This is a genomic window from Longispora urticae (assembly GCF_053902585.1).
Genome location: NZ_JAQZSH010000061.1, coordinates 1 through 40,852, shown reverse-complemented (window position 1 = coordinate 40,852; position 40,852 = coordinate 1). Strand labels below are relative to the sequence as shown.

The window sequence follows — 40,852 nt, the reverse complement described above, 5'->3', positions numbered from 1 at the left end:
CACCGAGCACGCGCTGACGCGTACCTGCACCGCGCCGCCCTGCGCGACGATCCCGCGCTGGCGCTCGCCGACCTGGGGCGGGTGCTGGCGATCGACCCCGGGCACGTCGACGCGCTGACCAACCGGGCGAACCTGCGGGTCGAGCTGGGCGACCTCGACGGGGCCGAGGCCGACGCACGGGCCGGGCTGGCCCTGGCGCCCCGGGAGCCGCTGCTGCTGTGCACCCTGGGGCTGGTCGTGTCCGAGCGCGGCGACCTGGCCGGCGCGGACCGGTTGCTCAGCCGGGCGCTGGAGCACGATCCGGACCTGGTGGCGGCATGGACGAACCGGGCGGCCGTCCGGTTCGAGGCCGGCGGGCTGGACGCGGCGGCCGAGGACCTGGACCGGGCCGTCGGCCTGACGGACGACCCCGTGGTCCGGTACAACCGAGGCCTGGCTCTTCAGGGTCTGCGCAGGTGGGCCGATGCCATGGCGGACTTCGCCGCGGTGCTCGCCGATCCGCGGGTGGACGGGGAGCTCGCGGCCGAGGCGCACGAACAGTGGGAGGCCTGCCGCGCCGGTGTCCCGGCTTAGACACGACGCGGGTCCCCGGAAGCCGCCGGGCCCGTCCCCCGGCCCTGACACCGCGGGACCGCGGCGGACAGCCGGGCCGCCGCGCACCACGGTCGGGTGGCGCCACCCGCCCTGTCGCGGCACGCCCGGCCACCGGTTCAGGGCGTGAAGGCCCGGCCCGCGTGCCACAGCGCCTCGAACCGGGAGACCCGGTCGGCGACCCGTGCGGGCAACAGCACCAGCTGGGTACGCACGATGCTCGGCGGCTCGCCGTCGAACTGCGGGGTGGGCTGCACCTCGTAGCTCAGCGCCTCGTCGAACAGGCAGAAGTCGAACAGGTCGCGCCGGGGGATGGCGATCTCGGCCTCCGGGTCGAGCACCCGCACCTCGATGCCGAAGTCGTGCTGGACCCGGAACACGGCCTCCAGGTGCGCCCCGCTGTTGGTCTCCGGCCGCCCGGCGAGGACGAACAGCCGGCGCACCCGCACGCCGCGCACGACGGCCCCCCGCTGCGCTGTCAGGTACCGGTGCCCGAGTTCGCTCTCCCACAGCCCGCCCGCGACGTCCACGCCGGTGATGCTGACCGCGTCGATGCTCTGCCGGGCGTTGCGGGCGAGGCCGAGCAACCAGTCCCGGTCCTCGCCGTCGTAGCTCGCCTCCCGGCCGCCACCCAGGTCCTCGAGGAAGTCGGAGAACCGGGTAATCTCAGTCTGCGCGAAGCCCTTGACCAGGTCGGGCAGGTCGGGTTCGAGCTGGGCCGCGCGCTGGACGAGCTGGGTGACCGCGTCGGTGCGCAGGTGCGAGGCGTCGACCCGGCCGAACAGCCGGGTGGCCTCGTCGATCTGGCCGAACCGCTTCTCGATCAGCGCCTCGACGCGTTCGTCGTGCCGGGCCTGGGACCGCTGCACGGTCTGGCTGTGCTCGCGCAGCGCGGACTCCACGGCGTCGGCGTGCCGGGCGTGGGCGGCCTGCACCGCGCGCAGCCGGTTGTCGACGTCGATGAGGAACCGCACGACGAGGGTCACGCCGCCGACGAACACCGACAGGGTCACGCCCCAGATCCCGGGCTGCTTCGCGAGGAGGGTCAGCAGGTACGCGGCGCCGCCGGCCAGGACGGAGAGGACGAACTGCCGCGGTACCTTCAGGCGGGTGTCGGACAGGAGGAACTGGAAGAGTTTCACGGCGTCACCACCGACTCCCGGGCGAGGAGGGTGACCGTGGCCATCGCCAGCTGGTCGCGGACCCGGCCGACCGAGGTGTGCCACTGCCGGCTCAGGCCCGGTCGCCGCTCCAGGGCCTCCCACACGTCGAGCACCCGGTCGTCGAGCCGGGCGGCGGGCATCCACAGGTGCAGCAGCGTGTCGACGGCGGGGCGCAGCCGGCCCAGGGTGCGGGCCCAGGAGCGGCCGCCGATGTCGGCCCGTTCGATGAGGCCGAGCAGGGTACTCAACAGCCAGTCGTGCAGGGCCAGGTCCTCGCACAGTTCGACCACGGCGGGGATCTCCTCGGGCGGACCGGTGAGCAGCAGCGTGCGTAGGCCATCCTTCTCCACGGTGAGCTCGATGCGCCGGACCCCGTCGGCGCCCGGTGCGACCAGCGCCCACCGCAGCCGGGTACGCGGCGTGTTGAACGGCCGGACCCCGTCCAGCAGCGGCGAGAGCTGGATGTCGTCCATCAGACCGGTGGCGATGCCGCCGAGGTCGAGGGTCCCCGGGGCCCGGGCCGGAGACAGGAAACCGGGAACGAGGTCCCCGGCGGCCCAGGCTCCCCGGCGTTCGAGGACGCCGGGTCTCGCCAGGTAGTGCGACCACGGCAGTCGGCGGCCGGTGGCGGCGGGCTCGATGACGGCCCGGGTGGACACCTGGAGCACGTGGCCGCCGGTGATCAGCGCCCGGGACACCGTCGTGCCGACGGCGGGGGCCCGCCTGCCGGACCGGGTGGCCAGCGGGCAGTCCACCCCGGTGAGCACGTCCGGGGACACCGCGTGCGCGATCGGCCGGGCGCGGCGGCGGACCCGTTCGCCGGGCACGACGGCCAGCACCCGGGAGACGTCGTCCGGCGGCAGGCTGGCGGAGTGTTGCAGGAGTCCGGTGTGCACCTCTCCCACGGTCAGGACCACGGAACCTCCTCGGTGTGCGCGTTGCCGGACGCCGTCGTGACGGCCCGCGCAATGGGGGCGACCCTCGGTGACTACCACTGTAGACAGTTCCCGCACCCCATTCATCGACCCACGTCGGGACGTAGCAGCCGTCGGAACCGCTAGTGTCGGGGTATGCGCAGACCTCGGGCGATCGTCATCGGGGCGGGCGTCTCCGGCCTGACCACAGCGGTGTGCCTGGCCGAGGCCGGCTGGTCCGTCCGGGTGCTCGCCCGCGACACGCCGATGGCCACCTCCTCGGCGTCGGCCGGGGCGATGTGGTGCCCCTACCTGGTGTCCGACCCCCGGGTCGAGTCGTGGAGCCTGGAGTCCCTGCACGTGCTCGAGGAGCTGGCCGACGACCCCGCCACCGGCGTCGCGATGGTGTCCGGCGTGGAGGCCTCCCGGTCCCCGGTCACCCCACCCGGCTGGACGGCGAAGGTGCGCGGCTTCTCCCGGTGCGGGCCCGGGGACCTGCCGGACGGCTTCGTCAGCGGCTGGCGGTCGACGATTCCGGTGCTCGACATGCCGGCGTACCTGCAGTTCCTCTGCCGACGGCTGGACCGGGCGGCGGTCGCCGTCGAGCAGCGCGCGGTGCCCTCGTTCGACGATCCGGACCTGGACGCCCCGGTGATCGTCAACTGCTCCGGGATCGGCGCGCGCGACCTGGTACCCGACGAGAGGCTGGTGCCGATCCGGGGCCAGTTGGTGGTGGTCGGCAACCCGGGGATCCACGAGTTCTTCGCCGACCACGACGAGGACCCCGCCCAGATGACGTACATCCTGCCCCAGGGCGACCGGGTGGTTCTGGGCGGCAGCGCGGAGCGCGGTTGTTCGGACCTGTGGGCGGCCCCGGAGGTGGGCGCGGGCATCCTGGCCCGGTGCATCGCGATCGACCCGCGGCTGGCCGGCGCCACGGTGCTCGGCCACCGCGTGGGGCTGCGGCCGATCCGGGACCGGATCCGGCTGGAGGCGGCCCCGATGGGCACGCGCCGACTGATCCACAACTACGGGCACGGCGGTGCCGGCGTGAGCCTGTCGTGGGGCTGCGCGCGTGCGGTCCTGAGCCTGGCGAACGCGGACACCCTCGACTGACGGGTCAGAGGCGCCTGGGCTGCGCCACGGTCGGCCCGCCCGTGTGCGGTGTCCGGACGTAGCCCTCGGCCGGCGTGGGCAGCGCGGCCACGCAGGCCGCCGAGCAGGCGTTGACCAGCAGGGGCAGGACGTCGGCCCCTTCTCAGCGGTGCACGCTCTCCTCGGACAACTCGAACCAGCACAACCGGGCGAACGCCGGCGAGACCGTACTGACCGGCCCGGCCGGCCCGGGCTCCGGCAGCGCGTCGAACAGCCCGCGCGCGAATTCCAGGTACCCGTCGAGGTCCTGCTCGGAGGCCTTCTCGTGCCGGCGCGGGTACCGCAGCGAGCCGTCCGCCCCGTAGTGCAGGTCCGTGAGCCGCAGCGGGGGTTCGCCGGTGGTCGCGCGGTGCCGCCACCGCCCGGTGTCCGGGTCGAAACTGTACGCGGGCAGCAGCTTCCAGCCGTGCCGGGCCACCAGGGTCACCGCCCCGACGAGGTAGTCGAACACCGTCTCGGACAGGAAGTAGTTGAAGCCGATCCGGACCCAGCCGGGCTTGATCCCGTCGTGGCCGGCGAAGACCTGCTTCTGGAGGAGCCGGTCCTGGCGCCGGTCGATGCCGAGCAGCCGGTGCCCGTACGGGCCGGCGCACGCGCAGCCGCCCCGGGTCTGGATCCCGAACAGGTCGTTGAGGACGGCGACCACGAAGTTGTGGTGCAGGTACCGGCCGCCGGGGCGGTGCAGCCGGAACGACACGATCGACAGCCGCTCGGCGTCGAGGTTGCCGAGCAGTTCGAGGGTGGGCTCCGTCCGCCACGCGGCGATGGCCCGGCCGATGAAGGCGTCCTCGCGGGCCCTGATCAGGGGCACGCCCACGGCCTGTTTGAGGCCGAAGACCAGGCCGGCCCGGATCGACTCCACGATCGCCGGGGTGCCGCCCTCCTCCCGGTGCACCGGATCGGCCAGGTAGTGGTGGCCGTGCTCGGTGACGTAGTCGACGGTGCCGCCGCCCGGTACCGAGGGCACCCGGTTGGCGAGCAGCTCGCGGCGCACGGCCAGGACGCCGGGGGTGCCGGGGCCGCCGGGGAACTTGTGCGGGCTGAGGAAGACCGCGTCCTTGTACGAGCCGCCGGGCCCGTTCATCTCGATCTCCGCGTACGGGCCGGCGGCGGCGAAGTCCCAGAACGACAGCGCCCCGTACGCGTGCAACAGGTCCGCCACCGCCCGGGTGTCGGTGAGGATGCCGGTGACGTTCGAGGCGGCGGAGAAGGAGCCGATCCGCAGCGGCCGGTCGCGGTGCGCGGCCAGTTCCCGCTCCAGGTCGGTGAGGCTGACGTGCCCGTCGGCGTCCTCGGGGATGGGCACCACCTCGGCGATCGACTCCCGCCACGGCAGCTCGTTGGAGTGGTGCTCGTAGGGGCCCACGAACACCACCGGCCGCAGGTCGCGGCGCACGGACCGGGCGAGGTGGAACCGGTCCTCCAGGACCGAGGGCACCCGCAGGCCGAGGATGGTGATCAGCTTGTCGATCGCCCCGGTCGCCCCGGAGCCGGCGAAGATCACGGCGGTGTGCTCGTCGCCGCCGATCGCGCGCGCGATGACCTGCCGGGCGTCCTCGCGGAACCGGGTGGTCTGCAGGCCGGTACCCGACGACTCGGTGTGGGTGTTGCCGTAGTGCGGCAGGACCTCGCGGCGGATGAAGTCCTCGATGAAGCTCAGCGCCCGGCCGGAGGCGGTGTAGTCGGCGTAGGTGATCCGCCGCGGACCGTACGGCCCCCGGATCACCTCGTCGTCGCCGATCACCGATTCCCGGATCCTGGTCAGGAGCGGATTTTCCATGTTGCCCCCGAAATACCGAATTCACCCCGATTCTAGGCGCGCCCATCCCTTCCCGAGGGCTCTCGGCGGGCGGCGAGCAATTCCCGAACCTTCGACGGGTACCGGGGCCGGCGTCCCGAGCCCTGTCGCGCCGCCGCCGTCAGGTCCGGGCCTGGCGCGCCGCCCTCAGGAGCCGGCCGGGGCGCGGGTGAGGTCGCTACTGCTCTCGGCGTCCGCGAGCCGCAGGCTGTCGCCGGAGCAGTCGAACGTCGCGGTGCGGTCGGGCAGCCTGTCCGGCCCCGAGCCCTGGTCCACGTCGTCCAGGTACGCGGTGGAGACCAGCGAGCTGGTGCCGGGCGTCAGCGTCACGGTGCCGTCGGCCACCCGCCAGGAGAAGGTGCTCGAGCCGACGGTCCGGTACTTCACGGACCTCCCGGCGTCCTGCCCCACGTACCAGACCCCGTTCGCCGGCATGGTCACCGTTCCCGTTCCCCCCGCGTCGAACCTCATCAGGTAGCCCTCTCCGAAGAGTCTCAGGACCACGTTCGAGTCCTTCGGGCGGCCTTCGAGGCGGTGGAGTCGCCACGCGCCGGGGAGGCACGCCCCACCGACCAGGGGCCGGTCCACCGGCGCCCGGGGGCTCGGGACGGGAGCCGGTGACGGGGACGGCGCGGGCGGTGCCGTGGTGGCCCCGGCGGTCGGGGCAGCCGACGGTGGCGCCGCGGGCGGGGCGGTGTCCGGGGTGGACCGTCGCAGCCCGGCCGGCGGGGCGGCCGACGACTCGGCGCGCAGGGTGTTCCAGATCGTCACGCCGCCGCCGAGGACCGCCGTGACCACCGCCGCCACGATCACCGACCGGGCGTTGATCACCGCCGCCTGCCGGGCCTCGCCTGGTTCTGCCATCCACCACTCCAGGGTGATCGACTGTCGGGAGACGGCGGCCCTCCGACCGCTCGGCTCTCCATCACAACAGACGGTCGGGGGCGCCTCCCGTTCGTGTCACAAGACGGACACCCGGGCAGGGAACGCCCCGACACGGCCAGACCCGTAGCGCGGATGCGGTCGCGACCTGGCGGCATCGTGGCCCGGCGCGGCGGACGTGTGGCCGGTCCGCGCCCGGCGATCCGGCGACCGGCGTCGTGCCGGGCGGATGGCGGCGGGGACGGTGCGCTGCAGCCGCACCCGTCCTTGTCCCCGCCACCACTCGGTGTCGGGCTGGCTGCCCACCACCACCCGGGCCCCCGCCCGGTACATCCCTATCTTCGTCGCCCGGTATGTCATGGTTGGGCGACAAGTCGGGAAAATGTCAGATCGATCGGGCCGCGCCCACGGGGTCCGGCCGTTCGTCGTCCGCTCTGGATAACGACACGTTCCCGGAAGTTGTCACGCCCTCGGCACGACGGAAGTGCGGCCCCGCTGGCCCCGAACCCGGGTGCGGTCCGGGGCGGCGGGCGCGGGTGCCTGGCCCGGCGACGACCTAGAGGCCCACGACCTGCAGCAATCCGTGCGCGCCGCTGACCCGCCAGTCCTCCCCCGACGCGTCCAGGGCCGCGAGCGTCCCCGGCGCCAGACCCACGACGACCTCACATTTCAGGGTACGCAGCGCCGCCACCGGCCCCGGGAAGTAGCCCACCACGTCCGCGAACGGCGTCAGCGCGGGCCAGTGCGCGTCCCCGACGAGCCGGCGGTAGTTCAGGTCGCCCTTGAACACGGTCAGGCTCGCCGCCCACTCGGCGACCAGGTCCCCGGGCGCGTCGCGGTACCAGCCGGGCGCCCGGTAGTAGTCGTGGGTCCGCAGTGTCCACCGGCCCTCGGCGGCGGCCCGCAGCAACCGGCCGCGCGGCCCCTCCCCCAGCACCGTCAGGCACTCGGCGACGTCGGAGGCCAGGGCGTCGGACACGAAATACGGGTACGGCTTCACGTGCAGCGCCACCCGCTCACTCCGGCCCGTGGCCAGCAGGTGGTCGACGAGCGCCAGGTCCGCGAGCAGTTCGGCGCCCGCGTTGTCGGCGACCAGGCACAGGGAGGCGCCGAGTCCGGCGTCCAGCGCGGCGCACAACGCCGGGGAGTCGTCCGCGACGAGCGCGCCGACGTCGGCCGGGCCGCCGGGCTGGCCGATCCGGAAACCCAGGTCGGCCCGGTTGCCCCACACGGCGGCGACCAGCAGCTCCCGCAGCCCGTCGGTCGCCGGACCCTGGTCGCCCGCCGAGCCGGGGACGGCCCGCTCCGACGTCCGCGCGGCCGCCGCGTCCCGGGCCTCGGCCGATTTCAGGTACGCGAACGGGTCCACGCCCCGCCACGGCCCCGGCGCGAAGTACCCGACGGCGTCGAGGAGCCGGCGGTAGAAGTAGCTCTCGGCGAACAGGAACGGCACGTCGAACCAGGACCGGCCGAAGTACCCCGCGCCCCAGGTCTCCCACCGGTCGGCGTCGGCCGCGTCGGCGGGCAGCCGCCCGACGACCCCGGTGAGCGTCTCGGCGACCAGCGCGTCGAGCGCCCGCCGGGGCCCGGGCCCGTAGGGATGGGCGTCCCGCACGCCGGCGACCAGTCTCGGGTGCCGGTCGTGCAGGACACTCCACGGGAACGACCCGACCACGGCCGGGGTGACCACGGCGGGGTCAGCGGGCGACACGCAGCTCCACCCAGTCGAGGTGCCCGTCCCCGAGCGCCGCGACGGCCGCCACGATCCCGGTCCGCGCCGCGCGCAGCGCCGGGTCCTCGGCCATCACGAGGATGTCGTCGAAGAACCGGTCCACCGCGTCGGGCAGCCCGGCCGACGTCGAGGCCGCGACCAGCCCGGCGAGGTCGACGCCAGGGGTGAGGTCCGCGTGCACCTTGCCGAGGGTGTCGTGCAGGAGCTGCTCGGCGGGCTCGGTGAGCAGCGCGGGGTCGTACGCGGTGGCGGTGCCGGCCGGCACGATCCGGCGGGCGCGCTGCAGGGCGGCGGCGAGGCGCAGGAACGGGTCCTCGCCGGCCACGGCCGTCAGCTGGCCGAGGACGAGCTCCGCGCGGTGCGGGCGGTCGGCGTGCGGGAGGACGGCGCGGACCCGGTCCACCGGGTACCCCTCGTCGAGGAGCTGCTGTTCGAAGCGGCGGGTCAGGAACTCGCCCACGGCGTCGAGCACGGTCACGTCCACCGGCTGGAGCCGGGCGGCGGCGGCCACGGCCTCGGTGAGGGACAGCCCGCCCAGGGCCGGCTGGGACCGGTGCACGCTGATCGCGCCGAGCACGGCACGGCGCAGGGCGTACGGGTCGCTGCTGCCGGTGGGCAGGCCGACGGTGGCGGCGAGGCCGGTGAGCATGTCGAGCTTGGCGGCCAGGGACAGGATCGCGCCGGGTACGCCGGTGGGCAGCGCGTCGCCGGCCTGCCGGGGCAGCTCGGCCTCGAACAGCGCGCGGGCGACGGCCGGGGTCTCACCGGCGGCCGTCGCGTACTCGCGGGCCATGACGCCGGCCAGGCTGGTCATCTCGGTGACCATCTGCGAGCCGAGGTCGAACAGCAGCAGCTCGGCGGCGCGGTCCAGGGTGACCCTGTCCTCGCCGGCGAGGCCCACCGCGTCGGCGAGCACGCCGGCCAGGGCGCGGATCCGGCCGGCCCGGTCGGCCACCGAGCCGAGCTTGTCGGTGAAGGTGAGCTTGTGCAGCTTGGCGGCCATGTCGGCGAGCGGGGTGGCCAGGTCGGCGCGGCGGAAGAAGGCCGCGTCCTCGTACCGGGCGCGCAGGACGCCCTCGTTGCCGGCGCGGACCAGGTCGGGGTCGATCGCCCCGTTGGCCACGACGACGAAGTACGGCAGCAGGGTGCCGTCGGCGGCGCGGACCGGCAGGTACCGCTGGTGCTTGCGCATCACGGCCGTGAGGATCTCCTCGGGGAGCTCCAGGTACGCGGGGTCGAACGCGCCGAGCAGCGGGGTGGGCTGCTCGACGAGGTAGCAGATCTGGTCGAGCAGGGCTGCCTCGGCGGTGAGGTCCACGGTGCCGCCGACGGTCTTGGCGAGGGCGAGCGCGCCCTTGGTGACCAGTTCCCAGCGGGCGTCGGGGTTGAGGACGATCCCGGTGGCGGCGAGCTGCGCGGAGTACGTGTCGGCGGAGGTGATCGCCAGCGTCGGCTCGGCGGAGGTGCGGTGCACCCGGGTGTACCGGTCGGCGGCCAGCGTCGACACGACCACGGGCACGACGTCGGCGCCCCACAGGGCGAGCAGCCAGCGGACCGGCCGGCTGAAGGACAGCGACGGGTCGAGCCAGCGCATGTTGCGGCTGCCCCGCAGGCCGGTGACGACCTCGCCGAGCAGCTCGGCGAGCACGACGGGCGCGGTGCGGCCCGGCTCGTCCTTGACGACCGCGAGGTGCTCGGTGCCGGCGATGTCGACCTTGACCAGGTCCTCGACGGCCACGCCCTGCGAGCGGGCGAAGCCGGCGGCGGCCGGGGTCACGGTGCCGTCGGGCTTGTACGCGGCGGACACCTTCGGCCCCTTCACCGTGCGGGTCGCGTCCTCCTCGGCGGCGGCGACGGCCTCGACGGTGACGACGAGCCGGCGCGGGGTGGCCAGCGCGTACACGGCGCCGTGCGCGAGGCGGGTGCCTGCGAGCTTCTCGGTGACCGTCTTGGCGAGCCAGTCGCGGTTGGCGCGGGCCTCGGCGGGCGGCAGCTCCTCGACGCCGATCTCGAAGACCAGGGTCTGCGGGCCGGTGCCGGCGGACCGGGTCGTCGAGGGGATCGCGTGCCCGGTGGCGGCGGGGGCGGCGGCCAGCGGCGCGGGCTGCGCGACACCGAGCGGGTGGTCCAGCTCGGCCCGGCGCTGTACCCACAGCTTGGCGACCTCGCCGGACATCCGGCGCATCCGCGCGAACTCGGTGGCCCGGTCGCTGGTGGACACCGCGCCCCGGGAGTCGAGGATGTTGAAGGCCTGCGAACACTTCAGGATCAGGGTGTGCGCGGGCACCGGCAGCCCGGCGTCGATCATGCGCTGGGCCTCGTCCGCGTAGTGGCCGAGGAGGGCGCGGGCCGTGTCCACGTCCGCGTCGTCGAGGTAGAACCGGGACATCTCGTACTCGCCCTGGCCGAACACCTCGCCGTAGGAGATGCCGGGGGCGTAGGCGATGTCCTTGAAGTGGGTGACGTTCTGCTGGGCCATCAGGATCCGTTCGATCCCGTAGGTGATCTCCACCGGCACCGGGTCGAGGTTGAGCCCGCCGATCTGCTGGAAGTACGTGAACTGGGTGATCTCCAGCCCGTCGAGCCACACCTCCCAGCCCAGGCCCCACGCGCCGACGGCCGGCTGCGCCCAGTTGTCCTCGACGAAGCGGATGTCGTGAGCGGTGACGTCGACCCCGAGCGCGACGAGCGAGCCCAGGTACAGCTCCTGGGCGTTGCCCGGCTCGGGCTTCAGGATCACCTGGAACTGGGTGTGCGTCTGCAGCCGGTTCGGGTTCTCGCCGTACCGGGCGTCGTCCGGGCGCACGGAGGGCTCGACGTAGGCGACCTTCCACGGCTCGGGACCCAGCACCCGCAGGAACGTCGCCGGGTTGAGGGTGCCCGCGCCGACCTCGGTGTTCATCGGCTGGACCGTGAGGCAGCCCTGCTCGCGCCAGTACTCGGCGAGGCGGGCCAGGGCATCCTGCATGGTCAACGCGGTCACGGGACAAACCTCACAATGGGGTACGGGCGGCGAGCAGCCCTTTCAGCCTAGCCTCGACCGCCGCTCCCCCTCGCCCCCGGTCCACCGGCCGGACCCCGGTGACCCGCGGCCGGGTGGGTGCGGGCCCCGCTGGAAGATTTCCCGGAACCGGTACAACCTCGGCGCGCCCCCGGAGGGTGGTTAGGGTGACGCGAGCGACGAGGGAGCACGGGGCATGACGGGCAGTACCGGATTTGACGAGTACGTGGCGACGCGGTCCCCGAGGCTCCTGCGCCTCGCGTACCTGCTCACCCAGGACCACGCCCTGGCCGAGGACCTGGTGCAGACGGCGCTGGTGAAGTCGTGGCCGGCGTGGGGCCGGATCGCCGACGACCCGGAGCCGTACGTGCGCCGCGTGCTCACCAACACGTTCAACTCGTGGTGGCGGCGGCGGTCGAGGGGGGAACACCCGACGGCCGTCCTGCCCGACCAGCGGTGGACCACCCCGCACGGGGAGGTCGACGACCGCGACGAGGTGTGGCGCGCGTTGGCCCGGCTGCCCCGGCAGCAGCGCGCCGTCCTCGTCCTGCGCTACCTGGAGGACCTCAGCGAGGCCGAGACGGCCGATGCCCTGGGCGTCTCGGTGGGTTCGGTCAAGGGGTACGCGTCGAAGGGTCTGGCGAAGTTGCGCCTGGACCCGGCGCTGCGGCCGTTCCCCGAGCTGGAGATCCCGGTGGGCGGCGACGGGCGGGTGGCCGCGGTGCACGACCGGATCGGGCGGCGGCGCCGGGGCCGGCTGGCGGTGGCCGGGGCGGCGTGCGCGCTGGTGGTGGCGGTGCTGGTCGGCTACGTGCTCGCGCACGGCCGCACCGAGGCCCTGCCGCCGACCGTGCCCTCCCCCACGCCGTCGACCCCGCCCAGCCCGGCGGTCCGGGTCGAGGGCTGGCAGGTCGTCCTGATCGGCAAGGACGAGAGGACCCTCGCCATCGGGTACGCGACCGGCCCGTTCGACGGCGGGTGCCGCGATGCCGTGGGCACGCCCGTCGTGCGGGAGTCCGCGACGACGGTGGTCGTGACCGTGACGCTGGTCGAGGGTGAACGGTGCGGCGCCGGGGAGGTGCGGGTGACCCTGTCGGCGCCGTTGGCCGGCCGCACGGTCGTCGACGGCACGAAGAACACGCCGCAGCCGGTCCTGCCGGAGAGCGCCCTCCCCGTGCCCGGCTCCCCCGCCGACCTGCTTCTCGTGGGCGGTGCCCGGAAGGCGAGCGGCAACGGGGTGACCGCCTCCTACACCCGGCCCGGCGGTCCGGACGTCGTCGTCCGCGCCCTCGCCGGCTTCGGCGAGCCGAAGGGGGCGTTCGTCGCCGACCGGAAGGTCCACGGGCGGGACGCCGTGGTCCGCGGCTGGGGCGGACTGCTGGTCACGTCCTGGACGGAGGGCGGCTGGACCATGGAGGTGCAGGTCACAGCGCGGGAGGGTCTGACGGCGACCATGGCGGAGATGGATCTGGTGCTGGCGGGCCTGCGCTGGTGACCCGGCCGGCCCCTGGGTCCGCGTGGCCGGTCCGCCCGACCGTCCGGGCACCCACCCAACCGGCCCGGCTCGGCGGAAAGACGGTTGTGGCCTCCGTTGGGCGTGGCGCGCGATTTAAGCCACTTTTATACGCCCTTTACGTTCCCCTTGAGGTGTTGATCCCGATACTCCGGACTACGGGTGTGCCGGCCGCTGACCCCAACCACCGGCCGGCACACCGTGTCCCCTCAACGACGTGGAGCCCGCATGTACCGACGAATCGCCACCGGGATCGGGGCCCTGCTCCTCGGCGCGGCCCTGGCCTCTGTCACCGCCGCCCCCGCGCAGGCCGCACCCCAGGCCACCGGGCTGAACGCGACCATCGCGCTGAACAACTGCTCGGCCTCCCTGGTGCGTTTCCCCGGCTCGGTGGACGCCGACCGGGCCCTGATGCTCACGAACGGGCACTGCTACGAGGGCGGCATGCCCGGCGCGGGTGTCGTGCTCCAGAACAAGCCGAGTACCCGGTCCGGCAGCCTGCTCAACGACGCCGGTACCGCGCTGGGCACCGTGAAGGCCGACACGCTGCTGTACGCGACGATGACCGGCACCGACGTCTCCCTGTACCGGCTGACCACCACGTTCGCGTCGATCAAGTCGAGCTACGGCGTGACGGCGATGACGATCAAGGCCGACCACCCGGCGGACGGCATCGCCACGACGATCCCGTCCTCGTACTGGAAGCAGACGTGGAACTGCTCGATCAACGGGTTCGTGCCGACGCTGCGCGAGGACGCGTGGACGATGCGGGACTCGATCCGGTACGACGCCGGGTGCGACACCAAGCACGGCACGTCCGGCTCCCCCATCCTGGACAGCGCCCGCAACGTCGTCGGCATCAACAACACCGGCAACGACGACGGCGAGATGTGCACCATGAACAACCCGTGTGAGGTGGCCGCCGACGGCACCACCACGGCGACCAAGGGCCAGAGCTACGGCCAGCAGACGTACTGGTTCACGACCTGCGTGAACTCCAGCCGCCAGCTCGACCTGACCGTGTCCGGCTGCCTGCTGCCCGGCGCGACCCCCCCGACCGGCAACTGCACGGCCGCCCAGGTCGTCGGGAACGGCGGCTTCGAGTCGACCTCCGCCACCCCGTGGACGGCGTCGACCGGCGTGATCCGGGCCGGTACCACCGCGCAGCCGACCCACGGCGGCACGAAGCTCGCTCTGCTCGGCGGCAAGGGCTCCACCAACACGACCACCGCCTCGCAGTCCGTGACCGTGCCGGCGGGCTGCTCGACCTACACCCTGTCGTACTACCTGCACATCGACACGAAGGAGACCACCAGCACCGTGTACGACAAGCTCACGGTGAAGGTCGGCTCGACCACCCTGGCGACGTACAGCAACGCGAACAAGGCCAGCGGGTACGCGCTGCGGACCCTCGACCTCAAGGCGTACGCCGGCCAGACCGTGACGCTCACGTTCACCGGCACCGAGGACTCCAGCCTCGCGACCAACTTCGTCCTCGACGACGTGGCGCTCAACGTCAGCTGACCCGGCACGGAGGAGGGGCGGGCACCCGCGGGTGTCCGCCCCTCCCGCGCGGGTGGAAACGCGGCGGTCAGGGGCAGGCCACGTCCGTGCCCGGTACGCCGACGGCGACCCAGGACGCGCGCACCGCCCTGTGCTCCACGGAGCACTTGCCGTACAGGTCCGCCGCCGCGGCGAGCGTGCCGGTCCGGGTCGTCCGGTAGTTGGCGGAGCTCGTGAGGTAGTAGTTCAGCGCGCGGTACCAGATCCGGCCGGCGGTGGCCCGGCCGATCCCGGTGACGGCCGGCGCGCCGGCGCACACCGGCGACGTGCCGTACGGGGTGACCCCGGTGCCCTCCGCCAGGGCGAAGAAGGCGTGGTTGCCGACCCCCGAGCCCTGGAACGGCGGGTGGCCCGCGGTCAGGGTCGACCAGCACGTGTCGGAGTACCCGTCGAGTCCCGGGTTGTAGAGGTAGTGGTAGACCGTTCCGGTGCGCTCGCCCTCCGTGTAGTCCGGCGGGTCGGCCGGATGCGCGGCGCCGAACTCGATGAGCGTGCCGAAGACGTCCGACGTGGACTCGTTGAGCGCCCCGGACTCCCCCGACACGCCCAGCCCGATCATCGCCTCGGTGACGGCGTGCACGAGCTCGTGGGCGAGCAGGTCCAGGGGCAGCCCGCCCGAACTGGCGGACTCGACGACGAACTGGCTCCCGTTCCGGTACACCCGGTTGGTGGTGGACATCCGCACGCACGCCACGGTGCCGGCGCCGTTGTTGAGGATCCCCGACCGGGCGTGGTTGACCTTGTAGTAGTCCCAGAACTGGCCGAGCACGTAGTGCACGTCGGCGGCGACGGTCCGGATGTCCGCCGGATTCCGGGTGCCGAACGAGGACGTGGCGCTCCCGATCACCTGCTGGGTCATGCAGTCCGTCGTGCGGGTGTTGCCCCGGAGCGGATCGCGCAGGTAGTAGGTGGCCCCGACGTAGTCGACGCCGAGGGTGGTGTTGTCGTAGTGGTAGCCGTGCCCGACACCGGCGGCCGGCGTCGCCCGGGCGGTGCCCGGCGCGATCAGCAGTGCGGCGACCAGGGCGAGCACGAGCGGGATGGCGCGTCTCACGATAGCTCCCTCCGACACGGATCCTTCGATACTCATCAATGTATCGGGCGGAGGGCGGCCTGAGGGGTGTCGGATCCACGCGGACACCGCGGCGCCGGCGCCGGGTCACGATACCCGGAACGCGGCGGCCGGCGTCGCCACCGCGATGTGACCGTGAGTGTTCAATGATTCCCGGAATGCCGATATCTGTCTGGATTTACACCGTTGCCGAGTGTGAGGACAAGGGTTTCCCCCGTATCGACGGACCACACCCTGCGTGATGCTGATCGGCACCCAGCCCTCGGGGGAAGGCGTTCAACCAGCACCAGGGAGCCGTTCATGTCTCGATCCCGCACTCTCCTCATCGCCGCCGGACTACTGGTGGTCACCGCCACCGGATCCGCCCCGGCCTACTCGGCCCCGCCGACGGCCCCGACGCTTCCCGCGGGGCTGGCCTCGCCGGGGATGCTCGCCGCGATGCAGCGCGATCTGGGCCTGACCGCGGCCCAGGCCCGCGACCGGGTCGCCGCCGAGACCGCCGCGCGGCGCACCGCCGAGGTGGTCCGGGCCGCGCTCGGCGACCGGCACGCCGGCGTCTGGTACGACGCGGAGGCCGGCGCGTTGGCCGTGGCCGTCACCGACCGGGCCTCCGCCGACCGTGCCCGCGCGGCCGGCGCCCGCCCGACCGTCGTCCGCTACGACCAGCGGCACCTCGACCGGGCCGCCTCCGCCGTCGCGGCGCTCGTCGACCGGGACCGCCCGGCCGGGGTCGACGGGTGGGGCACCGACGCCCGGGACAACGCCGTCGTCGTGACCGTCAACCGCAACACCGCCGCCGCGGGACTGGCCGCCCGGCTCCGGGCCCTCGACGGGGCCGTCAGGGTGGTCGAGACCGACTCGTCCCCGCAGCAGCAGGGCGGCGACGTCCGGGGCGGGGACAAGTGGACCCCGGGCAGCGAGACCAACTGTTCGATCGGCTTCGCGGCCACCGGGGCGGGCGGCAGCAAGCACTTCCTGACCGCCGGGCACTGCACCAACGACTACACGAGCGGCCAGGCCGCCTACGGCAAGGACGGCACCCAGCTCGGCGTCTCCGGCGCGAGCACCAACGGCACGACCGGCGACTACGGCCGGGTCGACGTGACCTCGGCGGGCTGGAACCTGTCCGCCACGGTCAACGGCTACGGCAACGGAGACGTCACCGTCACCGGCAGCGGCGACACCGTCGTCGGCCAGTCGGTGTGCCGGTCGGGCCAGACCACCGGGTGGCACTGCGGCACGGTCACCCAGCTCAACTACACCGCCAACTACGGCTCCCTCAGCGTCACCGGCCTGGTCAGGACCAACGCCTGCTCGGAGGCCGGCGACTCCGGCGGCTCCTGGGTCTCGGGCACCACGGCCGTCGGCCTGCACGAGGGCGGCACCGCCAACGGCTGCCAGGTCACCACCCACGAGGCGTACTTCCAGCCGGTCAACGAGGCGCTCTCCGCCTACGGCCTGACCCTCTACACCGGAGGCGGCAGCACTCCCCCGCCGACCACGGGCTGCTCCGGCTACCAGTCCAGCCACCAGGGCACCCTGAGCGGCTCGACGACCACCAGGTACGAGCCGAGCGGCACCTACTACCAGTCCACCGTCTCCGGCACCCACAAGGCCTGCCTGACCGGCCCGGCCTCCGGCGCCGACTTCGACCTGTACCTGCAGAAGTGGAACAGCTCCACCAGCACGTGGGACACCGTCGCCACCTCCAACGGCGCCACCTCCGGCGAGAGCGTCAGCTACAACGGCACCGCCGGGTACTACGTCTACAAGGTCGTCGCCGACAGCGGCACCGGCACCTACACCCTGGCGGTGACGAAGCCCTGAACCAGACAGGGGTGCCCCCGGCGGCCGGTCGGGGCACCCCTCGTGCCGCCGGAGCTGCTACGAATCCGGTCGGGCGAACCGGGCGCGCAGGCGGTCCGCGTAGGACCAACGGTCCCCGGTCGGCATCAGTCGTGGCCGCGTACCCGCCCGGAAGAGCTCGTCTCCCGGATAGCGCGGGTACACGTGGGTGTGGAAGTGCCACACGTCCTGGTCACCGGCGGGCTCGTTGTTCTGCCGGACGGTGACGCCCGCGCATCCGTAGCTGTGCCGGACGGCGTTCGCCATCTCCCGGACCAGGTCGGACACCGCGTGCCCGGCCTCGGGCGGCAGGTCGTAGAGGTTCTCGTGGTGGGCGTTGGGCACGACGAGGACGTGGCCGTGGTTGTTCGGCCACCAGTGCGGCGACATGATCGCGGTCGCGCCGGTGGTGCGTCGGATGACGTCGCGCTGCGTGGTCAGGGAGGTCACCTCACCGGCGACGAGCAGGCAGAACGGGCACTCGTAGCCGACCGGGGCATGGCTGATCGTCATGGGAGACCATGATCGTCGAGCCTGGCCGGGGCCGCAACAGCAGCCGCGTCCCGGTCCTCGGGTCCCGGCGGGTCAGGCTCCGTCCCGCAGGGTCTGGGTGATCGAGTCGAGGGTGGCCAGCCGGGTCGAGGCCGAGAGTCGGGCGGCCGTGGCGACCAGGAGGAGTTCGGTCACGGCCACCTCGTGCGTGAGCGGCGCGACGGGGCCGGCGGCGTCCCGGGGCAGGCGGATCAGGAGTTCGGCGTACTCGGCCAGGGGGGACTCCCAGGCGTCGGTGACCAGGAGCAGCCGGGCCCGCCGGGCGCGGGCGGCGCGGACGAACCGCTCGGTGGACGCCGAGTAGCGCCGGAAGTCGTAGGCGACGATCAGGTCGGCCGGCCCCAGGTCGAGCACGACGCGGGCCCGTTCGGCGGTGGCCTCGGGCACGCCGCGCACGCCGGGGCGCAGGGCCGACAGTTGCCGGACCAGGTACTCCGCGGCCAGTCCGCTCAGGGGGCCGCCCACGCCCCACACGTGTCCCGCCTCCGCCAGCAGGGACGCCGAACCGGACAGCAGCGGCTCGGTCATGGCCGCCAGGGTGCCGTTCAGCCCGGTCCGCAGGTCCTCGGCCGCGCTGTGGGCGTCGGGGAGTTCGGCGACGAACTCGTGCAGACGGGAGCGGTCGTGGTCGCGGGCGGCGGCCCGGACGGTGGCCTGGAACTCGGCGAAGCTGGCGTAGCCCAGGCGGGCCACCAGGCGCGACGCGGTCGGCGCGCTGACCCCGGCGCGGTCGGCGAGGGTGCGCAGGGAGCCGAGGGCCGCGAAGGGGTGGTCGTCGAGCAGGACGCGGGCCACGGCCTGCTCGCCGTGCGGGAGCGTGGCGTAGACCTCGGCGAGGTGGTCCGGCACCGGACGGGTCGTCATGTTGACGTATGTTACATCCAACACGCCGTTCCGCAATACCTGAAACGAATGTTATGTTCGGCGCATGAGTTCGTGGCAAGGGCTGATCGACAGCCCGTACCGACGCTGGCTACCCGTCCCCGACACCACCCCGGCGGTGTCCCTGCACGAGGGCGGCACCCCGCTGCTCCGCTCGGAGCACCTGTCCGCGCTGACCGACTGCGAGGTGTGGCTGAAGGTCGAGGGCGCCAACCCCACCGGTTCCTTCAAGGACCGGGGGATGACGATCGCGGTCAGCGTGGCCGCCGCGGCCGGGGTGAAGTCGGTCATCTGCGCCTCGACCGGCAACACCAGCGCCTCGGCCGCCGCCTACGCCGCCCGCGCGGGGCTCGAAGCCGTCGTGCTCGTCCCCCGGGGCCGGATCGCGCTGGGCAAACTGGCCCAGGCCATCCAGTACGGCGCGCGGATCGTCGAGCTGGAGGGCTCGTTCGACGACTGCCTCCGGGTGACCCGCGAGCTCGCCGCGCACCACCCGGCCGCGCTCGTCAACTCGGTCGGCAACGAGCTGCGCCTCGCCGGCCAGCGCACGGTCGCCTACGAGGTCGTCGACGCCCTGGGCCGCGCCCCCGACATCCACTGCCTGCCCGTGGGCAACGGCGGGAACATCACCGCCACCTGGGGCGGCTACCAGAACTACGCGCAGGCGGGGTTGTCGGCGACTCTCCCCCGGATCTGGGGCTTCCAGGCCGCCGGAGCCGCCCCGCTGGTGCACGGGACCCCGGTCCCGAAACCTTCGACGAGGGCCACCGCGATCCGGGTCGGGCACCCCGCGACCTGGGACGGTGCGATCGCCGCCCGCGACGGGTCCGGCGGGCTGATCGCGGCGGTCACCGACGAGGAGATCTTCGACGCGTACCGCACCGTGTCCCGCCGGGACGGGGTGTTCGCCGAACCGGCCTCCGCCGCCGGGATCGCCGGGCTGCTCCGGGAGCACGGCGCCGGTCGGCTCGCGGCCGGCCAGACGGTGGTGGTCACCCTCACCGGCAACGGCCTCAAGGACACCGAGGCGCCACTGCACGACGGGTACCAGCCGACGGAGTCGTCCGCCGCGACCGCCGACGTCGCCCGGGTGCTCGGCTGGGACTCCTGAACGGACCGGTGGACGGGAGCCGCGGTACAGGACATCAGCGTGTCCGGCACCGCGGTTCCCGTCCGCGCCGACGGCCCCGTGACCGGGCGACGGGGCCGTCGGTGACCTAGCTCGTGGCCACGTCGTCGACGACGGAGTACACCGGATCGTCGGGGTGGTTGTCGTCGTGGTTCGTGAACGTCAGGGTGTAGGAGTGCCCGGCGGTGACGGCGACCGAGACCTGCTGGTAGGACTTGGCCTGGGTGCAGACCCTGTCCTGCGGGGTACTCGTCGCGCCGGAGGTGTCGTCCTTCAGAGTCGCGGCGAACCAGGCGTAGCCGACCGTGTCGGGGCACGACATCTTGTACCAGAACGACAGCCGGGTGGCCCCGGGCGGCGCGGTGAACGTCTGGCTCAGGGTCGAGTCGGCGCTCGGGGTGACCGCTCCGATCCGGGCGGCGCGCGTGCCGCCGTGCACCGGGGTGCTGATGTTGCCGATGGTGCCGGCCGAGGTCCAGCCGCCCAGGTCGCCGGTCTCGTAGCCGCCGTTGACGACCCCGCCGGTGGGCGGGGTGCCGCCGTTGACGGTCACGTCGTCGAAGGCCGTGTGGGACACGTCGTAGGGGTTGCCGTCGGCGTGGTTGACCAGGGTCAGCGTGTAGCTCACCCCGGGGCTGACCGGTGCCGTGACCTGCTGGTACGCGGAGTCGGTGGCGCAGGTGCGGGCGAGGACCGTGGTCGTGGTGCCGGCGCCGTTGTCCCTCAGCGTCGCGGTGGCCCAGTCGTAGTACACGGTGTCGGGGCAGGTCATCCTGTACCAGAAGGACAGCTGTCCCGCCCCGGTGGGCGCGGTGAAGGTCTGACTGAGGGTCGACTCCCCCGTCGCCGTGGTGGACCCGACGAGCGCGGCCTTCGCTCCGCCGTGCACGGGGTTCGTCACGGTGGACGCGGTGCCCGCCTTCGTCCAGCCGGTCAGGTCGCCGGTCTCGAAGTCCCCGTTGACGATGCTCCCCGAAGGGCCGGGGTCGGTGGTGACGGTCAGGGTGTACGTGGCGCTGTGGCCGACGTTGGCGCCGGTGCCGGTCACGGTGATCGGGTAGGTGCCGGCGGCCGCCGCCGACGTCGTGGCGATGGTGGCGGTGGAGGAACCGCCGGACTGCACCGAGCCGGGATTGAAGGTGACCGCGACTCCGGCCGGGGCCCCGGTGGCGGCCAGGGCGATGTTCTGGGCACTGCCGGAGACGGTCGCCGTGTCGACCGTCGTGGTGGTCGACGAACCCGCGCGCACGCTGCCCGACGCGGCGCTCAGCGCCAGGGAGAACTCCGGCGGAGCGTCATTGGTGTAGAGGGTCAGATTCCACTTCCGCAGGGCCTCGTTGACCGGCTGGAAGGTGGTGTTGGGGTTGCTCTGCCCGCAGGGGTTGCCGCCACCGGAGTGCAGGCCGACGGCCTTCGCGCTGGTGCCGGAGCCCAGGACGTAGCCGCCGCCGGAGTCTCCGCCGTTGGAGCAGGCGTCGGTGTAGGTGAGCCCCTCGATCGTGGGGCCGCCCTGGTACACGACGGTCTGGTTGACGGCTGTGACCTTCCCGCACCGCCACTGCGTGGTGTTCCCGGAGTGGCAGACCGCGTCGCCGACCACGGCCTCGGCGGTGCCGTTCACGCTGACCGCGCCATTGCCCCAGGTGTTGACGGCGGGGCTCAGGTTCCAGTTGTTGGCGTGGTTGACGGCCACGACCCCGAAGTCGCCCTCGTTGGCGTTGACGCTGCGGGAACCGCCGACGTTGCCCGTGCCGAGCTGCTCGCCCTTCGTGCCGGAGGAGTTCTTGCCGTAGGCGGCCTGGTTGGCGTCGTTGGTGCAGTGCCCGGCGGTGACGAAGTGCTTGCCGCCGGTGCTGTCGACGGCCGCGAAGCCGATCGAGCAGTTGGTCTCGTTGCCCGGCCACCACGGGTCGCCGGCCTGCACCACCCCGGACTGCTGCCGTTGCGGGCTGCCGTTGACGACCCGGACGGCGTCGCCGAGCGCCCTGGCGTTGTCGAGGAAGCCGGCCGCCGCGCCCCGGTCGTGCACGGTGACGACGACGCTGTTGGTGCGGGCGTCCACACCCCAGCCGCTGACTCCGGCGGTGCCGTTGCGGGCCAGGGCGCCGAGCTGGCGGGTCAGGCCGGTCAGTTCGGCGTGGCTGCGCGCGACGGCCTTCGGCACCGCGCCGGCGGCGCGGACCCGGTCGGCGGTCGCCCGGTCCGTGACGGCCACGGTCAGCTTGCCGGTGGTGCTGTCGAACCAGGCGCTCTGCGCCAGGTCCCGGCCGAGGGCGGCCGCGATCCGGTCGGCGGTGCCCTGTTGGGCCAGGCGGGTCCTGGCCTCGGCCGCGGTGAGGCCGAGGTCGCGTTGCAGGCCGGCGATCATGCCGTCCGGGACGGGGTCAGCGGCCGACGCCGTGACCGGCAGGAGTGCGGCGGTCAGGGTGACCGCCGCGACAAGGTATCGAAATGTGGACCGCACTGCGGGGCTCCCGTCGAAGGTGGTCAATGGCATGACGCTATGGACCTGGGACGGTCGGCCTCTACGGAGAAATCCCTTGAGTGCGGGAACCCGAAAGGGCCGGCTCCGGGGTGGTCGGTTCCCGGAGCCGGCCCTCTCCTCCCCCTCAGGAGGTCCCGGGTCGTGCGGTGTTCCTGGTCGGGGCCGGCCCCGTGGACGTGGTGCCGGGGCCGGCCCCTCCCTCTCCCCTCAGTGGGAGGTCACAGGGTGATCGACCACGTGTCGAGCACGCCGGTGTCACCCGGTCCGTAGTCGGTGACCCGCAGCTGCCAGGTGCCCGGGGCGGCCGAGTTCACCGGCACGCTGTAGGACTTCTGGCCCCCGAACGGGGTGCAGGGGTAGTTGCCGGTGCCGGAGTACTTGACCGCGTACACCTGGCCGTTCGGGGCGATCAGGCTGATCCCGAGGTCCTCGGCACAGGTGTGGTTGATCGTGACCGACAGGGTGACCGGAGTGACGGCCTGCCCGCTCGCGTTCGACGTCACCGGGCTGGTGACCCGGTTGTCGTTGATCGCGAAGTCGGTGTCGTTGGTGAACGTCCGGCCGGTCGGCGCGGTCGTGGTCGGGTTCGGCCCGGGCGTCGTCGGGTTCGGCGACGGGCTGGAGTTGCCGTTGACGGTCAGCGTGTAGGTGCTGGTGTGGGTGGCCGAGCCGGTACCCGTCACCGTGATCGTGTACGTGCCCGGGCTCGCGTTGGTGGCGACCGAGACGTTCACCGTGGCGCTGGAGCCGGAAGTCACCGACGACGGGCTGAAGGTCACCTTGACCCCGGCCGGCACGTTGCTCGCCGTCAGGGCCACCGACTGGGCCGTACCCGACGTGGTGGCGGTGTTGACCGTGGTCGTCAACGACTGCCCCGGGGTCGCCGTGCCCGAGCTCGGGCTGACCGACACCGAGAAGTCGTTGACGGTGCTGGTCCCGACGGCCAGGTTCCAGATGGTGTACGCGACGCCGTCCGCGCTCCGGTTCAGCGCCGTGGCGTTGATGTTGCTGGTGGTGTCACACGACTGGTGGTAGCAGGAGTCGTAGGCCTGCCCCGCCGTGCCGCCCCACTTGGTGGCCTCGGACGACGACTTGGTGGCGTTGGCCCCGGTCGCGTACCCCGAGGTGGCGATGCCCGCGTTCTTGAACGACGCGTCGTCCGAGCGGCCCTGGCCCTCGACGTTCTCCTGGGGCGCCAGGTTCAGCGAGTCCCAGTACGCCTTCATCGGCGCGGAGGTCGCGGTGTTCAGGTTGTTGATGAAGTACCCCGCGTTGGGCGAGGCGACCATGTCGAAGTTGTAGTACCCCTTGATGGCGCTCTTCTGGGTGGCGCTGAGGGAGTTGACGTAGAAGCGGGAGCCGTTGAGGCCCTGCTCCTCGTCCGTCCACCAGCCGAACCGCACGTGCCTGGTCATCGTCGGGTTGGCCTGCGCCAGGGCGAGGGCCGCCTCCAGGATCGACGCCGAACCGGAGCCGTTGTCGTTGATGCCCGGGCCCGCGCCGACACTGTCGAGGTGCGCGCCGAACATCACCGTGTTGTTCGCGTCGCCGGCCGGCCAGTCGGCGATCAGGTTCGGGCCGGAGCCCGAGGTGCAGCCCGAGGTGCAGGGCTGCTCGACGACCGTGTAGCCGGCCGCCTGGAGCTTGCCCTTCACGTAGGCCACCGAGGCGGTGTAGCCCGCGCCGGTGGAACGCCGGGTGCCACCGTTCTGCGAGGCGATCGTGTTGAACTGGGTCAGGTGCGCCTGCACCTTCGCGACGTCGATGTCCGGCGCGGTGCCGCCCGGGTTCGGGGCGCCGCCCACGGTCAGCTGGTAGGTCGCCGTGTGGGTCGCGCTGCCCGTGCCCGTGACGGTCACGGTGTAGGAGCCGGGTGCCGCCGAGGACGATGCCGCCAGGGTCAGGGTGGAGCTGGCGCCGGACTGCACCGACGCGGGGTTGAACGACGCGGTCACGCCGGACGGCAGGCCGCTGGCCGTGAGGTTCACGGTCTGCGCGCTCCCCGAGGTGGTCGCGGTGCCCACGGAGGTGGTCGCCGACGCGCCCGGCTGGACGGTGCCGCTGGCCGGGCTCAGAGAGAGCGAGAAATCATTGCCGGGGGTACCGGTGCAGGTCGCCTCGCCCGACTGGGCCGGCAGCGTGACGGCGTCCCAGGCGGCCTTGGTCTTGTTGTACAGGGCGCAGGTGGAGTCGAGGTTCTTGGCCGCCTGCAGCGTCGCGATCCGGTACTTCTTGTACGTCATGCCCGACGTCTTGAGCAGCATCGCGTTGTAGAACACCTTGCCGGCCTGCTGGATGCCGACCCCGGTGATCGAGGAGCTGTTGCAGGTCGGGCTCGCCGGCTGCCCGTTGGTGGGCGCGTTGCCCTCGGCCAGCAGGTAGAACCAGTGGTTCAGCGGCCCGGCCGCGTCGTGCACCTCGGTGTTCGGGATGCTCGACGAGTAGCAGTTGGGGCTGCGGCCGTCCTTGTTCGGCTCGTACATGTACCGCAGCGGCTTGCTGTTTCCCCCGAAGTTCACCAGCTCGCCGACCTCGTAGTCGGGCCGGTCCACGGAACTGTTGACGTACCACTCGGTGAGCGCGCCGAAGATGTCCCCGGTGCCCTCGCCCAGACCCGCCTCCGACGACGTGCCGCCGGGGGTGTTCTCGTCGATCCCGTGCCCGTTCTCGTGCCCGACGACGTCGATGCCGGTCAGCCACTGGTTCGCCGAGTTGTAGCCGAACAGGGTCGCGTTGGGCACGTAGTCCCAGTAGGCGTTCTTGTCCTGGAGGCCCACATAGGACGGCCAGCCACCACCGTTGCCGTTGAAGCCGTTACGGCCCAACCAGTTCTTGAGCATGTCCCATTCGCCGGCGTTGGAGTACATAACGTCCACGCAGCCGGAGACCTTGTCCGTCTTGCTCGCGCTTCCCCACACGTCGTCGGCGTCGGTGAAGATCGCGCCCGTGCTGCCCGAGTAGTCCGCACAGCTGATGTTGCCCCGGGTGGGGTCCTGCATCTTGTAGGCGCCGCTGGAGCCGGAGGTGGGGATGGGCAGGTTCGAGCCGCTCCACACGCCCGTGCCGGTACCGGCCTCGATCTCCTCCACCGCGTGCGCGACGGCACCCGAGCGGGCGTCGACGTACACGTGCTGGCGGCTGGGGCGGGTCTGCCCCGCGTGCCCGTGGCCCTGGTCCCCGCCCGGGGCCGCCGTGCCCGCGACGAGCACGTCCCAGGCCAGGACGGGACTCGGCTGACCGGTGCTGAGCACCACCAAGCGCGGTTCCGTCGAGGAGTCCGTCCGCAGCAGTCGGGCCCGCGCCGTGGTGGTCGCCCGCTCGGCGGACACGGTGGGGTTCGTGCCGACGTTGATCGCGGACTCGCTAGCCGACACCGTGGTCAGCACCCGGCCGGCCGCGTCGGTCGCCACCACCGCGTCCCCGCCCACGACGGGCAGGCCGCGGTAGGTCCGGTCGTAGGACACGTAGTACAGGTCGCGCTGCCCCGGCGTCCCGCCCTGGTACACGGCTCTGCGGTCGAACTGCTCGTTGGGCCCCTTCCGCAGCGCGTCCAGGCCGCTGGCCGCCGCCCGGTCCGCGGCGGCGACCGCCAGTCCGATGGGGTCCGACGCCTGAGCCGACGGCGACTGCGCCGTCGACCAGGACAACGCCGCCGCCGTGCCGGCGACCACCGCGAGGGCGATCCCGGCCGCTGCGACCGGTAACCCGGCTCTACGCCTCATGTGCGCACTCCTTCGGTTTCCCTCCGCGCGCACCGATGGCGCGGATAACCGGCAGCTAACAAGAGATCGACGGCCACGGAAACGGGGGAAACCCTTGACGCCGCATTGTTAAGGCTCCCTTGAGGTTCGGCGGGCCGCCGACCTGCGCGGGATCGCGAGGCGCGGACAGGTCAAGGGTTTTCCCCGTATCTCCGGACCGACCCTGCCGCGACGCCGTTCGTCACCGTGGGTCACGGGGCCGTCGCCTCGCGGGTGCTACCCGTCCCCCTGCGCCGGGCTGCGCCCCGGGCGGCGGTAGGGCCTTAACGTGAGGTCGTGCTGCCGACAGGGCGCGGAGGCCGGCCGGTCAGGAGAGTGTCGTGCGGCGCAGCAGGTACGTGTCCATGATCCAGCCCTTGGTGGCGCGGGCCACCGCGCGCAGCTCCCGGATCCGGTCGGCGACCTCGACGACCGGGCCGTGCACGAGGATCTCGTCGGCGGTGCCCAGGTAGGCGCCCCAGTAGATGTCGAAGTCGGCCGCGTCGGGCAGCTCGGCGAACGCGCACCCGGCGTCGAGCATCACGACCAGGTCGTCGATCCCGTCCGGCACACCGTCGGCGGCGAGCCTGCGGCCCGGGGTGATCTGCACCGGGCGGCCGATCCGGTTCAGGGCGATCCCGTGCGCGGCGGTCAGGGCCGCGACGCAGGTGATCCCGGGGATGACCGTGTAGTCCAGCGCCGTCCGGTCGCGGGTGAGGATGTCGTCGAGGGCGGCCAGGGTGCTGTCGTAGAGGCCCGGGTCGCCCCAGACCAGGAACGCGCCGGTCTGCCCGTCGGCCAGCTCCTCGGCGATCAGCCGCTCGAACAGGTCCGCGCGCCGGCTCCGCCAGTCCCGGACGGCCTCGGCGTAGGCGGGGGTGGTCCGGTCGCGTGCCGGGTCCCCGGCCTCCACGACCCGGTGGGAGCCCTGGGCGTGCGCGGCGAGGAGCTGCTCGCGCAGGCGTACCAGGTCGTGTTTGTCCTCGCCCTTGTCCAGCACGAAGAAGACGTCGGTCCGGCCGATGGCCTTCGCCGCCTGGAACGTGAGGTGGTCCGGGTCGCCCGCCCCGATGCCGATGACGAGGATCTTCTTCATCCCGCGAGTCTGCCCGGCCGCCGGAGGCCGGCCGCGGCCGGGCCGACGCGGGGTCGCCGATCGCGCCCCGGCTGTCGGCGGGCGGTTTCGTGGCTCAGACCTGCTCGAAGCGGAACTCCCGGATGAAGCAGTCCCGCGGCTGCCCGACGGCGAACAGGACGCAGTCGATGACCGACCGCGCGGTCAGTGCCCCGTGTGACACCCGTGGCCCGTCCTGCTCGAAGTCCGGCGGGTACAGCGAGATCACGCGCACGCCCTCGGCCCGTAGGCGGTGCGAGAGGATGTCGGCGAACCCGGCCTGGGCGCGCTTGGCGGCGTAGAAGGCCGGGTGGGCGCCGGACCGGTGGTGGCCGACCTCGCCGCAGGCGGAGATCAGGTTCACGATGTCGGGCCGCGCCGAGGCACGCAGCAGCGGCAGCAGGTGCCTGGTGAGCAGGACCGTGCCGGTCACCGCGCCGGCGATCGTCGCCACGATGTCCTCGTCGGCGACCGTGTCGAGGTCCTCGCCGTGGAGGTACCGGGCACCGCTGTTGATGAGGACGTCCAGGTGGTCCGTGCGTTCGGCGAGCGCCGCCGCGAATCCCCGGATCGAGTCCGGCGACTCCAGGTCGCAGGAGAAGGCCTCGGCGGTGCCCGGTCCGCGCGCCGCGACCGCGTCCGCGGTGCGCCGGGCGGCGGCCGGATCCCGGGCGGAGACGAACACGTGCGCGCCGCGTTCGGCGAACGCCGACGCGAGGGCCCGCCCGGTGTCCCGTCCGGCACCGCTGACAGCCACCCGCAACCCGTCGAAGATCATGCCCGGGATCAGAACACATCAACCGCGCTGGAGGTCAACGCGCACCGTACCCGGCCCGGACTGCGTCCTCGACGGATGCGGCGGCTCGACGGCCAGAGACACCGGACAGCCGAGCGCGCTCTCCGGGGCGCCCGCGCCGGCCACCGTCGAGCCGGTGACCGCGCGAGCCCTCCGAGGAGTAATTCGTACCCATATATCCTTCGTGGGGTTGATCTCAGTGCGGCTGTGCGGTACGGCGGGGCCAGGTCCACGCGGAGCGCAGGATGAAGGCCAGGAGCAGCACCTCGAGTCCGATGGAGAGGCCGTAGAAGAAGGCCCACTCCCGGGTCGTCCCCGCCGCGTTGAACGCCGAGTAGGGGAGGTAGAGCGATGCCACGACGAGGTTCGTGGTGCGGCTCGCCCGGGCGGGCAGCGTCATGGAGAGCGTCACCATCAGGGCGGGGATCGCCACGGACGCGAGCATGATGGTCAACAACGTCGAGGTGACCTCGAACTTCCAGACGAGGCCGTTCAGGATGCCGTCGACGACGCCGGGCTTGTAGAGATTGAAGAAGTCGACGTAGAGGTACAGGAACATGAAGCTGGTCCATGCCGCTGTGAGTTTGGCCCGCACGGGCATGCGCGGATCTTCCAGCGTGCTCCGGGACGGCGCGTTCTCCAGCGCGGTGCCGGACGGAGGCGTTCTCATCACAATGCTCCTTGGCCTGATCAGGTGAGTGCCTCCACCCTCACGGACGCCGGCGGCGGGCACATCGGCTCCGGACCATGATTCGACCTGGTCGTTGGCACAGCCGACCTCCTATACTTTTGGCGGATACGCCGGGCCCGCGGGCTGCCTAGGCTGATCGGATGTCCACCACAGCACTCCGCTCGCTGTGGGCCGAACCTCGACCCACGAACGCCCCGGACCGGGGGCCGCGGGACTGGGCCCTCGTCGCGGTACTCATCTGCTGGTCCGCGGTGGAAGTGGTGCTCCGCCGGGACCTGGCGCCGCTCCCGTTGCAGCTACTCGCGGTGCTCGCGGTCCTCGGCCCCCTGCTGTGGCGACGCACGCACCCGCTCGTCGCGGTCGCGGTCTCCATCGGCACGTTGACGATCGTCGACGTCGTCCGGGTCGTCACCGGGTCGCGGGGCACCATGCTGAACTGCACCCTCGCGGTGCTGATCCTGGCCTACGCCCTGTTCCGCTGGGGCTCCGGCCGGGAGGCCGCGAGCGGCCTCGGCATCATCCTGCTCTGGCTGGCCGTCATCACCACCCGCGGCGCCGACCCCACCACCCTGGCGGAGGCGGTCGCGGGGTACGCGTTCTTCCTGTTCGCCGCAGCGCTCGGCGCCGCGATCCGCTATCGCGCGAAGGGCCGGATCCGCGACATCGACCGAGCCAAGTCCCGCGAACGCGAACTGCTCGCCCGCGAGCTGCACGACACCGTCGCCCACCACGTCTCGGGCATCGCCATCCAAGCCCAGGCAGGACGTGCCATCGTGGCGACCCACCCCGAGCGGGTCGTCGAGGTCCTGGCCGTCATCGAGGACGCGGCGAGCCGCACCCTCACCGAGCTGCGCGCCATCGTCGGCGTGCTCCGCGCCGCACAGGACACCGCGTTCGCGCCGCAGCCCGGCGTGGCCGAGGTCGAGCAGCTCGCCACCGATGGCCAGACGCGTCCCCGCGTCGAGGTGACCGTCTCCGGCGCGTTCGAGGACCTCAGCCCGGCGGTCGGGGCCGCGATCTACCGGCTGGCCCAGGAGTCCGTCACCAACGCTCGACGGCACGCCCGGCACGCGAACCGGGTCACCGTCGCCGTCACGGGCGAGGCCGACCGGGTACGACTGACCGTCGACGACGACGGCTCCGCCGCCGGCGACCGCGCTCCGGCGGGCTACGGCCTGGTGGGCATGCGGGAACGCGCCGCACTGCTCGGCGGCACCTTCCACGCGGGTCCCGCCGCCGGGCGGGGCTGGCGGGTCGAGGCGGTCCTGCCCCGAACCGGGACGCCGCGATGAGCATCAGGGTCCTCATCGCCGACGACCAGCCCATCGTGCGGACCGGGCTGACGATGCTGCTCGACGCCCAGCCCGACATCGAGGTGGTCGGCGCGGCCGCCGACGGGCGCGAGGCGGTCCGCCTGGCGCTCCAGCTGCGTCCCGACGTCGGCCTGTTCGACATCCGGATGCCGCTGATGGACGGCATCGAAGCCACCCGACGCCTCGCCGGCCCCGACGTCGCCGACCCCCTGCCGATCGTGGTCATCACCACCTTCGACCTCGACGAGTACGTCTACGGGGCGCTCAGGGCCGGCGCCCGCGGGTTCCTGCTCAAGGACGCCGGGTCCGCCCTGCTGACCCAGGCCATCCACGCCGCCGCGGACGGAAACGCCCTGATCGCGCCCAGTGTGACCGTCCGACTGCTCGCAGCGTTCGCCCACGCGCAGACCTCATCTCCGAGGCAGCCGATGGAACCGCTGACCGCCCGCGAGGAGGAGGTCCTCGTGCCTGTCGCCCAGGGCCGCACCAACAATGAGATCGCCAGCGAGCTCTACATCACCCCGAGCACCGTCAAAGCCCACCTCGCCAGCCTCATGCGCAAGCTCGACGCCCGAAACCGGGTCGAGGTCGCCATGTGGGCCCACGAAACCGGCCGCGTCTGACGCCGCGGAGCACGGCATCCGCTGGCTGTGGTCCTGGCACCCGGACAAGGGGTTCGAGACCAGGCCAGCGGGTCCTTCCACGCCGAAGCCCGGCCCGACGAGGCCGGGTGCCCAGGTCCGACACCCGGCCTGATCCGGCGTGGTCGGCGGATCCGTCAGTCGATGTCGTCGGGAGCGGACCGGGCGAGGGTCGCCAGGGTCGCCAGGGCCCGGGCCAGGACGTCCAGCGGCGGGGACGCGAGGCCGAGGCGCACCGTGTTCGGGGTGCGGTGCGGCGCCGCCGTGAACGCCGAGCCGACCGTGACCGCGATGCCGCGCCGGGCCGCGGCGGCCGCGAACACCTCGGGCCGCCAGCGCCGGGGCAGCTCCCACCAGCACAGGTACGCGCCCGGGGCGGTGCGCACGCCCAGCCCGCCCAGGCAGGTGCGGACCAGATCCTGGCGGGCCCGGGCGTCCGCGCGCTTGGCCGCCTCGACCGCGGCGAGGGTGCCGTCGGTGATCCACCGGGTCGCGGCGTCCAGGGCGAACCGCTGCGGGGTCCACGCGCCCGACCGCAGCGCGTCGGCGAGCCGGTCGGTCAGGTGGGGCGGGGCGACCGCGAAGCCGGTGGTCAGGCCGGGGGCGAGGCGTTTGGAGAGGCTGTCGACCAGGATCGTGTGGTCGGGGGCCAGCGCCGCCAGGGGGGTGGCCGCCGGGTCCAGGTAGGACCAGACGGCGTCCTCGACCAGGTGCAGGTCCAGCCGGCGGGCGAGGTCGGCGAGGTCGGACCGGCGGGCATCCGGCATCGTGACGCAGAGCGGGTTGTGCAGCGTGGGTTGCAGGTAGACGGCGTGCAGGCCGCCGGCACGGTGCGCGGCGGCGACGCCGTCGGGGCGCAGACCGTCGTCGTCGACCGGGAGCGGGACGAGGATGACACCCAGACGGTCCGCCAGGGCGCGGACCACCGGGTACGTGAACTCCTCGACGCCGAGCCGGCCGCCGGGCGGGACGAGCGCGGCGACCGCCCCGGCGATGGCCTGCCGACCGCTGCCGGCGAACAGGATCCGGGCCCCGTCCGGGGTCCATCCCGGTCGGGCCAGCGCGTGCGCGGCGGCGGCCCTGGCCCCGGGCGTGCCGGCGACCCCGACCGGGCGGAGCGCGGCGGCGAGGACGTCGGGGCGGAGCAGGTGGGCCAGGCCGGCGGCGAGGGGCGCGAGCTGTTCGGGCACGGCCGGGACACTCAACTCCAGGTCCACGGGCTGGTCGGCGGGCTCGCCGAGGGCGGCGAACTCCCCTGCCGCCCGGACGAACGTGCCCCGCCCCACCTCGCCGGTGACGAGGCCGCGCCGAACGAGTTCGCGGTACACCCGGTGCACTGTGGAGGGTGCCAGCCCGTGCTCGCGGGCGAACGCGCGCTGGGTCGGCAACCGGTCGCCCGGCCGGAGCCGGCCGCCGGTGATGTCGGCCGCGACGGCGTCGGCGACGTTCCGGTAGTCCCGCACCCGCGCTCCCCTCCGAACAATCCCACATTGCACCGAGGACAATAACAGCATTGCATCGAGATGGGTACCTGACCTAGGGTCGACCCATGATCGGAACCCACGCGGTGCTGGGGGTCGCGGCGGTGTCCCTGGGCATGGTCCTCACCCCCGGACCGAACATGATCTACGTCGTCTCGCGCAGCGTCACCCAGGGCCGCCGGGCCGGCGTGATCTCCCTCGCCGGGGTCGCCGTCGGCTTCGGCGTCTACCTCACGGCCACCACCCTCGGGCTGTCCGTCGTCTTCGTCGCGGTCCCCCAGCTGTACCTGGCGGTCAAGCTCGCCGGCGCCGGGTACCTGCTGTGGCTCGCGTGGCAGGCGTTGCGGCCCGGCGGGGTCACGGCGTTCGCGCCCGGCGAGCTGGCGCACGACCCGCCGCGCCGGCTGTTCGCGATGGGGCTGCTGACCAACCTGCTCAACCCGAAGGCGGCAGTGCTCTACCTGACCCTGATCCCGCAGTTCCTGGACCCGTCCGCCGGGCACCTCCTCGCCCAGGGGTTCGCGCTCGGCGCCGTGCAGATCACGGTCAGCCTCACGGTCAATCTGGCCCTGGTGCTGGCGGCCGGCATGATCGCGACGTTCCTGGCCCGGCGTCCGCGCTGGCTGCGGACCCAGCGGTACGTGACCGGGACCGTGCTCGGCCTGCTCGCCTGCAAGCTCGCGACCGACTCGTCCCGCGCGGCCGTCGCGTGAGGGCCCCGCTCCCGGTGCGGCGGGCCGTCGACCGCACCCTGGTCGACGGGGGTGGGGGCGGGGAGAGCGCCGCGGGGGGCCGGTCGAGTCCCGGCTCCCCGCGGCGGACGGTCTAGAGGGTCACCGACCACCAGTCCAGGGTGCCCTGGTCGCCGTAGCCGTAGTCGGTGATCCGCAGCTGCCAGGTGCCGGAGGCCGCGGAGTTGACCCCGGTCGCGGTGTAGGTCTTCTCGCCGTTCACCGGGGTGCACGGGTAGTTGCCGCTGCCGGAGAGCTTCAACGGGTACACCTGTCCGCCGGGTGCGACGAGGGAGATGCCCAGGTCCTCCAGGCAGGTGTGGTTCAGGCCGATCCGCACGCCGACCGAGGTGGCGGCCTGTCCGGTGGCGGTGGACGTCACGGGGCTGAAGATCCGCTGGTTGTCGCGGATCGGGAAGTCGGTGTCGGCGCGGAAGGTCCGGCCACCGGACGTGGTCACGGTCAGCTGGTACTCGGCGGTCCGGGTCACCGATCCGGCCGCCACGACGGTCAGGGAGTAGGTCCCGGCCGGCACGGTGGCGCCGACCGTCACGGTGGCGGTGGCGGACCCGCCGGTCTGGACGCTGGCCGGGCTGAACGTGACCCCGATCCCGTTCGGACCGACGCCACCGTTGCTCGCGGTCAGCGAGATCGTCTCCGGGCCGCCGGACACGACCGCGGTCGACACACCGAACGTTCCGGTTCCGCCGGCCGGCACGGACCCGGACGACGGGTTCAACGACACCGAGAAGTCACCCGTCGTCGGCCCGGTGCCGGTCACGGTCAGGCTGTAGGTGGCCGTGTGGGTCGCCGAGCCGGTGCCGGTGCCGGTCACCGGGTACGTGCCGGCCGGGGTGGAGGCCGCGGTGGCGATGGTCAGGGTGGACGAGGCGCCGGGGGTCACCGGGCTCGCGCTGAACGACGCCGTGGCCCCGGACGGCAGGCCGGTCGCCGACAGCGTGATCGCGGTCGGGCTGCCCGCCACGACGGCGGTGGACACGGTCGCGGTCGCCGAGGAACCGGCCTGGACCGTCCCGGAGCCCGGGCTGACGGCCAGGGAGTAGTCATGGGTCGTCGTGCCGCCGCCGAAGGAGCTGATGTTGAGGACCTTGCTCGGCGAGCCGGTGCCGGGCACGTTCTTGATGGTCACGTTCGAGGCGGCGTTGACGAGGGCGGCCTCCACCTGGGCGGAGGTGGCCGTGGGGTTGCCCTGGAGGTACAGGGCCGCGGCTCCGGCGCCGTGCGGGCACGCCATCGACGTACCCGTCTTGGCGGTGCCGCCCGTGTCCCCGGCCGCGTTGGCCGCCGTGATGTTCACGCCGGGCGCGAAGAAGTCGACGCACGTGCCCCAGTCGGTGCCCGAGTTGAAGGTGTCGGTGTTGTCGAACGACCCGACCGCGATCGCCGACTTCGTCGTGGCCGGCGAGGTGAGACACGCGTCCTTGCTCCAGTTGCCGGCCGCGACGACGACCGTCACGCCCGTCTCCACGAGCCGTTTGATCGCCGCGTCCACCGTCGGGTGGGTCAGGTCCGGGTCGCCGGTGCTGAAGTTCGCCACCGCCGGCTTCCTCGCGTTCGCCGCCACCCAGTCGGTGGCCTTCACGACGTCCGCGTCGGTGTTGGAGGAGTTGCAGCCCTGGAACTGGCGCACCGGCACCAGGATCGCCTTCTTCGCCACCCCGTAGACCGTGCCCCCGGCCGTGCTGGCCACATGCGTCCCGTGGCCGTTGGACGGGCAGTCCTCGGTACCGTTGCCGTCGTCGAAGATCGAGTGCCCCTCGCTGACCGCGACCCGGCCGCCGAAGTCGGCGTGCGTGGACCGGATCCCACCGTCCACCACATAGATCCGCACCCCCGAACCGTCGGCGTCGTACGTGTACTTCTTGTCCAGCGGCAGGTTCGTCTGGTCGATCCGGTCCAGCCCCCAGTTCGGCGGGTTGTCCTGCGTCACCGGCGCGGCCGCCGACTCCGCCATGTGGTTGATCCCGTTCGTCGACACGTACTTCACCGCCGGGTTGCGGCGGACCCTCGCCAGCGCCTCGTCGGTGAGGGAGGCCGCGAAACCGCGCAGGGCGACGTTGTAGGTGTACTTCACCCGCGCTTCCGCGGCCGTGAGCCCGAAGGCCGGCAGCGGGTCGTCCGCCACCAGGCCGGCGTTGTCCTTCAACACCACGATGTACTCGCCGACGACCGACTTCCCCGCGCTCACCAGCGGGGCGGGCTCGGCGGAACCCGTCGAGGCCAGAGCCGGCACGGCACCGAGCATTCCGATCGCCACGACGATGGGGATTGCCCTGAAGAGAGGTTTCATGGCCACAAGCTTCGGCCCGACCTCGGCAAATTTATACAGAACAATCCCTTGTCTTTGCCTCAGTCACCGCCCGCGCCCGGGACAAGGGTTTCCCCGGATTCGGCGGCCGCGCGGACTCACGAGCATGACCTCATGCGAAAACTGACGAGGTATCTGATCGGGCTGGTGGTGGCCGCGCTCGTCGTGGTGGCCCTGCCGGGCCCGGCGAGCGCGATCCGGGGCGGCACGCCGGTGTCGGTCGCGGACTATCCGTGGGCGGCGGTGAGCACCCGACCGGGCAGCGCCCACCCGTACAAGGAGTCGTGTAGCGGGGTGCTGCTGTCGCCGACGCTGTTCATGACGGCCGGGCACTGCACGATGAAGACGGAGACCTGGGACAAGCGGACCGTGATCGTCGGTCGGTCCGACATGGCCACCACCGAGGGGATCGAGGTGAAGCCGGTCGACGCGTGGCTGCACCCGGAGTACCCGAACTGCAACGAGGGCTTCCAGTGCGGTGACATCGGCATCTGGGTGCTGGCGAAGCCGGTCGGCACGTCCTACGTCCAGATCGGCACGGCCGCCGACGAGGCGGTGGGCACCAACTCCACCATGGTCGCGTGGGGCCAGATCGGCGGCGGGCAGAACTCCACAGTGGCCCGGAAGGCGACGTTCCCGGTGACGGCGGAGAAGCCCTGCAAGGACAAGGGCTACGACTTCAAGACGGGTACCGTCCTGTGCTTCGGCCCCGTCAACGGCGACGTCGGCACGTGCGTCGGGGACAGCGGCGCGGGTTACGTGGTCGGCACGAAGCTGATCGCCATCCACTCGGGCGGTGACTCCAACTGCAACGGCCCCGGCATGGGCATGCGCGTCGCCGACCAGGCCGCCAACATCCAGAAGATCATCAACGGCCAGGGCGACCAGTCCGGCTGGCGGCACCTCGGCACCGGCACCCCCGCCGACGACTTCTCCGTCTCGACCAGCCCCACCAGCGGCGATGTCACCCCCGGGCAGTCGGCGACCGTCACCGTCAACACGGCCACCACCTCCGGCGGCCCGCAGACCGTGAACCTCACAGCCAGCATGGGCGCCGCGGCGCCGCTCGGGATCACCGTCGCGCTCAGCCCGACGTCGGTGCGGTCCGGCGGGTCGTCGACCATGACCGTCACGGCCGCGGCGACCACCCCGGCAGGCACGTACCCGGTCACCGTGCTCGGGACCGGCGACGGCGGGGTGGTCCGCGAGGCGCAGTACACCCTGACGGTGTCCGGGGGAACGCCGACCCGCACCTTCCGCGCCGACACCGACTACCCGATCCGCGACAACCAGCGGATCCTCAGCCCCGTGACGTCCACCGCCACCGGACAGGCCGCCACCTCGGTCGGCGTGCGGATCGGCCTGAACCACACCTGCCTGGAGGACCTGGGCATCTCCCTCATCGCACCCGGCGGACAGGTCCACACCGTCAAGTTCTCCGGCAGCGGCAGCTACCCGTGCAGCCCGTGGAACGGGGAGAGGACGTTCACCGCGACCGGGGTGAACTCCGCGGCCTCCGGCACCTGGCAGTTGCGGGTCACCGACTACGGCCCCGGCGACCAGGGCACGCTCGACTACTGGTCCCTGACCCTGTAGCGATCAGCGTCTGGCCCGGTCCCGTTGTCGGGGCCGGGCCAACGGCGTTTCCGTGCCCTGTGGGGTGGTGGCGGCACATCCGGCGCCAGCAGTTTGGCGGCGGGGATCCGTAGTAGCGCGCCGGCACAGGCTGGAGGAGCGCCGGGACGTCCGGCGCGCATCCCGCATTGTGGACCGGCTTCGGGCTGCCCGCCCCGGTCAGCGCCCCCGTCGACCGCCGGGTCGCGACCGGCCACGCCTCCGACAGCCCGTCCAGCCTCATCGAAACCGCCTGAAGGGCAGAACATTGACGCAGTACCACGGAAAAAAGGTCGTCATCACCGGCGGCACCATCGGGATGGGGTTCGCGATCGCGCGACGGCTCGTGGCCGGCGGCGCCGAGGTCGTGCTGACCGGGCGCGACGAGCAGCGGTTGGCCGAGGCCGGACAGCTGCTCGGCCCGGGGGCGCACGTGCTGCGTTCCGACGCCGGGAGCCTGGCCGACATCGACGCCCTCGCGGCGTTCGTCCGGGACCGGTTCGGCGCCGTCGACGCGCTGTTCGTCAACGCGGGCGTGTCGGTGCTCGAACCGTTCGCGGAGGTCACCGAGGCCACCTACGACTGGATCTTCAACGTGAACGCGAAGGGCGCGTTCTTCACCGTGCAGCGGCTGGCTCCGTTGGTGGCCGACGGCGGCTCGATCGTGTTCACCACGGCCGTGACCAACCTGGGCGGCTTCCCCACCATGAGCGTCTACTCCGGCTCGAAGGCCGCCGCCGGGGCCTTCGCCAAGGTGTTCGCCTCGGAGCTGCTGCCCCGCGGGATCCGGGTGAACGCCGTGAGCCCCGGCTTCATCCGCACCCCGTCCATGGGGGTCACCGACGCGCCCGCCGAGGTCGTGGCGGCCTTCGAGGCCGAGGGTGCCGCGCTGACCCCGATGGGTCGGGTCGGGGACGCCGGGGAGGTGGCGAAGGCGGCGCTGTTCCTGGCGTTCGAGGCGACGTTCACCACCGGGGTGGAGCTCGGGGTCGACGGCGGGCTCGGCCGCAACATCGTCAACCCCGCACCAGCGGCGCACTGATGGACCACCGGCCGCCTGTGGGCACATATGGCATCCGTCACAGGGCGGGGCCGCACACGCACGCGGCCTCGTTCGTCGTCGGTGACCCTCGGCCCACCGCCGCCCGGAAACTTGTGCCTACGTGGTCGGCACGGTTACGTTGCCCCGGTCGGGAACATCCGCGCCGGACGGCTGAGTACCCGGGGGGGCACGCATGGAACACACCCACGGCCACGCAGGCGCTCTCCGCGATGGCTGGAGCACGCCCCCGTCCTCGATCCGGCCGCCCGGACCGCTGTTCGCGGTGTCGGACGTGCACGGATTTCTCCCCGAGTTGATCGAAGCACTGTTCGCCGCGGCCCTCGTGGACAGGGCGGGCCGGTGGACCGGCGGGGCCGCGCGGTTGTGGTTTCTCGGGGACTACGTCGACCGGGGACCTGACGGGATCGGCGTGATCGACTACGTCCGCCGGCTGCAGGGCGAGGCGGGCGCCGCGGGTGGACACGTGGGCGCGCTGCTCGGCAACCACGAGATCCAACTGCTCGGCGCGGACCGGTTCGCCGACTCCCCCGTGCCCGGTTGGGGGTACGCGGGCGGCCTGCACGACACGTGGTTGCAGTGGGGCGGCCGGGCCGGTGACCTGCGCCGACTGACCGACGAGCACCGGGCCTGGCTGTACGGGCTGCCCGCCGCTGCCGTGGTCGGGGAGCACCTGCTCGTGCACTCGGACTCGCTGGGGTACCTGCGGTTCGGGTCCACGCTCACCGAGGTCAACGAGCGGGTGGCCGAGGCGATGACCACGGAGGACGCCGGGGTCTGGCTCGACCTGACCCTGGCGTTCGTCGACCGCCTGGCCTTCCAGGGCGGGAGCGGGCCGGCGGCGGTGGACAGGATGCTGGCCGCGCTGGGCGGGCGGGCGATCGTCCACGGGCACAGCACGCTGATCCGTCACTTCGGCGTCGCGGCCGGCCAGGTGCGCGGGCCCGTCGTGTACGCGGGCGGGCGGGTGACCGCCGTGGACGGTGGGGTGCACGAGGGTGGCCGGGTACTCGTCGTGCCGCTGTCCACACGAAGCTCGGCATAGCGGCCGGCGCGCCCGGGCGGCCGTCGTCACCCACGCCCCACCGCAGAAGTGCTCGTCGGAGGGGTTGACCCGCGGGTCGCCCGGCCCGCCACGCACACCGGGAGGCGGCGGACCGTCGGTGGGGCCCGCTAGCCGGTCGTCCGGGAGGCTCGGTGCTGGCTGGGGCGGGTCCCGTACACCCGGTGGAAGGCCACGCTCAGGCCGAAGGCGCTGCGGTACCCGACCTGCCGGGCGATCGACTCCACGGTCGCCTCGGTGCGCACCAGCAGGTCGGCCGCCAACGCGAGGCGCCACCCGGTCAGGTACGCCATCGGCGGCTGGCCGACCAGTTCCCCGAACCGGCGCGCGAACGTCGCCCGCGACACCCCGGTCTCCTCGGCGAGGGCCGCCACCGTCCACGGCCGCGCCGGCCGGTCGTGGATCAGCCGGAGCGCCCCGCCCGCGACGGGGTCGCTGAGCGCCCGGTACCAGCCGGGGGAATCGGCCTCCGGGCGGGCGAACCACTCCCGCAGCGTGGACAGCAGCAGCAGGTCCAGGAGCCGGTCCAGGACGGCCTGCTGTCCCGGGTCCTCCCTGCTGATCTCGGCGGCGGTGAGGTCGAGGATCGGGCCGGGCGCGCCGTCGTGCCGGACCACGAGCACCCGGGGCAGGGCGCCGAGCAGCCGTTCGGAGACCCGGCCGCCGACCTGGTAGCTGCCGGTGAGCAGGACCGTCGGGCCGTCCATGCTGTTGCCGCAGGTGCGCAGGCCCAGGATCACCTCCTCGCTGACGTCCGCGCCGTCGGCCGTCGTGCACCGGTCGGGGCCGATGACGTACAGCGGTGGGCTGAGCGGGTCGTCGCCGACGGTGAAGGGCTCGGATCCGACGACGATGGCCACGTCGCCGCTGTCGAGCGCGACGGGCTCGCCGTCGCCGGGCGCGATCCAGGCCGCGCCGCGCAGCAGCGTGACCAGGGTGAGCGGGCGGCGGTCGGCGAACCGGACCGACCAGGGCGGGGCCAGGAAGTTCCGGCTGAACAGGGCCCCGTCGGACCGCACCTCGTACAACAGACTCGCCAGGGCGTCCATGGCGCGAGTTTAGACGCTCAGACATGCATCTGAGCGCCGTGACCATTCTCCAGCTCACCGGCGGGCGGTTTGATGATCACATGACGAACACGACGTTCCTGGTCCTCGGCGGTACCGGCAAGACCGGCAGCCGCGTCGCCTCCCGCCTCCAGCAGCTCGGACACCAGGTCCGGGCGGCCTCCCGCACCGGGGCGGCCCGCTTCGACTGGCAGGACGAGAACACCTGGGAGCCGGTCCTGGACGGCGTCGGCGCCGCGTACCTGGTCGACTCCCAGCTCGCCGACGCCGCGACCTCCGTGGCCGCGTTCAGCAAGCTCGCCGTGTCCCGCGGGGTCGAGCGGCTCGTCCTGTTGTCCGCCCGCGACTGGGTCGTACCGGCCGGCGAGGAGAAACTGCCCAGCGAGCGCGCGGTCCGCGACTCCGGCGCGGAGTGGACCCTCCTGAAGCCGGCCTGGTTCTCGCAGAACTTCAGCGAGGACCCCTACTTCCGGGGGGAGATCCTCGACGGGGAGATCGTGATGTCCACCGGGACCGGTCTCGAACCGTTCGTCGACCTCGACGACGTGGCGGACGTGGCCGTGGCCGCCCTCACCGGCACGGGTCACGCCGGGCGGTCCTACACGTTGACCGGTCCGCGACTGCTGAGCCTCGAGGACGTGGTCGGGGAGATCTCCCGGGCCACCGGCCGCGACATCGGCTACCGGCCCGTCACGCCGGAGGAGTTCGCCGCCTACGCGGCCGCCCGCGACGTCCCGGAGGACTACGTGGCCCTGTTGAACCTGCTGTACGGCTGGATCGCCGAGAACCGGTTCCTCGATCTCGGCGACGGCGTCCAGCGGGCCCTGGGCCGCGAGCCGCGCGACTTCGCCGACTACGCCCGGGCGGCGGCCGCGACCGGGGTGTGGAACGCCTGAGCCGGTGGGCCCGCGCGGTGGAAGGCGCGCGGGCCCACC

The 40,852-nt window shown here is 72.9% G+C and carries 30 protein-coding genes; 13 read left to right on the top strand and 17 right to left on the bottom strand.

Annotated elements, in window-relative coordinates; translation table 11 throughout:
- A partial coding sequence (locus tag PT931_RS35820) for a tetratricopeptide repeat protein (protein WP_456250170.1) occupies nucleotides 1-573 on the top strand: 573 nt, incomplete at its 5' end.
- A gap of 137 nt (nucleotides 574-710) precedes the next feature.
- Here the strand turns inward: PT931_RS35820 and PT931_RS35815 are convergent.
- A complete protein-coding gene (locus PT931_RS35815) occupies nucleotides 711-1,733 on the bottom strand; it encodes a DUF6879 family protein (protein WP_456250169.1) in 1,023 nt (340 codons plus the stop codon).
- Complete coding sequence (locus PT931_RS35810; RefSeq protein ID WP_456250168.1) at nucleotides 1,730-2,671, bottom strand: SCO2521 family protein; 942 nt, start codon at nucleotides 2,669-2,671, stop codon at nucleotides 1,730-1,732. Before PT931_RS35810 ends, PT931_RS35815 begins: the two co-directional genes overlap by 4 nt.
- A gap of 153 nt (nucleotides 2,672-2,824) precedes the next feature.
- Between PT931_RS35810 and PT931_RS35805 the strand changes: the two genes are divergently transcribed.
- On the top strand, nucleotides 2,825-3,784 hold the full coding sequence (locus PT931_RS35805) for an FAD-dependent oxidoreductase (RefSeq protein WP_456250167.1): 960 nt from the start codon (nucleotides 2,825-2,827) through the stop codon (nucleotides 3,782-3,784).
- 142 nt (nucleotides 3,785-3,926) lie between these two features.
- Here the strand turns inward: PT931_RS35805 and PT931_RS35800 are convergent, their stop codons facing one another.
- The 4 genes from PT931_RS35800 to PT931_RS35785 all read right to left on the bottom strand — a co-directional run bounded on the left by PT931_RS35800 (nucleotide 3,927) and on the right by PT931_RS35785 (nucleotide 11,218).
- Nucleotides 3,927-5,603 carry an aminotransferase class V-fold PLP-dependent enzyme gene (locus PT931_RS35800; RefSeq protein WP_456250166.1) on the bottom strand — a complete coding sequence of 559 codons (1,677 nt, stop codon included), beginning with the start codon at nucleotides 5,601-5,603 and terminating at the stop codon, nucleotides 3,927-3,929.
- 165 nt (nucleotides 5,604-5,768) lie between these two features.
- On the bottom strand, nucleotides 5,769-6,485 hold the full coding sequence (locus tag PT931_RS35795; RefSeq protein ID WP_456250165.1) for a hypothetical protein: 717 nt from the start codon (nucleotides 6,483-6,485) through the stop codon (nucleotides 5,769-5,771).
- Between the two features lie 574 nt (nucleotides 6,486-7,059).
- Nucleotides 7,060-8,214, bottom strand: coding sequence for a damage-control phosphatase ARMT1 family protein (locus tag PT931_RS35790; protein WP_456250164.1), 1,155 nt, complete (start codon nucleotides 8,212-8,214; stop codon nucleotides 7,060-7,062).
- A complete protein-coding gene (locus PT931_RS35785) occupies nucleotides 8,201-11,218 on the bottom strand; it encodes a glycine--tRNA ligase (protein WP_456250163.1) in 3,018 nt (1,005 codons plus the stop codon). The genes PT931_RS35790 and PT931_RS35785 overlap by 14 nt, the downstream gene beginning before the upstream one ends.
- A 214-nt stretch (nucleotides 11,219-11,432) precedes the next feature.
- On the opposite strand from PT931_RS35785, the gene PT931_RS35780 reads away from it, so the two are divergent.
- Both PT931_RS35780 and PT931_RS35775 read left to right on the top strand, forming a co-directional pair.
- Nucleotides 11,433-12,731 carry a SigE family RNA polymerase sigma factor gene (locus tag PT931_RS35780; RefSeq protein ID WP_456250162.1) on the top strand — a complete coding sequence of 433 codons (1,299 nt, stop codon included), beginning with the start codon at nucleotides 11,433-11,435 and terminating at the stop codon, nucleotides 12,729-12,731.
- A gap of 246 nt (nucleotides 12,732-12,977) precedes the next feature.
- Nucleotides 12,978-14,273, top strand: a complete 1,296-nt coding sequence (locus PT931_RS35775) for a trypsin-like peptidase domain-containing protein (protein WP_456250161.1) — start codon at nucleotides 12,978-12,980, stop codon at nucleotides 14,271-14,273.
- A 67-nt stretch (nucleotides 14,274-14,340) separates the two neighbouring features.
- On the opposite strand, the gene PT931_RS35770 is transcribed toward PT931_RS35775, so the two are convergent.
- Complete coding sequence (locus tag PT931_RS35770) at nucleotides 14,341-15,366, bottom strand: M4 family metallopeptidase (RefSeq protein WP_456250160.1); 1,026 nt, start codon at nucleotides 15,364-15,366, stop codon at nucleotides 14,341-14,343.
- Between the two features lie 318 nt (nucleotides 15,367-15,684).
- Here PT931_RS35770 and PT931_RS35765 point away from each other — a divergent pair, with 318 nt between their 5' ends.
- Nucleotides 15,685-17,211 (top strand): S1 family peptidase, encoded by a 1,527-nt coding sequence (locus PT931_RS35765; protein ID WP_456250159.1) that lies wholly within the window; start codon nucleotides 15,685-15,687, stop codon nucleotides 17,209-17,211.
- Between the two features lie 57 nt (nucleotides 17,212-17,268).
- Here the strand turns inward: PT931_RS35765 and PT931_RS35760 are convergent, their stop codons facing one another.
- Together PT931_RS35760 and PT931_RS35755 are read right to left on the bottom strand one after the other, a co-directional pair.
- Complete coding sequence (locus PT931_RS35760; protein WP_456250158.1) at nucleotides 17,269-17,742, bottom strand: HIT family protein; 474 nt, start codon at nucleotides 17,740-17,742, stop codon at nucleotides 17,269-17,271.
- Between the two features lie 72 nt (nucleotides 17,743-17,814).
- Nucleotides 17,815-18,645 carry a MurR/RpiR family transcriptional regulator gene (locus tag PT931_RS35755; protein ID WP_456250157.1) on the bottom strand — a complete coding sequence of 277 codons (831 nt, stop codon included), beginning with the start codon at nucleotides 18,643-18,645 and terminating at the stop codon, nucleotides 17,815-17,817.
- Between the two features lie 64 nt (nucleotides 18,646-18,709).
- Here PT931_RS35755 and thrC point away from each other — a divergent pair, with 64 nt between their 5' ends.
- Nucleotides 18,710-19,774, top strand: coding sequence for a threonine synthase (gene thrC, locus PT931_RS35750; RefSeq protein WP_456250156.1), 1,065 nt, complete (start codon nucleotides 18,710-18,712; stop codon nucleotides 19,772-19,774).
- Between the two features lie 106 nt (nucleotides 19,775-19,880).
- Here thrC and PT931_RS35745 read toward each other — a convergent pair whose 3' ends face one another.
- The 5 genes from PT931_RS35745 to PT931_RS35725 all read right to left on the bottom strand — a co-directional run bounded on the left by PT931_RS35745 (nucleotide 19,881) and on the right by PT931_RS35725 (nucleotide 28,597).
- On the bottom strand, nucleotides 19,881-22,283 hold the full coding sequence (locus PT931_RS35745; RefSeq protein WP_456250155.1) for an alpha-lytic protease prodomain-containing protein: 2,403 nt from the start codon (nucleotides 22,281-22,283) through the stop codon (nucleotides 19,881-19,883).
- A 212-nt stretch (nucleotides 22,284-22,495) separates the two neighbouring features.
- Nucleotides 22,496-25,999, bottom strand: a complete 3,504-nt coding sequence (locus tag PT931_RS35740; RefSeq protein ID WP_456250154.1) for a M28 family peptidase — start codon at nucleotides 25,997-25,999, stop codon at nucleotides 22,496-22,498.
- A 346-nt stretch (nucleotides 26,000-26,345) separates the two neighbouring features.
- Nucleotides 26,346-27,113: a precorrin-6A synthase (deacetylating) gene (gene cobF, locus PT931_RS35735; protein WP_456250153.1), complete on the bottom strand. Its 768-nt coding sequence runs from the start codon at nucleotides 27,111-27,113 to the stop codon at nucleotides 26,346-26,348.
- A 94-nt stretch (nucleotides 27,114-27,207) separates the two neighbouring features.
- Entirely contained in the window at nucleotides 27,208-27,909 is a 702-nt protein-coding gene (locus PT931_RS35730; protein WP_456250152.1) for an SDR family NAD(P)-dependent oxidoreductase, read from the bottom strand.
- A 214-nt stretch (nucleotides 27,910-28,123) separates the two neighbouring features.
- Entirely contained in the window at nucleotides 28,124-28,597 is a 474-nt protein-coding gene (locus PT931_RS35725) for a DUF6326 family protein (RefSeq protein ID WP_456250151.1), read from the bottom strand.
- A gap of 161 nt (nucleotides 28,598-28,758) precedes the next feature.
- On the opposite strand from PT931_RS35725, the gene PT931_RS35720 reads away from it, so the two are divergent.
- Together PT931_RS35720 and PT931_RS35715 are read left to right on the top strand one after the other, a co-directional pair.
- A complete protein-coding gene (locus tag PT931_RS35720) occupies nucleotides 28,759-29,910 on the top strand; it encodes a sensor histidine kinase (protein ID WP_456250150.1) in 1,152 nt (383 codons plus the stop codon).
- Nucleotides 29,907-30,554, top strand: coding sequence for a response regulator (locus tag PT931_RS35715; protein ID WP_456250149.1), 648 nt, complete (start codon nucleotides 29,907-29,909; stop codon nucleotides 30,552-30,554). Before PT931_RS35720 ends, PT931_RS35715 begins: the two co-directional genes overlap by 4 nt.
- A gap of 155 nt (nucleotides 30,555-30,709) precedes the next feature.
- On the opposite strand, the gene PT931_RS35710 is transcribed toward PT931_RS35715, so the two are convergent.
- Nucleotides 30,710-32,035: an aminotransferase-like domain-containing protein gene (locus tag PT931_RS35710; RefSeq protein WP_456250148.1), complete on the bottom strand. Its 1,326-nt coding sequence runs from the start codon at nucleotides 32,033-32,035 to the stop codon at nucleotides 30,710-30,712.
- Nucleotides 32,036-32,121: 86 nt separating this feature from the next.
- Here PT931_RS35710 and PT931_RS35705 point away from each other — a divergent pair, with 86 nt between their 5' ends.
- Nucleotides 32,122-32,766 carry a LysE family translocator gene (locus tag PT931_RS35705; RefSeq protein ID WP_456250147.1) on the top strand — a complete coding sequence of 215 codons (645 nt, stop codon included), beginning with the start codon at nucleotides 32,122-32,124 and terminating at the stop codon, nucleotides 32,764-32,766.
- A gap of 112 nt (nucleotides 32,767-32,878) precedes the next feature.
- On the opposite strand, the gene PT931_RS35700 is transcribed toward PT931_RS35705, so the two are convergent.
- Complete coding sequence (locus PT931_RS35700; RefSeq protein WP_456250146.1) at nucleotides 32,879-35,095, bottom strand: S8 family serine peptidase; 2,217 nt, start codon at nucleotides 35,093-35,095, stop codon at nucleotides 32,879-32,881.
- Between the two features lie 132 nt (nucleotides 35,096-35,227).
- Between PT931_RS35700 and PT931_RS35695 the strand changes: the two genes are divergently transcribed.
- The 3 genes from PT931_RS35695 (at nucleotide 35,228) to PT931_RS35685 (ending at nucleotide 38,832) form a co-directional block, all read left to right on the top strand.
- Nucleotides 35,228-36,709 carry a trypsin-like serine protease gene (locus PT931_RS35695; RefSeq protein WP_456250145.1) on the top strand — a complete coding sequence of 494 codons (1,482 nt, stop codon included), beginning with the start codon at nucleotides 35,228-35,230 and terminating at the stop codon, nucleotides 36,707-36,709.
- Nucleotides 36,710-36,995: 286 nt separating this feature from the next.
- Nucleotides 36,996-37,769 carry an SDR family oxidoreductase gene (locus PT931_RS35690; RefSeq protein ID WP_456250144.1) on the top strand — a complete coding sequence of 258 codons (774 nt, stop codon included), beginning with the start codon at nucleotides 36,996-36,998 and terminating at the stop codon, nucleotides 37,767-37,769.
- Between the two features lie 193 nt (nucleotides 37,770-37,962).
- Nucleotides 37,963-38,832 carry a metallophosphoesterase gene (locus PT931_RS35685; RefSeq protein ID WP_456250143.1) on the top strand — a complete coding sequence of 290 codons (870 nt, stop codon included), beginning with the start codon at nucleotides 37,963-37,965 and terminating at the stop codon, nucleotides 38,830-38,832.
- A 128-nt stretch (nucleotides 38,833-38,960) separates the two neighbouring features.
- Here the strand turns inward: PT931_RS35685 and PT931_RS35680 are convergent, their stop codons facing one another.
- The gene (locus PT931_RS35680) at nucleotides 38,961-39,899 is read right to left on the bottom strand and encodes an AraC family transcriptional regulator (RefSeq protein ID WP_456250142.1); all 939 of its coding nucleotides are present in this window, start codon (nucleotides 39,897-39,899) and stop codon (nucleotides 38,961-38,963) included.
- 80 nt (nucleotides 39,900-39,979) lie between these two features.
- Between PT931_RS35680 and PT931_RS35675 the strand changes: the two genes are divergently transcribed.
- Nucleotides 39,980-40,813, top strand: coding sequence for an NmrA family NAD(P)-binding protein (locus PT931_RS35675; protein ID WP_456250171.1), 834 nt, complete (start codon nucleotides 39,980-39,982; stop codon nucleotides 40,811-40,813).
- Nucleotides 40,814-40,852 lie beyond the last annotated feature (39 nt).

Bases quoted from the DNA above. Each gene is read 5' to 3' on its own strand.
- PT931_RS35805 (WP_456250167.1), top strand. From the start codon at position 2,825: ATGCGCAGACCTCGGGCGATCGTCATCGGGGCGGGCGTCTCCGGCCTG.
- PT931_RS35800 (WP_456250166.1), bottom strand. From the start codon at position 5,603: ATGGAAAATCCGCTCCTGACCAGGATCCGGGAATCGGTGATCGGCGAC.
- PT931_RS35795 (WP_456250165.1), bottom strand. From the start codon at position 6,485: ATGGCAGAACCAGGCGAGGCCCGGCAGGCGGCGGTGATCAACGCCCGG.
- PT931_RS35780 (WP_456250162.1), top strand. From the start codon at position 11,433: ATGACGGGCAGTACCGGATTTGACGAGTACGTGGCGACGCGGTCCCCG.
- PT931_RS35775 (WP_456250161.1), top strand. From the start codon at position 12,978: ATGTACCGACGAATCGCCACCGGGATCGGGGCCCTGCTCCTCGGCGCG.
- PT931_RS35765 (WP_456250159.1), top strand. From the start codon at position 15,685: ATGTCTCGATCCCGCACTCTCCTCATCGCCGCCGGACTACTGGTGGTC.
- PT931_RS35760 (WP_456250158.1), bottom strand. From the start codon at position 17,742: ATGACGATCAGCCATGCCCCGGTCGGCTACGAGTGCCCGTTCTGCCTG.
- PT931_RS35755 (WP_456250157.1), bottom strand. From the start codon at position 18,645: ATGACGACCCGTCCGGTGCCGGACCACCTCGCCGAGGTCTACGCCACG.
- thrC (WP_456250156.1), top strand. From the start codon at position 18,710: ATGAGTTCGTGGCAAGGGCTGATCGACAGCCCGTACCGACGCTGGCTA.
- PT931_RS35740 (WP_456250154.1), bottom strand. From the start codon at position 25,999: ATGAGGCGTAGAGCCGGGTTACCGGTCGCAGCGGCCGGGATCGCCCTC.
- cobF (WP_456250153.1), bottom strand. From the start codon at position 27,113: ATGAAGAAGATCCTCGTCATCGGCATCGGGGCGGGCGACCCGGACCAC.
- PT931_RS35730 (WP_456250152.1), bottom strand. From the start codon at position 27,909: ATGATCTTCGACGGGTTGCGGGTGGCTGTCAGCGGTGCCGGACGGGAC.
- PT931_RS35725 (WP_456250151.1), bottom strand. From the start codon at position 28,597: ATGAGAACGCCTCCGTCCGGCACCGCGCTGGAGAACGCGCCGTCCCGG.
- PT931_RS35720 (WP_456250150.1), top strand. From the start codon at position 28,759: ATGTCCACCACAGCACTCCGCTCGCTGTGGGCCGAACCTCGACCCACG.
- PT931_RS35715 (WP_456250149.1), top strand. From the start codon at position 29,907: ATGAGCATCAGGGTCCTCATCGCCGACGACCAGCCCATCGTGCGGACC.
- PT931_RS35705 (WP_456250147.1), top strand. From the start codon at position 32,122: ATGATCGGAACCCACGCGGTGCTGGGGGTCGCGGCGGTGTCCCTGGGC.
- PT931_RS35700 (WP_456250146.1), bottom strand. From the start codon at position 35,095: ATGAAACCTCTCTTCAGGGCAATCCCCATCGTCGTGGCGATCGGAATG.
- PT931_RS35695 (WP_456250145.1), top strand. From the start codon at position 35,228: ATGCGAAAACTGACGAGGTATCTGATCGGGCTGGTGGTGGCCGCGCTC.
- PT931_RS35685 (WP_456250143.1), top strand. From the start codon at position 37,963: ATGGAACACACCCACGGCCACGCAGGCGCTCTCCGCGATGGCTGGAGC.
- PT931_RS35680 (WP_456250142.1), bottom strand. From the start codon at position 39,899: ATGGACGCCCTGGCGAGTCTGTTGTACGAGGTGCGGTCCGACGGGGCC.
- PT931_RS35675 (WP_456250171.1), top strand. From the start codon at position 39,980: ATGACGAACACGACGTTCCTGGTCCTCGGCGGTACCGGCAAGACCGGC.